Annotated in this window: 38 protein-coding genes, 1 pseudogene and 1 riboswitch (1 of these 40 only partly in view); of the genes and pseudogenes, 20 read left to right on the top strand and 19 right to left on the bottom strand. The window is 57.5% G+C overall.

The window, feature by feature from the left end; all coding sequences use genetic code 11:
* Positions 1 to 251: 251 nt before the first annotated feature.
* A pseudogene (locus AC2FJC_RS08465) lies at positions 252 to 431 on the bottom strand (transposase); the annotation flags it as partial.
* Positions 432 to 458: 27 nt separating this feature from the next.
* On the bottom strand, positions 459 to 1,088 hold the full coding sequence (locus AC2FJC_RS08460; RefSeq protein WP_496739152.1) for a response regulator transcription factor: 630 nt from the start codon (positions 1,086 to 1,088) through the stop codon (positions 459 to 461).
* Between the two features lie 220 nt (positions 1,089 to 1,308).
* On the opposite strand from AC2FJC_RS08460, the gene AC2FJC_RS08455 reads away from it, so the two are divergent.
* The 6 genes from AC2FJC_RS08455 (at position 1,309) to AC2FJC_RS08430 (ending at position 7,858) form a co-directional block, all read left to right on the top strand.
* Positions 1,309 to 2,550: a pyridoxal-phosphate-dependent aminotransferase family protein gene (locus tag AC2FJC_RS08455; protein WP_496739151.1), complete on the top strand. Its 1,242-nt coding sequence runs from the start codon at positions 1,309 to 1,311 to the stop codon at positions 2,548 to 2,550.
* A gap of 28 nt (positions 2,551 to 2,578) precedes the next feature.
* Positions 2,579 to 3,775 carry a malate--CoA ligase subunit beta gene (locus tag AC2FJC_RS08450; protein WP_170559666.1) on the top strand — a complete coding sequence of 399 codons (1,197 nt, stop codon included), beginning with the start codon at positions 2,579 to 2,581 and terminating at the stop codon, positions 3,773 to 3,775.
* Complete coding sequence (sucD, locus tag AC2FJC_RS08445) at positions 3,775 to 4,665, top strand: succinate--CoA ligase subunit alpha (protein WP_496739150.1); 891 nt, start codon at positions 3,775 to 3,777, stop codon at positions 4,663 to 4,665. The genes AC2FJC_RS08450 and sucD overlap by 1 nt, the downstream gene beginning before the upstream one ends.
* On the top strand, positions 4,665 to 5,636 hold the full coding sequence (locus AC2FJC_RS08440) for a 2-hydroxyacid dehydrogenase (protein WP_496739149.1): 972 nt from the start codon (positions 4,665 to 4,667) through the stop codon (positions 5,634 to 5,636). The genes sucD and AC2FJC_RS08440 overlap by 1 nt, the downstream gene beginning before the upstream one ends.
* A 45-nt stretch (positions 5,637 to 5,681) precedes the next feature.
* Positions 5,682 to 6,659 carry an HpcH/HpaI aldolase/citrate lyase family protein gene (locus AC2FJC_RS08435; protein ID WP_496724917.1) on the top strand — a complete coding sequence of 326 codons (978 nt, stop codon included), beginning with the start codon at positions 5,682 to 5,684 and terminating at the stop codon, positions 6,657 to 6,659.
* Between the two features lie 233 nt (positions 6,660 to 6,892).
* Positions 6,893 to 7,858, top strand: a complete 966-nt coding sequence (locus AC2FJC_RS08430) for a GlxA family transcriptional regulator (RefSeq protein WP_496739148.1) — start codon at positions 6,893 to 6,895, stop codon at positions 7,856 to 7,858.
* Between the two features lie 31 nt (positions 7,859 to 7,889).
* Here the strand turns inward: AC2FJC_RS08430 and AC2FJC_RS08425 are convergent, their stop codons facing one another.
* From AC2FJC_RS08425 to AC2FJC_RS08395, 7 genes are all read right to left on the bottom strand, one after another.
* On the bottom strand, positions 7,890 to 9,722 hold the full coding sequence (locus tag AC2FJC_RS08425; protein WP_496739147.1) for an adenylate/guanylate cyclase domain-containing protein: 1,833 nt from the start codon (positions 9,720 to 9,722) through the stop codon (positions 7,890 to 7,892).
* Positions 9,723 to 9,824: 102 nt separating this feature from the next.
* The gene (locus AC2FJC_RS08420) at positions 9,825 to 10,517 is read right to left on the bottom strand and encodes a thiamine ABC transporter ATP-binding protein (protein ID WP_496739146.1); all 693 of its coding nucleotides are present in this window, start codon (positions 10,515 to 10,517) and stop codon (positions 9,825 to 9,827) included.
* Positions 10,504 to 12,051, bottom strand: coding sequence for a thiamine/thiamine pyrophosphate ABC transporter permease ThiP (locus tag AC2FJC_RS08415; protein ID WP_496739145.1), 1,548 nt, complete (start codon positions 12,049 to 12,051; stop codon positions 10,504 to 10,506). The genes AC2FJC_RS08420 and AC2FJC_RS08415 overlap by 14 nt, the downstream gene beginning before the upstream one ends.
* Positions 12,027 to 13,007, bottom strand: coding sequence for a thiamine ABC transporter substrate binding subunit (thiB, locus tag AC2FJC_RS08410; RefSeq protein ID WP_496739144.1), 981 nt, complete (start codon positions 13,005 to 13,007; stop codon positions 12,027 to 12,029). The genes AC2FJC_RS08415 and thiB overlap by 25 nt, the downstream gene beginning before the upstream one ends.
* Positions 13,008 to 13,040: 33 nt before the next feature.
* Positions 13,041 to 13,146, bottom strand: a riboswitch (TPP riboswitch).
* A 137-nt stretch (positions 13,147 to 13,283) separates the two neighbouring features.
* A complete protein-coding gene (locus AC2FJC_RS08405; protein WP_496739143.1) occupies positions 13,284 to 14,648 on the bottom strand; it encodes an ArsB/NhaD family transporter in 1,365 nt (454 codons plus the stop codon).
* 24 nt (positions 14,649 to 14,672) lie between these two features.
* Positions 14,673 to 15,161: a CBS domain-containing protein gene (locus AC2FJC_RS08400; RefSeq protein ID WP_496739142.1), complete on the bottom strand. Its 489-nt coding sequence runs from the start codon at positions 15,159 to 15,161 to the stop codon at positions 14,673 to 14,675.
* Positions 15,162 to 15,478: 317 nt separating this feature from the next.
* Entirely contained in the window at positions 15,479 to 16,243 is a 765-nt protein-coding gene (locus tag AC2FJC_RS08395) for an enoyl-CoA hydratase-related protein (protein ID WP_496739141.1), read from the bottom strand.
* 475 nt (positions 16,244 to 16,718) lie between these two features.
* On the opposite strand from AC2FJC_RS08395, the gene AC2FJC_RS08390 reads away from it, so the two are divergent.
* Positions 16,719 to 17,504 (top strand): HalD/BesD family halogenase, encoded by a 786-nt coding sequence (locus AC2FJC_RS08390; RefSeq protein WP_496739140.1) that lies wholly within the window; start codon positions 16,719 to 16,721, stop codon positions 17,502 to 17,504.
* A gap of 238 nt (positions 17,505 to 17,742) precedes the next feature.
* Here the strand turns inward: AC2FJC_RS08390 and AC2FJC_RS08385 are convergent, their stop codons facing one another.
* Positions 17,743 to 18,795, bottom strand: a complete 1,053-nt coding sequence (locus AC2FJC_RS08385; RefSeq protein ID WP_496739139.1) for a zinc ABC transporter substrate-binding protein — start codon at positions 18,793 to 18,795, stop codon at positions 17,743 to 17,745.
* Positions 18,796 to 18,851: 56 nt separating this feature from the next.
* Between AC2FJC_RS08385 and AC2FJC_RS08380 the strand changes: the two genes are divergently transcribed.
* The 3 genes from AC2FJC_RS08380 to AC2FJC_RS08370 are packed head-to-tail and all read left to right on the top strand — an operon-like array spanning position 18,852 to position 20,916.
* Complete coding sequence (locus tag AC2FJC_RS08380) at positions 18,852 to 19,364, top strand: Fur family transcriptional regulator (RefSeq protein ID WP_496734856.1); 513 nt, start codon at positions 18,852 to 18,854, stop codon at positions 19,362 to 19,364.
* A gap of 2 nt (positions 19,365 to 19,366) precedes the next feature.
* The gene (locus AC2FJC_RS08375) at positions 19,367 to 20,119 is read left to right on the top strand and encodes a metal ABC transporter ATP-binding protein (RefSeq protein WP_496724895.1); all 753 of its coding nucleotides are present in this window, start codon (positions 19,367 to 19,369) and stop codon (positions 20,117 to 20,119) included.
* Positions 20,119 to 20,916, top strand: coding sequence for an iron chelate uptake ABC transporter family permease subunit (locus AC2FJC_RS08370; RefSeq protein WP_496739138.1), 798 nt, complete (start codon positions 20,119 to 20,121; stop codon positions 20,914 to 20,916). Before AC2FJC_RS08375 ends, AC2FJC_RS08370 begins: the two co-directional genes overlap by 1 nt.
* Before the next feature lie 66 nt (positions 20,917 to 20,982).
* Here AC2FJC_RS08370 and AC2FJC_RS08365 read toward each other — a convergent pair whose 3' ends face one another.
* The 5 genes from AC2FJC_RS08365 to AC2FJC_RS08345 form a co-directional block, all read right to left on the bottom strand.
* Positions 20,983 to 21,720, bottom strand: coding sequence for a maleate cis-trans isomerase family protein (locus tag AC2FJC_RS08365; RefSeq protein ID WP_496739137.1), 738 nt, complete (start codon positions 21,718 to 21,720; stop codon positions 20,983 to 20,985).
* Positions 21,717 to 22,784, bottom strand: coding sequence for a pyridoxal phosphate-dependent aminotransferase (locus tag AC2FJC_RS08360; RefSeq protein WP_496739136.1), 1,068 nt, complete (start codon positions 22,782 to 22,784; stop codon positions 21,717 to 21,719). The genes AC2FJC_RS08365 and AC2FJC_RS08360 overlap by 4 nt, the downstream gene beginning before the upstream one ends.
* Positions 22,784 to 24,433: a hydantoinase B/oxoprolinase family protein gene (locus AC2FJC_RS08355; protein WP_496739135.1), complete on the bottom strand. Its 1,650-nt coding sequence runs from the start codon at positions 24,431 to 24,433 to the stop codon at positions 22,784 to 22,786. The genes AC2FJC_RS08360 and AC2FJC_RS08355 overlap by 1 nt, the downstream gene beginning before the upstream one ends.
* Positions 24,433 to 26,529: a hydantoinase/oxoprolinase family protein gene (locus tag AC2FJC_RS08350; RefSeq protein WP_496739134.1), complete on the bottom strand. Its 2,097-nt coding sequence runs from the start codon at positions 26,527 to 26,529 to the stop codon at positions 24,433 to 24,435. Before AC2FJC_RS08350 ends, AC2FJC_RS08355 begins: the two co-directional genes overlap by 1 nt.
* A gap of 262 nt (positions 26,530 to 26,791) precedes the next feature.
* The gene (locus AC2FJC_RS08345) at positions 26,792 to 27,763 is read right to left on the bottom strand and encodes a TetR/AcrR family transcriptional regulator (RefSeq protein WP_496739133.1); all 972 of its coding nucleotides are present in this window, start codon (positions 27,761 to 27,763) and stop codon (positions 26,792 to 26,794) included.
* A gap of 179 nt (positions 27,764 to 27,942) precedes the next feature.
* Here AC2FJC_RS08345 and AC2FJC_RS08340 point away from each other — a divergent pair, with 179 nt between their 5' ends.
* The 10 genes from AC2FJC_RS08340 to AC2FJC_RS08295 all read left to right on the top strand — a co-directional run bounded on the left by AC2FJC_RS08340 (position 27,943) and on the right by AC2FJC_RS08295 (position 41,281).
* On the top strand, positions 27,943 to 29,076 hold the full coding sequence (locus AC2FJC_RS08340; RefSeq protein WP_496739132.1) for an LLM class flavin-dependent oxidoreductase: 1,134 nt from the start codon (positions 27,943 to 27,945) through the stop codon (positions 29,074 to 29,076).
* 10 nt (positions 29,077 to 29,086) lie between these two features.
* Positions 29,087 to 29,734 (top strand): 3,4-dihydroxy-2-butanone-4-phosphate synthase, encoded by a 648-nt coding sequence (gene ribB / locus AC2FJC_RS08335; RefSeq protein WP_496739131.1) that lies wholly within the window; start codon positions 29,087 to 29,089, stop codon positions 29,732 to 29,734.
* 48 nt (positions 29,735 to 29,782) lie between these two features.
* A complete protein-coding gene (locus tag AC2FJC_RS08330) occupies positions 29,783 to 30,160 on the top strand; it encodes a nuclear transport factor 2 family protein (protein WP_496739130.1) in 378 nt (125 codons plus the stop codon).
* A gap of 25 nt (positions 30,161 to 30,185) precedes the next feature.
* Complete coding sequence (locus AC2FJC_RS08325; RefSeq protein WP_496739129.1) at positions 30,186 to 31,574, top strand: amidase family protein; 1,389 nt, start codon at positions 30,186 to 30,188, stop codon at positions 31,572 to 31,574.
* A gap of 38 nt (positions 31,575 to 31,612) precedes the next feature.
* A complete protein-coding gene (locus AC2FJC_RS08320) occupies positions 31,613 to 33,262 on the top strand; it encodes a long-chain-fatty-acid--CoA ligase (RefSeq protein WP_496739128.1) in 1,650 nt (549 codons plus the stop codon).
* A gap of 23 nt (positions 33,263 to 33,285) precedes the next feature.
* Positions 33,286 to 34,467, top strand: coding sequence for an acetyl-CoA C-acyltransferase (locus AC2FJC_RS08315; protein WP_496739127.1), 1,182 nt, complete (start codon positions 33,286 to 33,288; stop codon positions 34,465 to 34,467).
* The gene (locus AC2FJC_RS08310; protein WP_496739126.1) at positions 34,468 to 36,765 is read left to right on the top strand and encodes a 3-hydroxyacyl-CoA dehydrogenase/enoyl-CoA hydratase family protein; all 2,298 of its coding nucleotides are present in this window, start codon (positions 34,468 to 34,470) and stop codon (positions 36,763 to 36,765) included. It abuts the gene before it with no gap.
* A gap of 12 nt (positions 36,766 to 36,777) precedes the next feature.
* Positions 36,778 to 38,547, top strand: a complete 1,770-nt coding sequence (locus tag AC2FJC_RS08305; RefSeq protein WP_496739125.1) for an acyl-CoA dehydrogenase family protein — start codon at positions 36,778 to 36,780, stop codon at positions 38,545 to 38,547.
* A gap of 254 nt (positions 38,548 to 38,801) precedes the next feature.
* Positions 38,802 to 39,824 (top strand): LLM class flavin-dependent oxidoreductase, encoded by a 1,023-nt coding sequence (locus AC2FJC_RS08300; RefSeq protein ID WP_496739124.1) that lies wholly within the window; start codon positions 38,802 to 38,804, stop codon positions 39,822 to 39,824.
* 287 nt (positions 39,825 to 40,111) lie between these two features.
* Positions 40,112 to 41,281, top strand: a complete 1,170-nt coding sequence (locus AC2FJC_RS08295) for an amidohydrolase family protein (protein WP_496739123.1) — start codon at positions 40,112 to 40,114, stop codon at positions 41,279 to 41,281.
* Positions 41,282 to 41,485: 204 nt separating this feature from the next.
* On the opposite strand, the gene AC2FJC_RS08290 is transcribed toward AC2FJC_RS08295, so the two are convergent.
* The 4 genes in view from AC2FJC_RS08290 to AC2FJC_RS08275 are tightly spaced (at most 16 nt apart) and all read right to left on the bottom strand, a layout consistent with a single transcriptional unit that may run on beyond the window.
* Entirely contained in the window at positions 41,486 to 42,634 is a 1,149-nt protein-coding gene (locus AC2FJC_RS08290) for an acetyl-CoA acetyltransferase (RefSeq protein WP_496739122.1), read from the bottom strand.
* A gap of 11 nt (positions 42,635 to 42,645) precedes the next feature.
* A complete protein-coding gene (locus AC2FJC_RS08285) occupies positions 42,646 to 43,059 on the bottom strand; it encodes a Zn-ribbon domain-containing OB-fold protein (protein WP_496739121.1) in 414 nt (137 codons plus the stop codon).
* 16 nt (positions 43,060 to 43,075) lie between these two features.
* Positions 43,076 to 44,704 (bottom strand): acyl-CoA dehydrogenase family protein, encoded by a 1,629-nt coding sequence (locus AC2FJC_RS08280; protein ID WP_496739120.1) that lies wholly within the window; start codon positions 44,702 to 44,704, stop codon positions 43,076 to 43,078.
* A protein-coding gene (locus tag AC2FJC_RS08275; protein ID WP_496739119.1) for a feruloyl-CoA synthase crosses the window boundary here: on the bottom strand, positions 44,701 to 45,426 show its final stretch. 1,119 nt of this gene lie beyond the right edge of the window; 726 of the gene's 1,845 nt are visible here — the last part of the coding sequence; its start codon lies off the right edge, out of view — the gene reads right to left on this strand; its stop codon occupies positions 44,701 to 44,703. The genes AC2FJC_RS08280 and AC2FJC_RS08275 overlap by 4 nt, the downstream gene beginning before the upstream one ends.

The following is a 45,426-nucleotide window of genomic DNA, read 5'->3' as shown; positions in this document are numbered from 1 at the left end:
TCCGTGTGGGCCAATTTCTGTTCTCCTTGCTTTTCAGCAAGATAGGGGAATTGTCGCAACCCAGTTTAGAATGTGCCTCTATTGGCGTTTCTCGCAAAGTGCCTCATGTACAGTGACAACCATTGAGGCTGTGTCTCAGTCCAGATTACCCGCGCACAGTTCGGTCGTGACAGAGCCGATTGGCTATTCTGGTGGAATTTGATCCAGAAACTTCGGCAACGTGCGAGCATCTTTGACGTTGCTGCAGCTCGATCGACCGCGGGTTTCAATGGACCTTTGGAACAATGACACAGTATTCTCACGTTCAGCGTCTTTAGACGTCGACACTGTGTGCTGAAATCCGGAATAGATCTTTTCAACCCGATCAGGTGCAAGAGACTGGCGACGAACCCGGTCGTTTGTCTCAGCGGTGATCTGAGCAGCACTTTCATGGGCGGCTAAGCCGGGAAACGCTTGGCTTACTCGCGCGACAACCGAGATGAATAGTAGTATGCAATCGCTTGGGTTCGGTTCTTTACGGCCAGTTTCTCATAAATGTTGGACAAGTGAAATTTGACCGTGTTGGTGGAAATCTGAAGCTCCTTCGATAAATCCCGGTTGGACATACCCTGTGCCAGAGCCTCGAGAATCGCGCGCTCTTTGCGGGACAGGCTTTGGATGGGGTCCTGCTGCATTTTGCGGACGTCAACGAAGGGAAACACCATCTTGCCATCGGCGACGTCTGCACAGGTTTTCAGCAAGCCTTCGACCTCGCCAGATCGCGCAGCAAACCCGGCGGCCCCCGCTTGCATTGCCAGTCTTGGAACGTCACCGGACGTATCGCCGTAAACGACAAACCGTGGTGCATTGGCCTGTTCGCGCAGCACCTCAATCAGTTTGGCTGCACCCAAAACGGGAAGATTCCAGTCGATAACCCCGACTTTCACCGGAACCCGCATCACCGTCCCCAAAAAGCCTTCGGCCGTCGCCGAGGTCGCAACAAGCGAGAATCGTGAGTCGCGTTCAAAGATCTCCGACATGGCCGACAGGACCAGAGGATTGCTGTCGGCCAGCATGACGTCAATCGGTGTCTGTACGGTTTCAACCATCTGATTTCTGTCCAATTTCCGCAAAAACTACCCGTATAGGTAGGTGGAACTTCAGTATACCTTTGTATTTTTACCTAAACGGGTGGGAAATTTCCCACCCAAATAGCCATCCTAAAGCAGTAGTAAGTTACGTTGTGTCACGAGGCAAGTCCGCGTTTCCTAATTGGCAATGCAACCCAATGGGCCCAGGTGCCCCTTCAAATGCCGAGGACGTCAACCGATGACATTTCAGATTTTCCCTCCGCTTGAGATCCCCGAGACCTTGGCCGCTGGTCCCGGGCCGGGCAATACGGATGCACGTGTTCTGCAAGCTTTCACCAACGCGGGCGTGGCCGATCACATGCAGGGCGATGTTCTCAGGGGCATGGTTGAATGCAAACACATGCTTCGCAAGGTCTGGGGCACCCAAAACGCATATACTTTCGCCGTCGCCGGGACAGGTTGGAGCGCGCTGGACACCATGTTCTCTGCCGTCATGCCCGGTGACAAGGTCGTGGCCTTTGCCAACGGAACCTTCTCCGGGATCGACGCGCTGACTTTGCGGATCAAGGCGGCCACACCAGAGGAACATGCCGCCAATCCGCTGGATCCTCAGGCAGCAAGTGTCACAGTGATTGATGTTCCGCATGGTCAGCCGGTGACTGGTGAAATGGCCGAGGACGCGTTGGCGGAACACAAGCCCAAATGGGCTTTCATGGCGCATTGGGAAACCGGGTCTGGCCGTGTTAACGACCTGCGCGGGTTTTCGGAGGCGTGTGAACGCCACGACGTCATGGGTTTGATCGATGCGGTTTCGTCGCTGGGCGTCGAGGACTTTTCGATTGATGACTATCCGGGGATCGCTGGTTGGGCCTCATGCCCACAAAAGGGTCTTTGTTGCCTGCCTCTGACATATGCGCCCGTCAGTTTTACGGACACCTATATCGAAGCCCTCAGGACCAATGGCGCTTACACTTACGTACACAATCCGATTTTCGAAGCCCGGCACTGGGGCATTGTAGACGGTCAGGATGTTGAAAAAGGGACCTATCACAGAACGCATTCCGGATACGCCGTCGCCGCGTTCCATGAGTCCCTGCGTCTGACATTGCAGGAAGGTCTGGCCAGACGGTCGGCATCCTACAAGACCCACGAGCGCGTGCTGCGCGACGCCGTAACAGCCATGGGGTGCGAGGTGACCTCGGATATGCCCAGCCTTGTTGTGCTCAACCTGCCGCCGGAACTGGCTGGTCGCGAAATGGAATTGGTGCAGAATTGCCGGGCACAGGGCTTTGGCATCTGGCCGACGCTGAGCGTGCCGGTTCAGGTTCGCATTGGCATTCTCAATCAGCTCAACCGACAGGCCGTCAGCCGCATCGTGCGTCTATTTGCCGAGGCCATCCGGGAACTGGGCGGTCAGATCGAATTCGAAGAGATCGAGGCGCTGCTCGAAAGCCGGTACGGCACGTCGATCGCGGCTTAATCACACTGCATGAACGGGAGGATTGCAGATGGATATTCATGAATATCAGGCGAAAGAGGTTCTTTCGAATTTCGGTGTTGCCGTGCCGTCGGGCGCTTTGGCTTACAGCCCTGAACAGGCGGCCTACCGCGCGCGTGAACTGGGCGGAGACAAGTGGATTGTCAAAGCGCAGGTTCATGCCGGCGGCCGCGGCAAGGCGGGTGGCGTCAAGCTGTGCAACACTGAAAATGAGATCTACCAGGCCTGTGACGACCTGTTTGGCCGCAAGCTTGTGACACATCAGACAGGACCCGAGGGCAAGGGTATCTACCGTGTTTATGTCGAATCTGCCGTGCCTATCGACCGCGAGATTTATCTGGGCTTCGTGCTGGATCGCTCCAGCCAGCGGGTGATGATCGTTGCCTCGTCAGAAGGTGGGATGGAGATCGAAGACATCTCGGCCGAGCGCCCCGACAGCATCGTGCGGTCTATTGTGGAACCCGCTGTGGGCCTGCAAGAGTTTCAGGCGCGCGAGATCGCGTTCAACCTTGGGCTGGAACCGCGTCTGGTTCAGCAAATGGTGCGGACATTGCAGGGCTGCTATGCCGCGTTCAGCGAACTGGACGCCACGATGGTTGAAATCAACCCGCTGGTCGTCACAGGTGACGACCGCGTGTTGGCATTGGATGCCAAGATGAGCTTTGATGACAACGCCCTGTTCCGGCATCCCCAGATTTCTGAACTGCGCGACAAAAGCCAGGAAGACCCGCGCGAAAGCCGCGCGGCGGATCGCGGTCTTTCCTATGTTGGGCTAGAGGGCAATATCGGTTGCATCGTGAACGGCGCCGGTTTGGCCATGGCCACGATGGATACGATCAAACTGGCCGGAGGAGAGCCCGCAAACTTCCTCGATATTGGCGGTGGCGCGTCTCCAGAACGAGTGGCCAAGGCGTTCAGGCTGGTTCTGTCGGACAACAATGTTCAGGCGGTTCTGGTCAACATCTTCGCCGGGATCAACCGTTGTGACTGGGTTGCCGAAGGCGTCGTACAGGCACTGCGCGAGATCGAGATCGACATTCCGGTCGTTGTGCGCCTTGCTGGAACGAATGTCGAAGAGGGCCAGAAAATTCTGGCCAAATCCGGTCTTCCGATCATCCGCGCCACTACTCTGATGGAGGCCGCAGAACGCGCTGTCGGCGCGTGGCGCAACGATCTGTCCCAAAACACCAAGATGAGGGCTGTGTAATGAGCATTCTCCTCGACCGCGACACACGGGTTATCGTTCAGGGCATCACCGGACGCATGGCGCGCTTTCATACGAAGGACATGCTGGCCTATGGCACAAACGTCGTTGGCGGTGTTGTCCCCGGCAAAGGCGGCGAAACCGTCGAGGGTGTGCCGGTTTTTGACACCGTCAAACAGGCCGTCGAAGCCACCGGAGCGGATGCCAGCCTTGTTTTCGTACCCCCACCGTTCGCCGCGGATTCCATCATGGAGGCCGCCGACGCAGGTATTCGCTATTGCGTGTGCATCACCGATGGCATCCCGGCGCAGGATATGATCCGGGTCAAGCGCTACATGTATCGCTATCCCAAAGACAAACGCATGGTGCTGACCGGACCAAACTGCGCGGGTACAATCAGCCCAGGTAAAGCGCTGTTGGGGATCATGCCCGGACACATCTATCTGCCGGGCAATGTCGGAATCATTGGCCGCTCGGGGACGCTTGGATACGAGGCTGCGGCCCAACTCAAGGAACGTGGTATTGGCGTTTCGACCAGCGTGGGTATCGGTGGTGATCCGATCAATGGATCTTCGTTCCGCGATATCCTTGAGCGGTTCGAACAGGACGAAAGTACCGAAGTCATCGCCATGATCGGCGAGATCGGTGGCCCGCAGGAGGCCGAAGCCGCGGAATACATCCGCGATCATGTGACCAAACCCGTCGTCGCCTATGTCGCAGGCTTGACCGCACCCAAAGGCCGGACGATGGGCCACGCGGGCGCGATCATCTCGGCCTTTGGCGAAAGCGCGTCCGAGAAAGTCGAAATCCTTTCGGCAGCCGGCGTCACGGTCGCTGAAAATCCCGCGGTCATCGGCGATACCATCGCCCGCGTCATGGGAAAGGCTGCGTAATGGTTAAACCTTCGGTTCTTGTTACCCGTCGCTGGCCTGCTGCCGTCGAGGCGCAGTTGGCCGAGAATTACAACGTCGTTCTGAATACCGGGGACAAGCCCATGTCCCCGGCTGAAATACGGGATTGCTTGAAACACTATGATGCGGTGTTGCCCACCGTCACAGATACGTTGAACGCCGAGGCACTGGACGTTTCAGCGGCGCAAACCAGGATCCTTGCCAATTACGGGGTCGGCTACAGCCACATCTGCGAACCCGCGGCCCGCGAATTGGGCATGACGGTTACAAACACGCCTGACGTTCTGTCCGAATGCACTGCTGATATTGCGATGACGTTGCTGCTGATGGTGGCGCGCCGTGCAGGTGAGGGAGAGCGTGAGTTGCGCTCGGGCAACTGGACCGGATGGCGGCCTACACATCTGGTGGGCACCAAGGTCAGTGGCAAAACTCTGGGCATCATCGGCTACGGCCGCATCGGACAAGAGATGGCCCGCCGGGCGCACCACGGGTTCGGGATGGATATCATTGTCTACAACCGCAGCAAGGTGGCGCCGGATGTACTGGCCCGATGCAACGCAACTCAGGTAGATACGATTGACGATCTGTTGCCACAGTGTGACTTCGTTTCGTTGCATTGCCCAGGTGGTGTTGCGAACCGGCACCTGATCAACTCGCGCCGGTTAAGCCTGATGAAACCCGACGCCTTTCTGATCAACACCGCGCGCGGTGAGGTGATCGACGAATGGGCACTGATCCAGGCGCTGATGTTTGACATGATCGGCGGAGCGGCGCTGGATGTTTTCGATGGCGAACCCCGCATCAGCCCGGACCTGTTGCAATGCGACAACCTCGTGATGCTGCCGCATCTGGGCAGCGCCACGCGCGAGGCGCGCGAAGCGATGGGGTTTCGCGTTCTGGATAACCTCAACGACTTTTTCGCCGGACGCGCGCCCCGAGATCGCGTGATCTGAGGCCAACCCCGATCACTCTGAACCAAAAGACGAAGGACCCAAACCATGAGCTTTCATTCCATCGACCAGGCACCCGCCCGCCTGAACCGCAGCGAACTTGCCGTTCCGGGCAGCCAGCCTGGTATGTTCGAAAAGGCCGCGAAATCAGATGTGGACGTCATTTTTCTTGACCTCGAAGACGCTGTTGCCCCGGACGAAAAGGAACAGGCGCGTAAGAATATCATCGAGGCACTGAATGATATCGATTGGGGTTCCAAAACCATGTCGGTTCGGATCAACGGGCTGGATACCCATTACATGTATCGCGACGTGGTCGATGTGGTCGAACAGGCTGGTGAGCGGCTGGACCTTATCATGGTCCCAAAGGTAGGCACCGCCGCAGACGTCTATGCTGTTGATATGCTTGTCACTCAGATCGAGGATGCCAAAGGATACAAGAAGCGGATCGGTTTTGAACACATTATCGAAACTGCATTGGGCATGCAGAACGTCAGCGAGATCGCGGCCGCCTCAAAACGCAATGAAAGCCTGCATTTTGGGGTTGCCGATTATGCCGCTTCTACCCGCGCGCGGACGACGATCATCGGTGGGGTGAACCCGGATTATTCGGTTCTGACAGACGCGGATGCTGATGGTGGCCGTCTGACTCATTGGGGCGACATGTGGCACTATGCACTAGCCCGCATGGTCGTTGCTGCCCGTGCTAACGGTCTGCGCCCAATCGACGGGCCTTTCGGAGACTTTCAGGATCCTGACGGCTACAAGGCTGCGGCAAAACGTGCGGCCGTTCTGGGCTGCGAAGGCAAATGGGCCATCCATCCCAGCCAGATTGCATTGGCGAATGAGGTCATGTCCCCATCTGACGCCGAGGTGAACAAAGCGCAGCGTATCCTTATCGCCATGTCCGAGGCCGAGGCATCCGGGAAAGGTGCCGTGTCGCTGGATGGACGATTGATCGACTATGCCTCGATCCGTCAGGCAGAAGTATTGGTCGAAAAGGCAGGCCAGATAGCAGCGGCATAAACCAAGGTAGACCAAGCATCACTTGGCGCGGGGTCGTTCAGACCCTGCGTTTCGATTTTACGACTACGATCGGAAACGCATGGCCGCGACAACCCCTGCGGACTTGTTCCTTGCTTTCAACCCCACGATCGGTTCAAACTAGGTCCTCGCCAATTGATGTTCGGCTGCCCTAAAGATTGATTGGATCTTGAAAGGGGATATTGCGCTGATAAAGAACAACAAGATCTCGTCGAATGTTAGCACCCACAGACAAATCGAAGACCGAACAGCAGATAACTTTCGAGATTTTTGTTCAGGCGGAATTTGCCTATCTGGAGCTGTCATCCATCATTGCCGTTTTGCAGACGGCAAACGATGTTCTCAACCGCGATCTTTTTCGGTGGCAGATTACGTCGGACACGCCCGGCTTGGTGTCCAGCAGTTCAGACCTGATTGTGCGGGCAACGCCTGCCATCTCTGACCAGTATCTGAGCGATTGCCTGTGTGTCGTGGGCGGTCAATTGGGAAATGTCAGTACATGGTTGCGACGCGTCCGGGCAATGCAAAAACACAAACGACCGGTTGCCTTGTTTTCGGACGCGGCACGCGAATACATCAAGGCGACAGTGCAACAATCCGGGCCGGTCACGGCACATTGGCGCGACATTGGGTTGCTGCGTGAGATAGGGGATTACCCCATGCTTTCTGAAAGTCTTGTTGCCCGAAATGGAACAGTGCTGACTTGCGCCGGGCACGGTCATACCGCCGAGGCGATCATCGGCGTTCTTGCCGAGGTTCTTGAGCCTCAAGACAGGGCTGAACTGGCCTGCCAATTGATGCTGAACGACGTTCGGGGCCACGCGCAAGAGCAACCCAAAGGTCTGAGCGCGAACCCGAATTTCCTGGAAAAGCGGCTGCAAAACGCGATCCGCATCATGGAAGAAAACACCGAACACCCGTTGCCAACGGCCAGCCTTGCCCGCCGCGTGGGCGTATCCACCCGGCAGCTAGAGCGTCAGTTCATGCTGCACCTGAGCACATCGCCCGGAAAATTTTATAGAAAGATCAGGTTGAAAAAAGCGTTTACCCTGGTCTCGAACTCGCAAATGCCGATTATTGACATCGCCATTGCTTGCGGTTTTGCGTCAACCTCTACGCTTGCCCAGACATTCAAGGCCGAATACGGCAAAACACCAAAACAACTGCGGCGCACGGAGTGACCATTATACAGCCTCTGGAATTCCTGGCAGGTTATGCTGAGGGGCCAAGGGTCTTATCTGCATCGCAAAGGCGGTAGACATTCACTTTCCTTGAACGTCCTTTGACAGTGAATTCGCCACAGTCGATCAGATGAAAAGCCGGGCTGATCAGTCGGGCTGTGGCATCGCTGATCAAAATCGTGGTTTGCTCGTCACTTGGCAGCTCGCCTACCAGGGTCTCGATCCGGGCACAGGTGTTCACTGTGTCGCCGATCACCGTGTAATTCATCCTGTCGACGGCCCCGATATTGCCGACAATCAGCGGCCCGGTGTGCACCGCGATTTTGACGCCGTACTCGACACCAGCCTCAGCCAGAGATCGCTTGATTGCCATTGCAGCCCGGCAGGCGCGTTCGGCATGGTCCGTCTGGTCCTGGGGCGCCCCCCAGAACGCCATCGCCGCGTCGCCGATGTATTTGTCGAGCGTTCCGCCCTCGGCTTCTATACAGCGGTTCAGGATCTCGAAATGCCGGTTCAGCATTGCTGCCGTGGCTTGTGGCGACATGGCCTCGGATGCGGGTGTGAACCCCACGATGTCGGCGAACATGACGGTCAATTCGACTTCGCGCGGCAACACAAGGTTAGGGTCTCCGGTCTTTAACATTTGCCGTACAAGGGTTCGGGGCAAATAAGTTTCAAACCAGCGCAGCCCGTCGAGCATCTTGTTGAAGGCCACAGCCTGAAGGTTCAGTTCTGAGACCCGAGAGGGGGGCAGGTGGTCGATCTGGTTCAGATTCAGCTCGCTGATTTTGATGGCTTCTTCGGTCGACCTGTGAATGGGTGCCGCCAATCGTCTGGCCAACACAAGCGCCGCAATGACCGAAGCGATCAGTAAACCAAGACTGACCAAGGCGGCATCACTTAGCCGGGACCATTGGTTGCTCCAATCGCTCAGTGGAGAATACTGCCCGATCACCCACGGCTCAGATCCGAAGCCGCTGACGATGCTTGTCAAAACCAGGTGTTCTCCGTCCAGCGCCTCGACCACATATCCGACAAATGTTCCATCGTTGCCCTGAAACTCGGGTGGCTGCATCAGCATTTGTGAGATGACCGCGTCATCAAGTGCTGCGACCGAATGCAAGGGGGCGTTTGAGCTTAACGTGTTTGCAGACAGGTTCAGCAATTTGGGATGGGCCAGAACGCGGTTGTCACCGTACAGAACAAAACCGGTTGCCCCGTATTTCCCGCTTAACTCGTCGACCAGGCTCGAGAAATGGTGAACGGTAGAAGAAACGAGCACGGCCCCGAGGAAAATACCGTCTTTATAGGCAGGTACAGTCGCTGAGATATGTGTCCGGCCCTGGTCAAAGAAGGGTTCGTTCCAGAACAAACCATCATAGCCTTTAACATCTTTAAGATACTGAAGCGTGCCTGCAGCCGGAGGCTCGTATGACGTTATTAACCGTGGCCCCTCAACATCGGTGACATGTGTTGAAATGAACAGACTGCCGTCAGGATACACGATGGCAAGATCTGTCAGATACGGGACCGAAGCCACCACGCCTTTGAAGTAGGCTTTCAGAAAATCGGTGTCGTGCAGATCGACTTCACCCGTGCTTGCGTCTTCTTGTAGGGATTGTGCCAGTTCCTCGATCGGTGTCGTCAGGCTAAAGATATCGTCTTCGATGGATTCGACGATCATCGCGGCAGACGTATTCAACAGTTCCGTCGTGTTCTGAAAATTGGCATAAGTCGAAACCAACAGAACCGCGCCGGCCGATATTGCCACCAGTCCGCCAATGGTCAGCGCCAGCAGAGTGGAAATTCGGATCTTTAACCTTGTCTGGCGGTTGCTTTGCGCCCGGGCGCTTTTGTCGATCACGCCAGTGTGCTGCGTATGCTTGTCTTCGTTGACCATCTTTGAACGATATTTAGCTTGGCGACCCGTTACAACGTCTCGTTGACGTCTCAGGCGGGATCGCCGCTAGCCAAGATAGGCACGCAGGCTTGGCGGCGGGTTGTCAAAGAGTTTCGCTGTCTGAACGGGGGCATGCACCGTTTCGTCTGCCACAAGTACGGTCTGGTCGGCAATACGGCGTGCATCCTGCGGATCGTGGCTGACCATCAATAGGGTCGTTTGGGTTTCGGCTACCAGATCGGACACCAAATCCAGCATTTCGACCTTTAGGGCTGGCCCAAGGGCGGCAAACGGTTCGTCCAAAAGCAACAGTTCGCGCCGCTGCACAAGTACGCGGGCCAGGGCAACCCGGCTTTGCTGTCCTCCGGACAGTTCCGAGGGTTTGCGCGCGCCCATACCATGCAAAGAAACCCGGCCCAGAGCGGACTGAACCTGTGCATCCTCGTCTGCGGACAACCGACCGTTTGGGCGCAGGCCCAGGGCGATGTTTTGTTCAGCCGTCAGATGCGGAAACAGGTTTCCGTCTTGAAACAGCATCGCCATAGGGCGCTTGCCGGGATGCAAGTTGGAAATCTGTTGCCCACCCCAAAAAATCTGGCCCTTTTTCAGGTCCCTAAATCCCGCGATGGTCTCCAGCAATGTGGACTTGCCCGCACCGGACGGGCCAATAATGGCAATGCTGTTGCCAACCTCGATCTGAATATCGGCGTTTAGGGTGAAATTCCCGTTTTCAATCACACAGTCGTCAAGCTTCAGCATGCCAGCGCCCTCCTCGGTCCAATAGCCAGAATGCGCCCATGGACAGCAGCAACAGCATTAATGCCCCGCCGGCAGCCGCCTGCATCTGATAGGCGCCCATCAGGCGGTAGATTTGCAAGGGCAGGGTCGCGATCTGCGGATCGGCGAACAGTGCGATCACGCCCAGATCACCCATTGACAGAGCCGCCCCAAGACCAGCGGCGAACCCGATCTGCGGACGCATGCGTGGTAGCAAGATGTGCGTGAAAAACGTCCATTTTGTCATATCCAATGAAAGCGCGAGACGTCCGTGCCTAGCGGTTATGTCGCGCGCCGCGGGGACCAGAATGCGTAAAGCAAAGGGCAGGGCCATCGCGGCATTCACCAAAGCAGTGACAGGCAGAGCCAATGTTGTCGGGTTTGCCAAAGGCCGGATCAGGATGAACAGGCCCGTACCGATGACCAGTGGCGATGCCGCCAAACCCAAAATGCCGCTGAGTTCCACAAGCCCGTAACGGCCACTCGCGACGGCGGTGGCCATGGGCAAAGCAAGCAAAAGCAGGACAGCGGTACTTGCAGCGGCAACAAGGACCGAGATCAACGCGGCTCGAAAAACGATTGCGGGCATGTCAAACAACCCGGCAACTCCCGAAATTACGACCGATGCCAAAGGCAGTAGCAAAAAGACGGCCGCTGCGACGATCCAGAATACATCTATCGTCGGCGCACCCCCATCCCAGCGGCGCAAAGCGCGATCAAGGCCTGTTCCAAAACCTTCCCCGCGCGAAAACTTCAGCGCCACTAAAGCGGTCGCAGCTGTCAGGGCAAGTTGCAGGGCGGATAACAGGGCGGCGCGGCCCAGGTCGAAATCGTAGGTGAAGGCCTGATAGATCGCCAGTTCGATCGTTGTAGCCCTTGGTCCTCCGCCCAAGGTGAGGGCGATGGCGAAACTGGTCAGGCAGATGGCGAAGATTACTGCAAGAACCCCGGGCAGGGTCCGTTTGAGCATTGGCATCTCGATCAGTCGAAACATGGCCATGCCATTGCAGCCCAGTTGTGCGGCCAGGCGAAACCGTTCGGCAGGAATTTCCTGCCAGGCTTGCAAAACAAGGCGAGTGGCCAAGGGCAGGTTGAAGAACACATGCGCCAGTACGACGCCATGCAAGCCGTAGATGCGTATGGGCGGCAGGCCGAAAATGCCAAGGATGTCCGAGATCCACCCCGACCGGCCAAAAACTTGCAGCAAACCCAGAATGGCAACGATGACCGGCAGGATGAAGGGGGCGCCCAAAAGCGCAATTAAAGCCCGTCGGCCGGGGAACCTCCGACGTGCCAAAGCCCGCGCAACCGGCACGGCCAACACCACGCTGAACAATGCGGACAGTGTGGCTTGGGTCAGCGTGAACCGCAGCGCAGCCCAGTCGGCGGGAGTGAACCCGCCGCTGGTTTCAGCACGCAGTGCAACCGCCGCAAGAGTGCCCAGGATCAGCGCGGCGACCAGGGCCGCCGCACCGATACCGGGCCATGGGCTTACTGGCTGAGCGCGTTCTGCCATTCTGCCAGGGCCTGATCCCGCACCGCGGCGGCTTCATCGGGAGAGAACAGAAGCGACTTTTCCGGCACTGTCAAAGTGTCGAACCCTTTCGGCAAACCTTCTGCCGGGGTTACGGCCGGATACATCCAATTGGTTGTTGGAATGATCTGCTGGAACGCGTCTGAGACCATGAACTGCAAAAACTGATCCGCCAGATCGGCCTGATCTGTTGCAGCCAGCTTTGCAGCGACTTCGACCTGCAAGTAATTGCCTTCGTCGAAAGCTGACGCGGCTTTGCTGCCGTCATCCTCGGCGATCAGGTGATAGGCCGGAGATGTTGTGTAGCTGAGAACCATGTCCGACTCGCCCTCAAGGAACAGGCCGTATGCCTCGGACCAACCCTTGGTAACGGTCACGATGTTGTCGGAAAGACCAGCCCAGATTTCGGGTGCTTCGTCACCATAAGCCGCTTTGACCCACATCAGCAGGCCCAGACCGGGCGTGGACGAGCGAGGGTCCTGGATGATGATCTTGGTGTTGCTGTCCGCCAGTTCCCGGAAGTTTGCAGGCGCTGTCGCATCCGCTTTGTGAACGAAGGCGAAGTAGCCCCAGTCATACGGTGTGAACGTGTCATCGGTCCATTCGATCGGCAGCGCGAAGTCGGCAGAGACGGAATTGGGCGCAAACAGGCCGGTTTCCCGGGCCGCCGCAATCAGGTTGGTATCCAGCCCAAGCACGACGTCGGCGTCAGAGTTTTCACCCTCAAGCCGGACACGCGACAACAGCGCGGCACCATCTTCGACACCAACAAGGTTCAACTCGCAGTCGCAGACCGCTTCAAAAGCTTCTTTGACCTGCGGGCCGGGGCCCCAGTCGGATACAAAGCTGTCATAGGTGTAAACGGTAAGCTGAGGCTTGTCGGCGGCAATAGCCGTAGTTGCACTCAGAAGTCCCGCAGCAATTAGCAGATGTTTCATGTCATCCTCCATTGCGGCGAGAGGGCAAGGATGGATGAAACCGAAACCCTTCCCTCCGCCGGTTCTAGCCGGTTCAGGTTCTACGGGTTCGCTTGATAAGCATCTCAGCGCGGCAGGCCGTGCTCCCCGAGGTGAGGCCGTCACTAGGGGGGATTGGCTAGAAAGACAACCAAATTCGGTGCCTCAGCGCGGTGCGTGTCGCATGCGGGCAAGTAAACCTGTCCGGAGTCGGACGCCCTTTGAACCTGTAATACGTTTGGTTCAAAGGGCCATAGGTCAGAAGTAACACAGCCAAATATAGACGTTCGCGATCATCAGGGTGAGGATCATGATCGGGAATGCAATTTTGGCGAAGGCGATGAAGCCGATGGGCTGCTTGGCCTTTTCCGCAAAAGCAGCCACCGTAAGGTTGGCGCTTGCCCCCAACAGAGTACCGTTGCCGCCCAGACAGGCGCCAAGCGCCAGCGACCACCACAAGGGTTCAATCGCGTCTTCGCCGCCAAATGTATCCGCGGTGGATTCGATCAGAGGGATCATCGTTGCCACAAACGGGATGTTGTCCAGAATGGCCGACAGGATGCCAGAGGCCCAGAAGATGAAGAACGCGGTCCACATCATGTCGCCTTGGGTCAGCTCCAACACTTTTTCACCGAAGAACGCCAAGAGGCCAACATGTTCAACACCGGCGACAATGACGAACAGCCCGCCGAAGAAAAAGATCGTGACCCATTCAACTTCACCAAAGATGTGGTGAACCGACTCTGACTGTTCTTCACCGCTTTGATGGCCATAAGCCAGCAGCATCAACAGGCCTGCACCGGCCAACGCTGACGTACCGGGCTGAATGCCGTAGCTGTGCCCCAGCGTGAACCCCAGCAAAACCAGAGCCAATACGGCCAGAGACTTGATCATCAAGACAACATCAGTAACCGCTTCGGATTCGTTGAACCCCATAATCCGATCGCTGGCCGATTTCGGAATGCGGGCCAGCTCCTTGCGGTTCATAAGGTAAATAATGCCGGTCAGGACAACCAGACATATGGCCGAGATAGGCGCCAGGTTCACCACGAAATCGTTGAAGCTAAGTCCTGCGGCCGAGCCAATGATGATGTTGGGCGGGTCACCGATCAGCGTCGCTGTTCCGCCCACGTTCGAGGCCAGGATCTCGGCGACAAAGAACGGGAACACACGCGTTTCCAGGGCTTCAGTGATCAGCAGTGTAATCGGGGCGATCAGCAAAACGGTCGTCACGTTGTCCAGCAGGGCCGAGAACACCGCCGTAATCAGCGTCAGCATGATCAGGATGCCGGTTGGGTTGGCTTTCACCGCTTTTGCAGCCTTGATCGCCACGTATTGGAACAATCCGCATTTGCTGGTGATCCCCACAATGACCATCATGCCGATAAGCAGTGCCAGCGTGTTGGCGTCCACACCCGCCACGGCCTGTTCCTGATTGATGATGCCAAACAGGACCATTAGGGACGCGCCCAGCATCGTCAGAATGGCGCGGTTAACCTTTTCGGTGATCAGGACCGCATACACCAAAATCAGAATTCCGGTCGCGATCCAAAGCGGATCAATGCCCAATAGTTGTGGAACAGAGAGAGCGGCCTCTCCGTGTGACGTCGAATGCGTAGCCAAGGTTTTAGTCCGGTTTGTATAGGGTTAGCTGAGTGCGCGATCCAAAAGCGAGTTGGCGCTTACGGTGCCAACGAAACGGTTGGTTTCGGGCTCAACAAGGATCACGTGCCGTTTGAATTTGTAGATCAGGAAGATACCTTCCATCACCGGCGTATCAGGTGCAGCAACGGGGATGTTCGAGGGCCTCGACATGTTGTCGCGAACCTTTTCGGTCTTCAGCCGCTCCATCTGTTGTTCGAAATCTTCCCGCGTCAGGTTCATGAAGCTGAGCGAGTCGATCGCGACGCGCGACGCATCGTCATTCAGACCGATTGTCGCCGCTTTCGGCAGGATCAGTTTCAGCAGCGTTGGGGCAGTAAAGATGCCAACATAAGTTCCGTCTTCGGCCACGACAGGTAGAAACCGTGCCCGGCTGCCCCTGATGATGTTGAAGGCCGTGGCGATGCTTTCATCCGGCAGAATGGTCTTTTGTACCTCAGACGGTACCATCACGTCATAGCAGGTTAGGCCCATGCTTTTCCTCTGACTTCACGCGGCTTTCGGGTGAAACGGAATCCAAAAGCCACAGGGCACGCCCTTTTCGGCTTGTGAAAGCGCGTCAGGACGAATCAAAATTTGTTGATGCGCACTGATTCCATTGCCGGGCGGAATTGACCAGCCCGGTAATGAAATTAAGTTGATAACCTTCCGTCATTGGCGACGTTGGCCAATGACTGAAGGTTGGTTTCAGCTTGGGTTTGCGTCAGCGGCGTTTTGTGCCTCAGTTGCCGTTACATCTAGTCCGGGTTGCCGTCGGGGCGTGGAAAGCCGTAATCGCTCAAAGGCGCCGGTCAGCTGTAATTCGGTGCGCGTTTTTGCAGTTTGGCCGCAATACTCTCGGCAAAATCGGGGGACTGTAGTTGCGCAGCAAAGATCTTGATTTCTGCGGCCATGTGTCCGGCCACTTCGTCACGCTGATTGCGGATCAGGGCTTTGGACTGTTTGAGCGCTACCGGGGATGAGGCCGCAATGGCTTGTGCGATATCCTGGACTTTGCTCATCAACTGATTGTCGGCAAATACGCGCGCGACCAACCCATGGTTCAGGGCCTCGGACGCCGTCAAAACCCGCCCGGCCAGCAAGACGTCATTGGCGACAGCCATGCCGAGGGACGCAGGCAGAAGCATTGACGAACCGGCCTCGGGCACCAGGCCCAGTTGGACAAATGGCGCGCTGAATGTAGCGCTGTCCGCGGAATAGACCAGATCGCAGTGCAGCAGCATGGTTAGACCAACGCCAATTGCAGAACCGTTTACTGCGGCGATCAGGGGTTTCGGACAATCCCGGATCGCATTCAGGAACCGAACAATCGGGTTTTCGGCGTCACCCGCCGGAAGCCCCCCTGTCATAAAGTCCTGCAGGTCATTTCCGGCTGTGAACATATCGCCTTGACCAGTGATGATCAGCGCCCGGGCTTGATCGGTTTGACCGTATTCTTCGATGGCTTCAGCTATCGCAGTATACATGGCAAAAGTGATCGCGTTTTTCTTGTCTGCGCGAGAAATCGTGACTGTGGTGACGCGACCCTGAGTGCTGATGATAATATGTTCGCTCATGGCGTTATTCCTTGGATGCCCGGCGGAATTTGTGCCGCGTCGGCTGTGGGTTTCCTGCTTGTGGGCAAGTTCGTATGCGGGGAAATAGCCTGCGTCAACAAATCAGGGCAGTTACCTCACGTCGCTGGGCGAGTGTGCCAGATTGATCCCCACTGTTGAATTCAGTGGTGCCTTAACTATGCAGCGCAGCTACGACTATTTTTACATCTGGAGGAGATCTACGTCTTTTTGCGTAAGCTATCCGGTAATCCTGCCGCAAAGGGATCGGCGACATGCTCATCCTGATGAGGGTCTCCGACTTTAAATCCATCGCCGCCATTTCTACTAAACAAGCGCCCTCAAGAACAGGCGCTTTCCGCGGGGCAATCCGTTTCCGGTCAGAGCTTTTGAAATTCTTATGCTCCCAAAGAAGGCTATCTATTGATAAAACCCTATTTCAAGTCCTACTCAGGATAAAAGGCAGGGAGGGTCGAAGATGCGTGATGTCATAAACTTAGATTTGTATCCGCTGGACCAGCCGGGCAGCATGGCCTGGCACAGCCTGATCGAACGCTGCAAAGCCGATCTTTCTGAGAATGGACTTTTCAACCTGCCTGGCTTTGTTCGCGACAGTGCGCTGGAATCGGCGGTGTCTGAGCTGCAACCGGTTCTTGCCGAAGAGGCTTTTGTCCATGCACGACGGCACAACATCTATTTCAGGACGTCTATCGAGGGCCTCGGCCGCGGCCATCCGGCCCTGACGCAATTTGAGACGTCTAACAGGACGGTTTGTGCCGATCAGTTGGGGCAAGCCTTTGTGATCCGTCTGTATGAATGGCCGCCATTTGCGCAGTTTCTGGCTGCGGTCATGGAAAAGCCAAAGCTTTTTGTGATGGATGATCCGCTGGCCCGCGTGAACGTCATGGCTTACTCAGCCGGGCAGGCCCTGAACTGGCATTTCGACAGGTCCGAATTCACCACAACGCTGCTGTTGCAAGCGCCGTTAGCGGGCGGTGAATTCGAGTACGAAAAGGACCTACGTAGTGATGACAACCCAAATTATGACGGGGTGGCTGAATTGCTGGAAGGTCGGCGCGAGCCCACGCTCATGAATCTGCAACCGGGGACTTTGAACATCTTCAAAGGCAAAAACACGGCGCACCGCGTTTCGCCTGTTCAAGGCGACCGCGACCGCATGATCGCCGTGTTTTCCTTTTATGATCGGCCAAATGTTCAGTTCACAGACGAAGAACGCATCGGGTTTTACGGGCGCGCGTCGTGATCTGAGATGGCACATGCCTGACCCTAGCCAGTGTCAGAATCGTTAATCCGGACACCGCTAAAGCCTCTGACTGCGTCGTTCTGTTGGGAACTCAATAAGACATCTGGGTGCGTTCCCAAACGGGCGAATACCCCGAGCACTGAAACGCAAAAAAAGCAAGTGTCCGAGATGCTTTGGTGTCCCCGGCTATGTTCAGCCCGTTCTGGGTTTTCATGCCAAAACGGGCTGCCCGGTCAGGTCATAGACATTCCGCCAAAGTTTTTGCGATGTTCCGGATCATTTGCGGGTACAGTTCGGCCCCAGGTTCAAGATCAGAACCTAGCGGATCTATCACACCTGTATTTGCTTCGGTTCCGTCCAAAACAGTGGCGACGATGCCGGGGTTGAATTGCGGCTCTGACAGAACACAATTGATCCCTTCTTCGCGAATGCGCACCTGAATTTCTGAAATCCGCGCCGGGCTTGGAACCGACGCATCGCTGAGCGAAATCGCACCCGACGCGGGGATGTCGAAGGCGTTCTCGAAGTACTGATAGGCATCGTGGAACACGATGAAGTTGCTTCCGCGTACAGGTTTCAGAGTTGCACTTACTTCAGCAGAGAGGGCTGCCATCTCTTCGCGCGCAGCCGCCGCGTTTGCGAAATATGCACCCGCATTGTCCGGGTCCGCTGCGGAAAGCTGCGCGGCAATCACGTTCAGCCAGGTGTCGGCGTTTTTGGGCGAAAGCCAGGCATGCGGATCATGATCGCCATGCGCGTGGTCATGGTGGTCGTCGTGTTCTGCATGAGCCTCGTGATCGTGGTCTTCACCCTCGGCATGCTCTTCGTGGTCATGATCGTCATGGTCTTTGTCGTCGGCATGATCCTCGTGACCATGATCGTCATGTTCCTCCTCTTCGGCGTGATCTTCATCGTCATGATCGTGCGCCTCGAACAGCGCATCCTCGCGGAAATCCAGTAGGACGGTGCCATCCACTTCCAACAGGGGGGTGACTGTCGCGCCGTTGGCCAGGGTCTCTACCGCGCCTTCCATCCATGGGGTCAGGTCCTCGCCCATCCAGAATACCAGATCCGCATTTTGCAGGGCAGCCGCCTCAGAAGGGCGCAGGTTGTATTCATGCGGGGACGCGCCGGTTTGTACGATCAGGTTAGGTGTGCCAACACCTTCCATCACGCGCGCCACCAACGAGTGCACCGGTGCAATATCAACTGCAACATTTGGGACATCGGCCATTGCTGTGCCCCCCATAAACGCAGCCGTGATCGAAACAGGAAGAAGCTTTCTGGACATCAAACCCTCTATGTGATTTTATAACGTTGCGAGTGGCATATATGATATGGAATAACATGACAAGTGAGACGAGACCTGCACCTGCCGAAGACTCCGCCCTTGTCGGATTCCAAAAGCACGACCACGCGCACTGCGTCGAAAGCAGCCTGACCGTTGCCGAGACCCGGTGCAAAGAAGAAGGTTTGCGGCTGACTCCCGTGCGGCGCAAGGTTTTGGAAATGCTGCTGCAGGAACATCGGGCCTTGGGTGCCTATACAATCCTTGATCGATTGCGCGACGAAGGCTTCGGATCGCAGCCGCCGGTGGCTTATCGCGCCCTCGATTTTCTTGTTGAGAACGGGTTTGTCCACAAAATCGAACGGTTGAACGCATTTGTCGCCTGCGCGCATCCCGGGGCAACGCATTCCCCGGCCTTCATGATTTGTAGGAAATGTGATGCCGTGGCCGAAGCACATTCAACACCCGCGAAAGGAGAGCTGGGCGCAGCCGCGCGGGCGGTGGGTTTCGAGATTGAGCGGACCGTTGTAGAAGCCGAAGGCGTTTGCCCCGACTGCACCGAAAAGGCGTAGAAATGAACCTGATTACCGTAGAAGACCTCAGCGTTAGCTATGGGGCCAATACCGTGTTACGGCACATTAACATGGGGGTCGAACCTGGTGAAATCGTGACCATCGTCGGCCCTAACGGTTCGGGTAAGACAAGCCTGCTGCGCGCCATAATCGGTGCAATCAAACCGTCTGCCGGGCGGGTAAAGCGAAAGCTGGGGCTGAGAATTGGTTACGTCCCGCAAAAGCTGCATATCGACCCGACCTTGCCGATCACCGTCGAACGGTTCATGCGGCTGACCCATCGCGCCTCAAAGAAGGATTGCGCGACTGCGTTGGAAACAGCCGGAGTGCCCGATCTGCTCAAGCGCCAGATGTCACAGCTTTCGGGCGGACAATTCCAGCGCGTGCTGCTGGCGCGAGCCTTGATCAACCGGCCCGAAATCCTGTTGCTGGATGAAGCCACGCAAGGGTTGGACCAGCCCGGTTCGGCTGCGTTTTATCGCCAGATCGAAGACGTGCGCCAGGAAACAGGGTGCGCGATCATCATGATAAGCCACGAACTCCACGTGGTGATGAGCGCCTCGGACCGGGTGATCTGCCTGAACGGCCATGTCTGCTGCGAGGGCTCACCTGCGGTCGTGGCCTCGGCCCCCGAATACCGCGCCCTGTTCGGAACCGGAACAGGCGGTGCCCTTGCCCTTTACCGCCATGATCATGATCACAACCACGATCATCATCATGACCATGGAACAGATTCTCAGGAAGCCGCAGAATAATGCTTGATGATTTCATGACCCGGGCCACACTGGCCGGAGTTGGCGTGGCCTTTGCTGCAGCGCCGTTGGGGTGTTTTGTGGTGTGGCGCCGTATGGCCTATTTCGGCGATGCCACAGCGCACGCCGCCATTCTTGGCGTCGCCCTGTCGCTAACGTTTCAGATGTCGATTTTTACAGGCGCGCTGGCCGTCGCCTTGTTGATGGCGCTGACCGTGACACTGTTGGTAGGTCGTGGTTACGCTATGGATACGTTGCTGGGCGTCATGGCGCATTCCGCCTTGGCATTCGGTCTTGTGGCAGTCTCATTCCTCTCCGGTGTCCGGATTGATTTGATGGCCTATCTGTTTGGCGACATTCTGGCCGTTTCCCGTTCGGATCTGGCCGTCATCTGGGGTGGCGCTGCACTGGTCGTAGTTTTGATTGCGTGGCGTTGGTCCCAGTTGTTGACGGCGACGTTGAACGAGGAACTGGCGTATGCCAGCGGGTTCGACCCCAAGCGAGAACAACTGATTTTGACGCTTGCACTGGCCATCACGGTGGCAGTCGCCATCAAGGTCGTGGGCGTTTTGTTGATCGCGGCAATGCTGATAATACCGGCCGCAGCGGCGCGGAGTCTGGCACGGTCACCGGAAACGATGGCTCTGATCGCTGCAGCGATTGGGGCGACATCTGCTGTGGCCGGGTTGCGAGCGGCTTATGTCTTCGACACGCCCGCAGGTCCTTCCATCGTCTGCGTCGCCGCCATTCTGTTTGCCTGTTTTAGCCTGCTTGGATGGCAACGCCATACCAAGCCCTGAAAACCGCCTGGAAACTGCAACCGATGTTAGGCGGGTCGTAAAAATCTCATTTGCCCTGACCGCGCGTCACAAGCTATCGAACAGACGCCCAGGTAACGTTTCGTGACGCGGTAGATTCAGCTCTTTCAGCAATCCATAGACCATCGCTTGATTGGAGGTAATGACGGGTTTGTTCAGCGCAGCCTCAATCCGTTCAATCGCCTCGACCGAGCGCATGTCTGTGCAGCTTAGGACGATTGCCTGCGCGTCCGGGTGATCAGCTCTGCACGCCAGGTCGAACACTTCGCCCGGGGTCAGTTCACCTTGCCCATAGTTGCCAAGTTCGCGGCCGACATCGACACATTTGACAGTCTTAATGCCATTGCGGAGCATGAAGTCCATCGCCTGTTCATTGATCTCGCCCAAATAGGGCGATGAAAAACCGACCTTTGTTGCGCCGACTGATTTGATCCCAGCGATCAACGCCCCTGCAGCGGTCAGCGAAACTGCACCCGAGCCCGCCTTGATCTGCTGGGCCAGCTCTGCATCAAAGGACGGTCCGTGGGTCAGCGTCGCCGAGGTGCAGCCATACAACACCACATCGGGGCGTATGCCCGAGATCATCTGCAGGTCGTGAGTGATATCCGATGCGCCCAACCCCGCCATCTGATCCGAGCCGGGGATTTCATCCACGTCATATCCGCCCATGCGTTGAAAATGGACTGTGGTGTTGGGCGGTCTCAACAACTCCATATCCGGTTCGAGGTTGGTGTTGGTGAAGGGTACCAGAACACCGATTTTGGCTGCGGTTCGTGTTTCGGTCACTTCAGTGCTCCCTTCAAGGCGGTCAGGCACCGATCCATGACCGGTGTTTCGCAGATTGTGGCGCGCAAGCAGTTGGTTAAGCCGTATCCTCCCATGCCGCGCATTAGTAGGTCGTCCGCCCGCAGCGCCGCGTCTGCCCGTTGCGCATCCTGCGTTGAGGCAAAGCGCAATAGCACAAAGTTTGTGTGGCTTTGAGGAACGATTAGGCCCAACGCACGACATTCCACGGCAAATCGTTCACGGAATTCAGTCGTGCGGGCAACCACATTTTGCATATGCGCCTGATCGCGGATTGCTGCAACTGCCGCCGCCTGTGAAGCGATGGAAATATTGTTTGGATTAAGCAATTTGCGTAGTTCAGCCGCAATCTCGGGCGGGAAGTACCCCCATCCTGCACGCGCTCCCGCCAGGCCATAGGCCTTGGAAAAGGTGCGCATGATCACGGTGTCCCCTCGATCGGTCAGCGCGAAGATGTCGGTCGGATCATGTATGTGATCGGAAAACTCAGCATAAGCTTGATCGACGACCAGCAGAACATCGGTGGGCAGCTCATCGCGCAGACGAAGGATCTCGGAATTGGGGATCAGGGTGCCGGTCGGATTGCCGGGGTTGCAGACAAAGACGATCCGCGTTTCAGGTGTCACCGCGGCGATGATATCGTCGACGGATACGGTCAGATCCACTTCACGCGCCTTGACGTAATCGGCCTGAACCTGGGCTGCTGCTGAGGCGGCAAACGCATATCCATAATCCGTGCCAAGGACCCGATCACCGCGCCCGGCATAGGCGCGGATCAAACAGCCGATCAGCTCCATCGAGCCCGCTCCGCACAGCACCCGTGCCGGATCGAGTCCATGCACATCGGCAATTGCTGTGCGCAGTTCCGACCATTCCGGATCAGGATACAATTGCAGATCGGCCAGTGCGTCACGACCCGCCTTGATGGCAGCGGGGCTTGCGGGAAAGGCGCTTTCGTTCTGGGCCAACGAGATAGTGTTTTCGCCGCCAAGGTCGGCCAGCGCATAGGCCGCCATTGCACTTATGTGGGGAACCGGGCGGATCATTATGCGCCCCCGTAGGATTTTGCGCCTTCTGCGCTGATCAGACCGCGCTTGAGGTCTAGGGAGATTGCCTGTGGGTCTCGCTCGGCTGGGTCACCAAAACCACCGCCCCCAGGAGTTTCAAAGATCAGGTAGTCGTCAGCTTTAACGCGCAGTTCTCCTTTGCCCGGGATATCATTTTCGCTATCGCGGAAACGAATACGACCGGGTGCGCCGGGTTTTCCACCCATGCGTCCGAGGGCGGGGAATTTGAGGCGCTCAACCGACAGGAAAACGAGGAAGGGTGCGCCATTGGCCGAGGTCATCTCGATCCGTTGGCCGAGACCGCCGCGATACTTGCCTGCACCTCCTGAATCCTGGCGTAGTTCGCGTTTCCAGATTGTGACCGGGGCCACGCTTTCCGTGATTTCGACCTGTGATCCGAACACACCCGAAGGGTAGGCTGTGGCAGACAAGCCATCCGCGTGTGGCCGGGCACCGGTGCCGCCATTATGTACAGGTTCAACCGCGAATTCCCGACCTCCATCTCGCGCCACTTCGGGTGCGTGCCGCATCGGCAGATCGAACATGCAGGACGCGCCCTCGGCGGGGACCTGATCTGGCAGGGCCTGATGCAGGCATCCAAGCACCAGATCCGGTGTTACCTGTCCTAGCGTGTGCCGCATTGCTACCGGGGCGGGGCGTTGTGCATTGAGGATGCAACCTTTTGGCCCGTCCACTGTGAACGGCTCCAGCGATCCGGCGTTGTTGGGGATGTCAGACCCGACGATGCAGCGCAGGGCGAAGACGGTATAGGCGGTCGCATAGTTCAGCGGCACATTGATACCCTTGCCCGAACAGCCCGAAGTTCCGGTGAAGTCCACATGGATGCCCGCTTTGCTGACCGTCAAGGTCGCGTGCAGTTCCAGTTCTTTTTCATAACCGTCCATCCTCAGAACGTTTCTATAGGTGCCTGCGGGCACTTCGGCCATGGCTTCAAGCGTGCCGCGGCGCGAGGTGTCGATGATGTAGCTGCCCAGTTGATCCAGATCGTCGATCCCGAACTCATCCATCATATCCACCAGGCGGTTCACGCCCGCTTCGCTGCAAGCGATCAGTGCATATATGTCGCCCTCATTAGCAATAGGCTCGCGACTGTTGGCGCGGACAATGTCCAAAAGCAAGGCGTTCGGGACGCCTTGTTCGACCAGCTTGCAGGGTGGGATCAGCAGACCCTCATCATAGATATCCGACCCTTCCGGGCCCATGCCAAGGCCGCCCAGATCCACAAGATGGGATGTGCATGAAGTAAAGCCGACGACTTTGCCGTTTTTGAAGGCAGGCATCATCAGCAGAAAGTCGTTGAGGTGTCCCGAAGCGAGCCAAGGATCATTGGTCATGTAGATATCGCCGGGCTTCATGTGCTGAACCGGGAAATGGCCCCGCAGGTGCATCACGGCTTCGGCCATCGTGTTGATGTGGCCCGGCGTTCCGGTAACCGCCTGTGCCAGCATCCGACCCTCGGCGTCAAAGATCCCGGCAGAGATGTCGCCGCATTCGCGCACAATGGGTGAGAATGCGGCGCGGATCAGGGTTTGGCCTTGTTCTTCGACCACCGCAAGCAGGCGGTTCCACATGACTTGCATGCGGGCGGGGGAATGATCGGCAGTCATCATACACCTCCTTTCTGATCTTGGATAAGGATGAGGTTTCCAATGGCATCCACATGCGCCGAGAAGTCTGATGAGACCAAAGTCGTCGTCTGCGGTTCCGTGATCAGCGCCGGGCCGCAAACCCGGTCGCCGGGGTTCAGACTGTCGCGTGGCACAAAACCAGCCTGCTTTATCTGACCATCTACATCGCAGGTGATGGGGCGGGTTTGGGCTGGTGTGATAGTTGTCAGAACTGGCGTTTCCGGCAAATCTGGAACATCCGCATCTGGGGTTGCGACGCGGACACCCCAGTTCAGGATCTCGATTTGCATCCCGGGCACGGGACGCGAGAATTGTTTACGGTATTCCGCCTCGAACGCATCAGTCAGCGGCTCTATGTCTTCGAAAGTTAAATCGCGATCAGGCAGGGCAATCTCGATCTCGTGGCCCTGACCGTTGTAGCGCATGAAGGCCGTACGGTGCGTTTCGGTGGGTGCATCACCCGCGCCTTGGGCAACCACCCGGCTTGCCTCGTCGATCATGTCGGAAAACAGGGCATTGACCCGCTCCAGATCCAGGGATTCAAGTAGAGAATAACTTGATCTGACGATCTCAAAACTGACCGGAGCAAACAGGAACCCGACCGCGGACCCGACGCCTGGATTGGGCGGGATCACGATGCGACTGACCCCTGCGGATCGGGCCACCCGGCTTGCATGCAGGGGGCCGTTGCCGCCGAAAGCAATCATTGTGCGCGAACCGAGGTCCTTGCCCGACTCCACCGCATGCATTCGGCCCGCACTGGCCATGCCTTCATCGACGATGCGACTGACGCCGTCCGCCGCCCCTGTGGCGTTCGTGTCCAAACGCGTGCCTATGACCCGGCTCAGTGCGGCTTTGGAAGCCTCGGGTTCGATCTTGATAAACCCTTCGGCAAATGTGTCCGGCACGATATAGCCCAGGGTGATGTCGCTGTCGGTCACGGTTGGCTCGGTGCCACCCCGTCCAAAGGCTGCCGGACCGGGTTCTGATCCGGCCGATTTTGGACCCACAGTCAACCGTCCCAGCCGGTCAACCCCGGCGATTGAGCCGCCGCCTGCGCCGATCTCGATCATTTCGACCACAGGGATACGTACAGGCATGCCCGATCCCTTGATGAACCGCGCGGCCCGCGCGATTTCGAATTGGCGCGAGGTTTGAGGCTGTGCATTGTCAATCAGGCAGAGCTTCGCAGTCGTCCCGCCCATGTCGAAAGATAAAACCTCGTCAATCCCAGCCCGCGCTGCGATCCGTGCGGCCAAAATTGCTCCGCCCGCCGGGCCGCTTTCGACCAGCCGGATCGGAAAGCGTGAGGCCGTCTGAACGGTGCACATTCCGCCACTGGCCGTCATCATCAGGATCGGACAGGTCACGCCTTCTGTCTGGAACCGTGAGGCAAAGCGCGCCAGATAGCTTTCCATTAGTGGCTGGATGTAGGCATTGGCGACCGTGGTACAAAGCCGGTCGAACTCGCGCGCCTCGGGGCTGACATCAGAGGAAATTGAAACTGTCAGGCTGGGGCGTTTTTCCGCCAGAATGTCGCGCAACCTGCGTTCGTGTGACGGGTTGGCATAGGCATGCATCAAACAGATTGCGACAGCATCCACCTCGCTGGCATCCAATTCAATCAGCAGCGCGTCAATTGCGCTGGTGTCCAATGGGATCAGCACATCCCCTCCGGCATCCATCCGTTCGCGAATAGTGAATGCCCGTTCGCGTGGTACCAGCAGGTCCGGCTTTTCCAGGTTGATGTCATATTGCGCATATCGCCGCTCATACGCGATTTCCAGAATGTCGCGAAACCCTTCGGTCGTAACAGTTGCCACAACAGCGCCTTGCCGTTCGATTAATGCATTGGTCGCCAGCGTCGTTCCGTGGATGAAACTTGTCACCTCATTCAACGACCGGCTGGATTCCGCTATGACACGTTTTGCGCCCTCCATCGCGCCCTCTGCAGGATTTTGGTGCGTTGTGAGCGTCTTGGTCGAAGCCAATATGGTCTCATCGTCCGAGACGAGCACCGTATCGGTAAAGGTGCCGCCGATATCAATGGCCAGGCGTAAGGTTTGAGATGTCATGAGGGTGTCCGAATTGTCCGTTGTCTGGGCGGAGGGCAAAAGGCGCAGAGCGCCTGCTATCATCCACAGACGACGAGGTCACAACCGGTTGCGCGGCGATCCAGAGGGTTTGGACTAGAGAGCGGTGTCATGTACGCAGTTTGACACGCCCAAGACGTGTCGCAAGTTAATTTGCGACCAAATCGCTTGGAAGCGACAGAGATTTGCATCTTGATTGCCTAAGCGTTTGTGCATCAACCAACCAGATCGGTCGATGGTTCGCTCAGGATTTCTTGGAGGGAGCAGCTTTGACTAAAACACCATCCATGATGAGCGCCTTCAGGCTGGTTCGGATTTCGCTTTCCGGGAATTTTCCGATGCTCCAATGCCGAAGTGACCAGACGTTGCACAGGAAATACAGATAGTTGGCCATCAACTCTGTGTTCATGGGGCGGAACACTTTCTGCTCGACCCCTTTGTCCAGAATGCCTTTCCAGCGGCCCATGAATTCACGCTCCATATCAAATACACGCGCGCGGTTCTCGGCAGACATAGACCGTGTCTCCGAATAGACCAGATTGATATAGCGGCGATTTTCACCAATGTAATCGATGTACCGGTCAACCGCTTTTTCAAGGTTCTGATCGGCGGGGCCGGTGAACAGTTCTCCGGTATCAAAAAAGTCGATGATGTCCTGCATGCACATCGTAGTGATCAAGTGCAGTATGTCATCTTTGTCCTTGATGTACTTGTACATCAGCGGAACCGACAGCCCGGATGTTTTGGCAATCTCGCGCATCGATGCATTGCCGAACCCATGCTTGGCGATCACCTTGCACGCGCCCTCAAAGATCTGTCGTCGACGTTCCTCGGCGGTGTCGGACAGGGCGCGGGGCGGTTTTTCGGCTTGTGTGGATTTCGGCGTTTGCGCCAGTTGCGCATCGACTGAGAACGTGCAGGTCACTTCCATCAGCGTGGCGGCTTCACCGGGATTGTGTCCGGCCTGAACGATCGAGACACGGTATGTGGTCAGCAGCGAATCTTCTGGCGACATGCGGATGGCCTGAGCCTCGATTTGCCCCTGTCCCGCAGTTGCCAGATTCGTGGCCGAGGTGTTGACCAGTGTTGGATGCAAAGTGTCTCCGAGGCGTTTGAGTTCCTCGCGCGCAGCATCAATCGCCAACGCAACGCACACGCCATCTAGCTGCGATTTATTAATAAATTCATCAACTTGCGCAGCGGAATACAAAAACACGTGGCTTGCCTCCATAGGACCCTACCTGAGGGCAACATGTTGAAATCCCTATCTCTTGTCCAGTTGGAAATCGTCGCAGTGTCATTGCGACGTAGGGAAAGTCAATTCGGGGCTTGACGAAATTGCCGGCTGTATGGGAATGTTAGTGAACGTTCAATCACACGCCAGGGGACGCCTGTATGAAGTTCAAGATTCTCGCCATTCCATTCGCACGCCAGCATGGCGAGGATACTCAGCTTGCCGGACGTGACCCTGCTCGGTTCAACAAGATGATGCACACGATGCGTGATCAGATGGTCCTTGCCGAAGAGCTGGGCTATGACGGCTTCTGCCTGACTGAGCACCACATGCAGGTCGAAGGCGTTGAATGCACCACGAACCCGCTGTTCTGGAACATGTACATTGCCCAGCACACCAAGAACTTCAAAGTTGGTCAGTTGGGGATGAACCTGACCGCGATGAACCCGATCAAGACTGCCGAAGACATCGCCATGCTGGACCACATGACCGGCGGCCGCGTCTTCGCAGGGTTCTCACGCGGGAACACGCCGCGCTGGACGGCGACCATGGGGCAGCACCTGGACATCACCTCGGCTGAATCCGACAAGTCCGAGGCCGACCAGCGCAACCGTCGCGCGCTGTACGAAAACTGGCGTCTGATCAAATCGCTGTGGACTGACGACCTGACCGAACATCAGGGCGAATTCTGGAATTTCCCGTCGAATGTCGAGTGGGAGTTCAATCCGACTAAACTCTGGGGTGGTGACAGCCCGGTTGATAGCAACAAGATCCTGCGCAAATCGGGCATCGTTCCCCGGCCGCTGCAAAAGCCGCACCCAAAAGTATATGCGCCGTTCTCGTATTCGATGGAAACTGCCAAGTTCTGGGCTTCGGAAGGGGCCAAGATGGTATCCTTCGTGACCGCCGACAAAGAAGAATTCATGCCGGTGATCCTTGAGAACTGTCTGAAGGCCGCGCATGAAAACGGGCTGCCTCAAACCACCAACAACGACGTTCTGGCTCTGGGTGCGCATCTGATGATGGGCAAGACTCCCGCCAAGACCAAACAGTACCGCGAAATGTTCGACAACCTGTGGTTCTCGGCCTACGACGCGTCGCCCTATCACGTCCCACTAGGCCGCGTCTGGGACGGCTCGCGTCAACAGGTTCTGGACCAGGTCGGTGAACTGGCCGAGCGCTATCAGATCGACGAATTCTTTGTCTGGCACCACGTGAACTACTTTGGCGACGAGATCGAGCAGGAAGCTCTGATCGAATTCGCCGAAGGCGTCATCAAACCTCTGAACGGATAAGGGGAAGACCGTGTTCGATCTGCATGAAGTTTATCAGCTGTCGCCCATCGAAGAGATCATTACGGATTGCGAACAAGGCCGTATGGTAATTCTTGTCGACGATGAAAACCGCGAGAACGAGGGCGATCTGGTGATTCCAGCCGCCTGCGCGGATGCGACCGCCGTAAATTTCATGGCGCGCTTTGGTCGGGGTTTGATCTGCATGGCCATTCCGCCCGAACGGGCCGAGCAGTTCAGTCTTGGACCGATGACAGCGTTGAACACGGATCCACATCATACGGCGTTCACCATTTCGGTGGATGCGAAAGAAGGCACGACCACCGGCATTTCCGCCAGCGACCGGGCGCGAACCATTGCACTTTTGGCATCTGACAGCGGCTCTTCGGTCGATCTGGTTTCGCCCGGGCATCTGTTTCCATTGGTGGCGAGACCGCACGGTGTGCTGGAACGCGAAGGCCACACCGAAGCCGCAGTTGATCTGGCCCGCCTGTCCGGGCAGGGGGACGCCGGCGTGATCTGCGAAATCATAAATGATGACGGTGAAATGGCGCGCCTGCCGGATCTGCTGGAATTTGGGGCCCGGCACGGCCTCAAGGTCGGCACGATCGAAGACCTCAAACGGTTTCGCCAGGACCTGCTTTCCAACAAGGCCGCCTGACAGCCAAAACCACCTGCGTTTCAAGACACTCATGACCGAGGATATCCTATGACCGCATTCGCCGAGATCGAAACCCTGATGCAGGCGTATATCGAAAACCTGCATGACGGAGACATCAGCAAAACCGATCAGATGTTTCTGCCTGAATGTGATCTTTGCTGCGCCAACGAGGATGGCAGTTATATTCACATGACGTTGGAGAAATACAAAGAGGTCATCGGCGGTCGCGAAAGCCCGAAATCCAAGGGCTATCCTGCCTACGGGCACACAATCTCGATCGATCAATCTGGGCCGAATACAGCCTTTGTCAAGATCGACTGCGCCGTGCAGCCGCGATACTTCATCGACTACCTGTCGCTGGTCCGCACCGGCGAAGGCTGGAAGATTGCGGCCAAGGTCTATTACGTCCAGCGCACCGAAGACTGATCCCCTTTATCTGATCGAGCCCCGAATGACCGCCCCATATTCCCAACTTTCGGCGCGTGCCATGGTGCAGGCCTTTGCCCGGCTAGAGCTGTCTCCGGTCGAGGTCACGCAGGCAGCGCTGGCCCGTATTGAGTCGGTAAATCCAAGGATCAACGCGATTTACCACGTGGATGCCGAGGGCGCGCTTGAAGCGGCCCGGGCGTCCGAGAAACGCTGGCACGACAACATACCAATGGGGCCGCTGGATGGCGTGCCGACAACAGTCAAAGACGCAATGGATTGCATCGGTATGCCCGCCTATCGCGGCTCGGCGGCGGGTGAGGCATCGGTCAGCACAACCGATCATCCCACCGTAGCACGCATGCGTGAGGCCGGTTCCGTGATCCTGGGCAAAAATACCATGTGCGATTATGGCATTCTTGCAGGCGGAGTGAGCTCAAAGCATGGGGTTACCCGCAATCCATGGGATGTATCGCGCACGACAGGCGCATCATCTTCGGGCGCGTCGGCCAGTGTTGCCGCTGGGATCGAGCCGGTTTCGATTGGGACCGACATCGTGGGATCCATCCGTCTGCCGGCCTCGTATTGCGGCCTGGCCGGGCTGAAGCCCAGCCAGGGGCGAGTGCCCTATTACGTCTGCAACAGCCCGGCGATCACGGCGGGGCCGTTGGCCCGCAATTTTGGCGACGTCGCGCTGCATATGAATGTTCTGACCGGAGAGGATACACGCGATTTCGCGGCATTGGCACGGGACGGCGCGAACTATGTTTCGCGCCTGACGCGCGGCGATCGCAAAGGCATGTCGGTTCTGGTCATCCCCGAGCTGGGCTTGGGCGAACCGGTGGCGGAAGATGTTCAGGCAGCGCTGGAACGGACGGCACAGGTTTTGCGGGATATGGGCGTTCAGGTCACCTATCTTGAAACCGCGCCGTTCAGCCGAACGGACTGGGAACCCGCCGAGGCATTCTACAAAATACGTACCCTGTCCGAACTGATGCGCCAACCCGAGGCCGAACAGGCGAAAACGCCCTATATCCGCGACTGGACCAACGATGCACGCGCATTGCCCGCTGTTGAGCATCAGCGGAATTTCGATCACACGCAGGCGTTGCGCGAACGTGCGTTGGCGCTGATTGACGGCCATCATTTTGTCCTGTTGCCATCGGCACCTGACACCGCCTTTGCTGCCGACCTGCCGGGGTCTGACCCCGATAAGCCGTTCGAAAGCTGGGCTAATACCTTCCTGTTCAACCTCACTGAGCAACCGGCATCCAGTATTCCGGTCCGGCTAGACCGAAACGGGCTGCCGATCGGTATGCAACTGGTCGGACGCCGCTTTGACGATCTGGGCGTTTTGCAAATGTCGTGGCGGATCGAACGGGACATCGGAGAAATGCCGCCTGCGCCTCTGTGACGGACGCAGATGCAGAAAAACACATTGAGAGGCAAAAAATGAGCGCAGAAAAAACGACGATTCCCGGGCAGATCATGACGATGCCACTGACGGTGACCAGCATTTTCCGTCATGGCATGCGTGCGCATCCCGAGGCGGAGATTGTCTGGCGCAACTCGGACATGACGATTGATCGCTACAGCTTTGCGGATATGGGGCGACGGACCCAACAACTGGCGCACGCTTTGACCGAACTGGGTGTGGGGCCGGGTGACCGCGTCGCGACGTTGGCCTGGAACAACAATCGGCACCTGGAACTCTATTATGCATTGGCTTGCATCGGTGCGATTTGCCACACGATCAATCCGCGCCTGCATCCGGATCAGATCGCGTTTATTATCAACGACGCCGAAGACACGCACATGTTCTTCGACACGACTTTTGCGCCGCTGATCGATGCTGTCTCGGCCCGCTGCCCCAGCGTTCAGGCCTGGTTCAGCCTGACTGGCCCGGACCAGGTGCCGCAGATGAAGACTCTGGTCAGAGACTACGAATCCCTGATCGCGGGCAAGCCCGAGGTTTATGACTGGCCCGAACTGGATGAGAACGCGGCCATGGCGCTGTGCTACACATCTGGCACAACAGGCAATCCAAAAGGCGTTTTATATTCCCATCGTGGGACCGTGTTGCACGCCATGGGAGTGTCCGGCGGCGACTGGCTGGCGCTCAGCTCGCGTGATGCCACTTTGCCCGTGGTGCCGATGTTCCACGCCTGTGCCTGGGGTATTCCCTATGCGGCCCTGATGAACGGCACCAAACTGGTCATGCCCGGACCAGGCATGGATCCGGCCCCGCTGCGCGAACTTATGGACGATGAAGAGGTCACGATGATCTCGGGTGTGCCGACTGTCTGGCTGGGCTTGTTCGAATATCTGGATCAGCAGGGCGCCACGCTAAAAACAGTCAAACGCGCGATGATGGGAGGTTCAGCCGCACCTCTGTCACTGATCGAGCAGATCGAAAAAGGCCACGGTATCGACGTGGTGCATGGCTGGGGCATGACCGAGCTGAGCCCGGTCGGCACGCTTTCGGTGCCCAAATGGGGCGAGGATAAACTGCCAATCGACGACCGCCTTGCGCTGAAAACCAAACAGGGTCGCGCGCTTTATGGGGTCGAGATGCGCATCGTTAATGATGAAGGCGAGTTGCTGCCACATGACGGCGTTGCCTCGGGTATGTTGCAGGTGCGCGGCCACTGGGTTGCCGAAAGCTATTGGGGCGGGGCCGGTGCTGATGCCTTTACCGACGACGGCTGGTTCATCACCGGTGATGTCGCGGCGATCGACCCGAAAGGCTATCTGCGCCTGACCGACCGAACCAAGGATGTCGTCAAATCGGGCGGCGAGTGGATTTCCTCGATCGATCTGGAAAACATCGCCATGAGCCACCCGGACATTCTGGAGGCCGCCTGTATCGCCGCCAAACACCGTAAATGGGATGAGCGCCCGCTGATCGTTGCTGTCAGGCGTGAGGGCTCGGATGTCAGCCGCGTGGATGTCCTGACGCTCTACGAGGGTCAGATCGCCAAGTGGTGGACGCCCGACGACGTGGTGTTCCAGGCCGAGCTTCCGCACACCGCCACCGGCAAAGTTTCAAAGCTGCATCTGCGTGAGCAATACGCCGACTACAAGCTGCCCACTGACATCTAACACTTCCTTCGAGGATCAATCTAATGCGTTCTGCTGTAATCGTCTCGACCGCCCGTACTGCAATTGGCAAAGCCTTTCGTGGTGCTTTCAACGACACTCACCCCGCCGTTTATGGTGGCCATGCTGTCGCCGAGGCGGTCAAACGCGCCGGTGTTGACCCGTCTGAAATCGAGGACGTGATCATCGGCAATGCCGTCCCCGAAGGTGCAAACGGCGGCAATCTTGGCCGTCAGGTCGCCATGCGCGCCGGTCTGCCCGTGACCGCATCGGGCCAAACCATCAACCGGTTCTGCTCCTCAGGTCTTGAGGCGCTGACACGCGCCTGTTCGCGGGTCATGGTCGATGGCTGCGATGTGGTTGTCGGTGGCGGTGCCGAAAGCATCTCGCTGGTGATGGGTAGCGATAACACCTATCGCCTGAAAGAGGACTGGATCGCGCAAAACATTCGTGGGTTCTACGATCCGATGATCGCGACCGCCGATACTGTAGCCGAACGCTATGGCATCACCCGCGAGGCGCAGGATGCGTTTGCCCTGCAATCTCAGCAGCGCACCGCCGCGGCGCAGGCAGCGGGCAAATTTAACGATGAAATCGTGCCAATCACGGTCACCAAGGCGAACAAGAATAAGGAAACCGGCGAGATCACCTATGAAGAGGTCACGCTGTCGCAGGACGAGTGCAACCGTCCTTCGACCACGCTGGAAAGCCTGCAGGGTCTCACTCCAGTGATGGGCGAGGACAAGTGGATCACGGCTGGTAACGCCTCGCAATTGTCCGACGGTGGCTCGGCGCAGGTCGTGATGGAAGAGAAGCTGGCTGAAAAGCGCGGGCTGGATCCTCTGGGGCGCTACATGGGCTATGTGGTTGCGGGTTGCGAACCGGATGAGATGGGCATCGGCCCGGTCTTTGCCGTACCGAAATTGCTGGAACGCAATGGCCTCAAGATGGACGATATCGGCCTGTGGGAACTGAACGAGGCCTTTGCATCGCAAGCCCTGTATTGCCGCGACACGCTGGGCATCCCGAAGGAGATCCTGAACGTCGATGGCGGCGCGATTTCCGTGGGCCACCCCTATGGTATGTCGGGCACGCGTATGGTCGGTCACGCGCTGATCGAGGGCAAGAAACGCGGCGCGAAGTACATCGTTGCCACTATGTGCATCGGCGGCGGCATGGGTGCTGCTGGTCTGTTCGAGGTTCTGTAAATGACTGCGATCAAAAAAGTTGCTGTCATCGGCTCGGGCGTGATGGGGGCAGGCATTGCCGCGCATTTCGCCAATGCCGGTGCTCAGGTCGTTTTGCTGGACATCGTCCCAAAGGATGCCGAAGACCGCTCGATGTTGGCCAAAGGTGCCATTGCACGCATGACCAAGGGCCGCGCGCCGCAACTGGCCGACCCGGCCTATGCGGCCCGGCTGACAGCGGGCAATCTGGATGATGATCTGGATCAGCTTTCGACCTGTGATTGGGTGGTTGAGGTTGTTCTGGAAAACCTCGCCATCAAACACGCGCTCTATGCGAAAATTGCGCCTTACCTGCGCGACGATGCACTGCTGAGCTCGAACACCTCGACCATTCCGCTGGCCGATTTGGTCAACCAAATGGATGACAGCCTGCGCAAGCGGTTCATCATCGTGCATTTCTTCAACCCGCCGCGCTATATGCGCCTGATTGAGCTTGTGACCGGACCGGACACAGATCCGGCTGCTGCGGAACGTGCGTGTGCGTTCAGCGATGAACGCCTCGGCAAAACCGTCGTGCCCTGCAACGACCGCCCCGGTTTCATCGCCAACCGTCTGGGCGGGCTGTGGATGAACGCCGCTGCCCGCGAGGCCGTGGCGCGTGGCATCACAGTTGAAGAGGCTGATACAGTGCTGGCCCGTCCCTTCGGCGTGCCCGGAACGGGTGTATTCGCGTTGATGGACCTGATCGGTATCGACCTGATGGGCAAATCGCGCCTGTCTATGCGCAATCTGCTTGAGGCTGATGATCCGCAGCAATTCCATACCGACGGTCTGGAGCTGTTCGATCAGATGGCCGCCAAGGGTTTGGCCGGTCGCAAGGTCGGTGCGGGTTTCTATCGCAGATCCAAGGACGAAAATGGCAAACCAGTCGCCGAAGCCGTTGATCTGGCAACGCTAGAGTATCGTGCGCAGGCCAAGGGTCCGGAGTTGGCCAAGAGCTTTGGTGTCGACTTTATTGATCAGGCCGGTGATCGGTTGGCTGATTTTGCCTGGGCCGTAATGGGGCCGACTTTGTCTTACGCAGCATACTGCGTGCCCGAGATTACCGCCAACCCGGCGGATATCGATGCAGCGATGGAGCTGGGATACAATTGGCGTATGGGCCCATTCAAGCTGATCGACAAGATTGGTGCGGACAAGATTGTGGCTCGCTTGAAGGCCGAGGGTCAGGACGTGCCGCCATTGCTGGCGTTGGCCGCTGAACGCGGCGGGATTTATTCAGGTCATGGCCGTAACCGTAAGGTGCTGTTGCCTTCGGGCGAACAAGCGGACGTGCCGCGTGGCCCCGGGGTGATCTTTGCATCTGACCTGACGGATGCTCCGGTGTTCCAGACCGAGGCTGTTGTGCTGCGCGATATAGGTGATGGTGTCGCTCTGCTGACGATCACGGCACCTAATGCGGCTTTGGATGATCAGGTGATGACAGGTGTGAGCAAAGCACTGGGCGTTGTGGGCCGAGACTTCAAAGCGATGGTCATCGGGTCGGACGGCAACCACTTTTCTGTGGGCGCGAACCTAAAAAAAGCGCTGGATCGTGCTGATGCGGGGGAATTGGATCTGGTCGAAGGGCAACTGGCCATCGGTCAGGCCACGATGCGCAAGATCAAGTACGCGCCGTTCCCGGTTGTCTCGGCTGCCTGTGGTCTGGCCCTTGGTGGCGGCTGCGAAATCCTAATGCACTCGGATCGGGTCATGGCCGCGTTGGAAAGCAATATCGGGTTGGTCGAGGCCAATGTTGGCCTGCTGCCTGCGTGGGGCGGAACCACAGCCCTGTTGCTGCTCAAGGCGGCGGAGTTGGGTGATCCGGTCAAAGGGGCCGAGGCTGCGTTCGATGTGATTTCTGTGGCGCTGATGACCGGCTCTGCCCCGATGGCGCAACACGCGGGCTATCTGCGCGCGACGGACGGCGTTGTCATGAACCGCGACCGCCTTCTGGCCGAGGCCAAGGCGGCGGCTCTGGCGCTGGCTGACGGGTACAAACCCGCGCCCAAGGCCGAGATCACACTGGATGCCGCCGCTATCAATGCCGCGCTGGAGCCCAAACTGGCCGCACTGGCCGAGGCTATGCCAGACGCGCCCTACACGGTCGAGATTGCGCGTGAAACGGCGCACGTACTGGCCGGAGGTGAGGGCGGCGTTCTGGATGAAGAAGCGCTGCACAGGCTGGAAGCCGAAGGCATGATGCGCCTGATCCGACAGGATAAGACAATCGAACGGATGCGCCACACCATGACGACCGGCAAGCCGCTCAAAAACTGAGGGATCATAGGTATGGACTATCAACTCCCGCAGCGGGACATTACTTTTCTGTTGGACGAGGTTCTTGACCTCGACAAGACGTTGGCACTGCCTGGGTATGAGCATTGCGACAAAGATACGTTCTTTGCGGTCGTTGACGCGATCAACGGGTTTGTGCGCGACAATCTGGCAACCTGCAATGAGGCGGGCGATAGCCCGGGTGCGCGGTTGGAAGACGGTCAGGTCCATGCCGCCCCCGGGTTTAGTGATGCCTATAAGGTATTCTGCGAAGACGGCTGGAACGCGCTGGCACTGGAAGAAGAATATGGTGGCCAACAACTGCCCTTCGTCCTGCATGCCGCCCTGCGTGAAGGGATGGCCGGAACCAATCTGGCTTTTGCCCTGATCCACGAACTGAACTTCGGCGTTGCCGAAGCGCTGATGGCCTATGGATCGGACGAACAAAAGGCGGTCTATTGCCCTCAGCTGACGTCCGGCAACTGGGCCGGAACCATGAACCTGACCGAGCCGCATTGCGGCACCGATCTGGGCCTGATCCGCACCAAGGCCGTGCGAAATGATGACGGATCTTATGCCATCACCGGTAACAAGATCTTCATCACCTGGGGCGACCACGACATGTCGGAAAATGTCGCCCATCTGATCCTGGCGCGGGTCGAGGGCGCCCAGCCCGGACCGCGTGGACTGTCACTGTTTTTGGCACCAAAATACATGCTGGATGCGGACAACAACACGACGGACCAGCAAAACACGATCACCATTGCCGGGATCGAGAACAAGATGGGTATCCACGGATCACCCACTTGCGCCATTTCTTTCGAGGACACCAAAGCCTGGATTGTCGGCGAAGAAGGCAAGGGCCTGGCCGCGATGTTCGTGATGATGAACGCCGCGCGCCTTTCGGTGGGCCTGCAAGGGTTAGGCGTGGCCGAAGCCGCAGTTCAGACCGCGACATCATATGCCCACGAACGACTACAGGGTCGCGCGGACGGGGAACCTATGAACCCGACGGGCCCAGCTGATCCGCTGATCGCTCATGCGGATGTGCGCCGACGGTTGTTGACCGCGCAGGGCGAAATGGATGCCGCCCGTGCGATGGCCTATTTCGGCGCTGGTCTGTTAGACGCGGCGCATCGCGCCGATACGCCTGAACAGCGTAAAGAGGCGGATGCGCATCTGTCGCTGCTGACTCCGGTGATTAAATCCTATTTGTCTGACATGGGATCGCGAATGGCGAATGAGGCTGTGCAGATGCATGGCGGGCATGGCTTCATCAAAGATTATGGTGTCGAACAGCTGGTGCGTGATGTGCGGATCACTGAAATCTACGAAGGCACCAATGCCGTTCAAGCCCGCGATCTGGTTATGCGTAAGGTGCGCGGCGACAATGGTGCCGTCATCAAGGGCCTGGTGGCCGACATGCTGGACGAGGCGGGCAAACTGGGCGGCGACCTCTCTGACTTAGAGAATAACTTGCGCGATGCGGCATCCCGGCTTGGGCGTTCGACCGATTGGGTGCTAGGCACGGCGCAAGGTGACGTGCTGTCTGGCGCGTGCGACTATCTGGAAATTGTGGCGTTGAGCGTGTCGGCCTGGATGTCCGCCCGGATTGCACGGGTGGCTAAGGCTGCAGCAGGTTCTCAATCGCCAGAATACTATGCGGATCGGGTGAATGCAGCGCGCGCCTTTATGGCGCGGGCATTGCCCCGTGCTGTCAGCCACGAATTAATCATGCAGGCCGGTGAACCCGGCGTTGTATGTCGGGCTGATCGCTGTTTGTAACTCCTCCTTCTTCACAGACAGCGGTGCTAAAGGGCGTTCTGGAAACAGGGCGCCCTTTTTGCGTTTCTTGAACCAAATCAAGTTCCGTTGAGCGGTCAGCAGTAGAATTTCGTGAACTGGCACTAAAGGCAGGTATAGTCTTGAAAACGCACAACCTTGTGCAACTTTTTATGCATTCAAAGGGCGAAGATGTCGTTCTGTCCGGCTCGGACCCGGATCGGTATGAAACGCTGTTAGAACGGACAACCGAGTAGATGAGATTTGCCGACGAAAACGGGTATGCAGGGTTTTGCATGACCGAGCATCATTTTCAGATGGAAGGGATCGAAACCACGACCAATCCGCCTTTGTGGAATATGCACATCGCTGCAAACACCAAAAACCCGATGGTGGGGCAGGTGGGTATGGCGCTGACGGCGCATCACCCTATGCGTCTGGCCGAGGATCTGGCAATGATTGATCACATGTCCGGTGGCCGATTGTTCTGTGGGTTTGTTCGAGGCAACACGCCGCGCTGGCTGAATACACTGGCGCAGCATCTTGATATCACAACAACTCAATCTGACCGATCCAAGGAAGATGCCCGGAACCGTCGATTGATGGAGGAAAGTTGGGCCGTGGTCAAAAAGGCCTGGACCAACGAAACCTTCAGTCATCATGGTGAGTTTTGGAACATCCCTGCCGACAACATCACATGGCCCTTCCCCCCGACCGCAAAGTATGGCGGCGAAGGCGCGGTGGACGATAATGGCACGTTGCGCAAAATGGGTATTGTTCCGCGCCCGCGTAAGCGAACCGACGGGCGGGATTTTCCACCGCTTTACGTGCCGTTTTCGTGGTCGATGGAGACGGCGAAGTTCTGGGCCAAGGAAGGCGCCAAGCTGGTGTCTTTTGTGTCCAAGGATGAGTTCATGGATATGACGATGCCGATCTATCTGGAAGAAGCGCACCACCATGGCCATACCGATCTGACGGTTGGAAACACTCTGGTTTTGGGCGGGCATTTGACCATCGGATCGACCGACGCGCAGGCCGAACGGCACTCTCGCGATTTTGAGGAACTGTTCAATTTCGCTTATAATGCCCCGCCATATCATGTGCCGATGGGACGCGTCTGGAAAGGCACCGTGAACCAGGTGATTGATCAGGTTGGTACATTGAAAGAGAAATACGGGACCGAAGAATTCGTCGTCTGGCATCACGTCGGATACTTCACGCAGGATGAAGAGCTTGAGATGTTGGATAACTACGCCAAAGTCATCAAGGCGTTTTCCTGAACCGGGGCAATAGGGGCCAACAGCCCCCAAGCCGCGGTACTAATCTGCGGCTTGGGGAATGCAGGTTTCTATCTGACAGGCGAGGATCGGTTGGCTCTGGTCAATCAGACGCTCAAGAGTAGCCATTCCCGGCGTAGCGCCAACTAGAAGGCCTTGACACAAGTCTTTAAATATCGCTTGTATACTAATGAAAATGTCTGAAGGAGGCACGACGGCCGAACGGTTACTTGGCGTGCTTTTTTTGATCCAAATATGAACCAGAAATCACATGCCAAATGGGGGATCAGATGGCTGACGCACCAAAAGACACGCCGGAACAGGGTCGCACACTAATCCGCAACATCGGTTTGCTTCTGACCGGTGATCTGGACTCGCCTATTGCGGACAGTGATTGCCTTCTCATTGAAGACGGAGTGATTGTGGGCTTTGAGGCCGGCGATGCGGATCGCATCATCGATGCCTCGGGCTGTGCGGTTGCGCCGGGCCTGATTGACGGGCATTGCCACCCGGTTTTCGGCGATTGGACCCCACGCCAAAGCCAGATCGGCTGGATCGAAATGAATGTTAACGGCGGCGTCACAAGCTTCATATCCGCGGGCGAAGTCCATCTGCCCGGTCGCCCCAAGGATGCCGAAGGCGTCAAGGCATTGGCGATGGTGGCACAACGTTGCTATTCAAATTTCCGCCCGTCCGGTGCCAAGGTTTTGGCAGGAGCGCCAGTGCCCGAACTTGATTTTGATCGCGATTTCTATGCGGCAATAAAGGCGGCTGGTATCCGGCATATTGGTGAGATCGGCCTTGGGACAGTAGCCAAAGGCCCGGACGCGGCACGGGTCACCGGCTGGTGTCGGGAATTGGGAATTGAAACCATTATGCATACTGGCGGCCCTTCGATTGCGGGCTCTCACGATGTTCGAGCTGCAGATGTGCTAGAAGCGCAACCGGACGTAGTCAGTCATATCAATGGCGGACCAACCTCAATTTCGCAGGATGAACTCCGAGAGCTTTGCCGTCACGCGAAAGGGGCGCTTGAAGCGGTACACAATGGTAACGAGAAATCGGTACTCGTGACACTGGAAGGCGCTCTGGCCGAAGGACGCCTTGCCGATTTCCTGATTGGAACAGATGCTCCAGCAGGGTCCGGCGTACAGCCGAACGGAATGCTGCGGATGGCAACTCTGCTGGCCAGTATTGGCGGATTGCCTGCCGAACAGGCGTGGTGCTGTGGCACCGGAAACGTGGCCAAGAGACGGGGTCTTGCACAAGGGATCGTGGCACCTGGCCGTCCAGCCGATCTGGTGTTCATGGACCGCCCAGAAGGATCGGACGGTAAGAACGTTTTGGAAGGCATGGCCGTCGGTAACATCCCCGGAGTTGGGGCTGTTATGATTGATGGTAAGATGCGTACCGGACGGTCGCGCTCGACCCCTCCTGCAGCGCGCGTACCTGTACTTTAAAGACACGAGAAACGTAGGTTTGTAACCTAGGCCCGGTCGCCAGATTGGCGGTCGGGCTTAGGGCTTTACCAACAATACGAACTTGGATTGTCTGCTTCAGACGCTAAGTGACTCTTGCCGAGGGTATGTCTTTGGCAGGTTGCGTTTATCGTATTGGCAAAATCTCAAGATTTGGGGCGCGTATTTGCGCCCCATTTTGATCGCTCAAAGCGCAGCTTCGCTGCCCAGAACGGTCGTGAACTCGTTCGAGAACGTGCCGCCGTTGCCATGGGCAATCGCGATATTTACATCGTCGATCTGACGATCGCCACCGTCGCCCCGGATTTGGGTCGCAGCCTCGATCAGACAGAACAGGCCGTACATGCCGGGGTGTACGCAACTTAACCCGCCGCCATTGGTGTTTACCGGCAGCGAGCCGCCCGGTGCGATGTTGCCATCGGCGACAAAGGCCCCCGCCTCACCTTTCTTTACAAAGCCCATGTCCTCGAGGAACAGCAGCGTGTTGATGGTGAAGGCATCATAAAGTTCGACCACATCCACGTCTTTGGTGGTGACGCCGGCCATCTCGAACGCGCGTTTCGAACTTTCCGCGGCACAGGTTGTGGTCAGCGTGGCAGCCTGGCTGATCTCGCGGTGGGAAATGGCATTGCCGCCCCCAAGGAAATAGGCGGGCTTTTCCTGAAAATCCTTTGCGCGGTCGGCCGAGGTCACGATGATCGCGGCACCGCCATCCGACATCAGGCAGCAATCCAGAACCGCCAGTGGATCGGCAACCATGGGCGCGGACAGATACTCCTCCATCGTCAGGTCATCCTGCATTGTCGCATCGGGGTTCAGCTGAGCCCATTTCCGGGCCGAGATGGCGACATGTCCGAAATGCTCTTTGGGTACGTTGAACTCGTGCATATAGCGTTGCGCGGTGAAGGCATATCCCGGCACCGGCACCATTGGTTCATAGGCGCGTTCCCATTGAGGTGTTTCGATCAACCCATTGAGATCGCGCGCGGATTTCGCGTTCGAGCCGTAGCAGATCAGCACGTTCTTACACAAGCCCGCCTGAATCGCCATGGTCGCTTCGACCAGATAGGACATGAAGGACGATCCGCCCACCATGTCCGAGTTCGCCCAGGTTGGCTTGATGCCCAGATACTCGGCGATCGAGAGGGTGGGGAAGAAGTGGTAGAAGGTGCCGCCACAGACGCCGTCGATCTCGGACAGGTCCATGCCTGCATCGGTCAGCGCGTTCTGTGTGGCCCTGGCGATCAGTTCCATTGGTGAGGTGTTGGGCGTTTTGCCCAAACCCCAATAGCCTTTGCCAACGATAGCGGATTTGCCGCGAAGTGCGTGTGCCATGATTGAATTCCTTATTCCGCGGGCTTGAAGAACACGGCGGCTTCGCCGGATTTTGCGTTGGGTCCGAAGTCGGGGGTCATGACAACGGCCCGCACTTTCATACCGATGGTGATCGCTTCGTTGTCCACGTCCACAATGCGGCTGAACATGCGAGGACCTTCGTCCAGATCAATTAGTACGTTGTTGATGTCACCGCCGTATTTCGCCGGACGCCGGATGATGGTCGAGGCAAAGACGGTGCCGCGGCCCGAGGCTTCGACCCATTCCAGATCGTCTGCTCCGGTGGTGGGGGACAGGGCGCGTGGGTAGAAGTTGTATTCACCGGTGGTTTTTGAGCGCTGGATCAGAAATTTTCCAGCGGCCAGACCGGAACGGAATGCCGCGTCGGCCTGAGGGCTGGCTTCGGGAAGAGTAAAGTCAGTCATGTGTCGTCCTTGATGTTCACGCGGCAAAGATCGCCGCAGAATGCGTAGGTTCTGGATTAAGGATGCGGTGCCGCAGCAAACCGGCTTCCGGCAGGATGCGCGCCCGGACATGGGCCGCAGTGGCGCGCAACAATTCGGGTTCCGGGGCGTTGTCCGCGGCGGCCTCGAGATCCGCCCAGACGCGACCAAAATATACCAGCCCGGTCAGCCGCAAATAGTCCGAGACCGACGGTCCGATATCTGTACAGTTTTGCATGGCTTGGGTTGCCGTTTCCCAGGCGTCGATCGCATCGGCCAGCTCGACCGAGCTGGGGCCCGTTGAGGCCAAATCGCTAAAAGCCTGCGCCGCCGCACCGCCATTTGCGCGGATCGCGCGGCGGGCCACTCCGGTCGCCAGAACGCCGTTGGTGCCTTCGTAAATCGCCATGATGCGGCTGTCGCGCATGATCTGTTCAACGCGGTATTCCTTGCAGAATCCATAGCCGCCGTGGATTTGCACCGCTTGGCTTGAGGCCGCGTTGACTGCGTCGGTCGCGAAGGCCTTGCAGGTCGGAGTAAGGATATCCAGCAACCCCTGATCGGCGCCCAAATCCATATCCACAAAGGTGCGATAGGCCATCGCCCGGCATCCCAACGTATAGGCGTAGATATCCAGCAACATCCGCTGAACGTCACCGTGTTCTGTGATCAGCGCCGTGCCTTCTGATGTCGTGCCCTGGCGCCGACCTGCGGCATGCAAACGCGAACGCTGAAAGGCCACGTCCATTTGGCCCACGGCCTGCAGGGCCACATCCAGACGCTCGGCATTCATCATAGTGAACATGGCAGCCAGCCCCTGGCCTTCCTGGCCCAACAATTCGGCTTTTGCGCCGTCGAACGCCATCTGACAGGTGGGTGATGCATGCATCCCCATCTTTTCTTCGATTCGCACAGTCTGAACCCGGTTACGTGTCCCATCGGGTAACACGGCAGGGCAGGCGAACAGGCTGAGGCCCCTGACCCCCGGTGCCGCATTCGGGGTGCGCGCGAGCACCAGATGCAAGACGTTGTCGGTATAGTCGTGGTCACCGCCCGAAATGAAGATTTTTGTTCCGCTGAGCACGTAGTCATCACCATCGGGCGTAGCGGTTGTTTTGATCCGACCTAGATCTGACCCCGCATCCGGTTCGGTCAGGCACATCGATGCCATCCATTCACCGGACACCAGCTGCGGCAACAGCCGCGCCTTTTGATCGTCATTGCCCGAGGCATTCAGAGTTCGAATGCAGCCCTGCGCCAGGCTCAGCACCATCTCATAGGAAATACACGCGCCAGCCAGCATGTCCGCCAGAACCGCACCCAGAATGTGTGGCAGTTCTTGCCCGCCATATTCTTCAGGCGCACAAAGGCCCGGCCAACCGGCATCGGCATAGCGTTTATAGGCGGCAACCATGCCCGGTGGCATCCGTACACGGCCATTTTCCAGACGCGCGCCGTGTTCCTCGCCGATCATGTCCAAAGGGGCAATCTCGGTATTGATGAAGCGGCCTAAGGCTGGGATTACGGCTTCGGCTAGATCGTCGCTCCAATCTGGCAGCCGCTCGGGTCGGCCGATATGCTTGAGGACGAATGCAATCTCGGCTTCAGAGGCGGTGTAGTCGATCATGTGGCGGCCTTTCCTGATACGATCACATCCGCGGCTCCATCATACAAGCCAGTGACCGCGTCAGCCCGAAGCTCTAGCGCAAGGCGTTGATTGATATAGCCTTTTTCCGTGACTTCATTCTTTTCAACCGACGGGGCGTCGTGTTCGATGCGAACGCGCTTCACGCGTGTGGCGCTGCCGGTTTGGCCGGCATTGTATGCAGCCAAACGTTCGGTAATGAAGGCGCGCACAGTCGGATCATCGGCGTAACCCGCCAATGTGTCGCCCCGTCCGGTCAGGGCTTTGCATTCATCCGCATTCAGGAACAGCAAGGCTCCTATTTCGCTCCGGTCATGGCCGGTAATGACGGCATCTGAGGCAATCGGGCTGAGGGCGTGCAACAACGCAACGCGTAAGTTGCCCACTGCGACCCAAGTGCCGGTCATCAGTTTGAAGTTCTCAGAGATGCGGCCATCGAATACGATGCCCTTTGATGGGTCATCTGGATCTTGCAAACGTCCCGCGTCGCCAGTCAGGAAGTACCCTTCGTCATCAAACGCCTCGGCGGTTTTTTCGGCGTTGTTCAGATAACCTGTTGTCACATGCGGTCCGCGGACCCGCATTTCCAGCTTGCCACCATTGGGCAGGAATTTCAGCTCGGATCCCGGACCCGGCACACCGATGACGCCTGCCTTGTCGATGGGGAAGTGCACACAAGTGGCCATCATCGCCTCAGTCAGGCC

This window comes from Ruegeria sp. CDSB117 (assembly GCF_059611005.1).
Note: the sequence above shows the minus strand (reverse complement) of the source record. Positions and strands in the feature narration are given on the sequence as shown.

Excerpts from the sequence above, each read along its gene's own strand:
- AC2FJC_RS08460 (WP_496739152.1), bottom strand. The coding sequence starts at position 1,088 with ATGGTTGAAACCGTACAGACACCGATTGACGTCATGCTGGCCGACAGC.
- AC2FJC_RS08455 (WP_496739151.1), top strand. The coding sequence starts at position 1,309 with ATGACATTTCAGATTTTCCCTCCGCTTGAGATCCCCGAGACCTTGGCC.
- AC2FJC_RS08450 (WP_170559666.1), top strand. The coding sequence starts at position 2,579 with ATGGATATTCATGAATATCAGGCGAAAGAGGTTCTTTCGAATTTCGGT.
- sucD (WP_496739150.1), top strand. The coding sequence starts at position 3,775 with ATGAGCATTCTCCTCGACCGCGACACACGGGTTATCGTTCAGGGCATC.
- AC2FJC_RS08440 (WP_496739149.1), top strand. The coding sequence starts at position 4,665 with ATGGTTAAACCTTCGGTTCTTGTTACCCGTCGCTGGCCTGCTGCCGTC.
- AC2FJC_RS08435 (WP_496724917.1), top strand. The coding sequence starts at position 5,682 with ATGAGCTTTCATTCCATCGACCAGGCACCCGCCCGCCTGAACCGCAGC.
- AC2FJC_RS08430 (WP_496739148.1), top strand. The coding sequence starts at position 6,893 with ATGTTAGCACCCACAGACAAATCGAAGACCGAACAGCAGATAACTTTC.
- AC2FJC_RS08420 (WP_496739146.1), bottom strand. The coding sequence starts at position 10,517 with ATGCTGAAGCTTGACGACTGTGTGATTGAAAACGGGAATTTCACCCTA.
- AC2FJC_RS08415 (WP_496739145.1), bottom strand. The coding sequence starts at position 12,051 with ATGGCAGAACGCGCTCAGCCAGTAAGCCCATGGCCCGGTATCGGTGCG.
- thiB (WP_496739144.1), bottom strand. The coding sequence starts at position 13,007 with ATGAAACATCTGCTAATTGCTGCGGGACTTCTGAGTGCAACTACGGCT.
- AC2FJC_RS08400 (WP_496739142.1), bottom strand. The coding sequence starts at position 15,161 with ATGGGCCTAACCTGCTATGACGTGATGGTACCGTCTGAGGTACAAAAG.
- AC2FJC_RS08395 (WP_496739141.1), bottom strand. The coding sequence starts at position 16,243 with ATGAGCGAACATATTATCATCAGCACTCAGGGTCGCGTCACCACAGTC.
- AC2FJC_RS08390 (WP_496739140.1), top strand. The coding sequence starts at position 16,719 with ATGCGTGATGTCATAAACTTAGATTTGTATCCGCTGGACCAGCCGGGC.
- AC2FJC_RS08385 (WP_496739139.1), bottom strand. The coding sequence starts at position 18,795 with ATGTCCAGAAAGCTTCTTCCTGTTTCGATCACGGCTGCGTTTATGGGG.
- AC2FJC_RS08380 (WP_496734856.1), top strand. The coding sequence starts at position 18,852 with ATGACAAGTGAGACGAGACCTGCACCTGCCGAAGACTCCGCCCTTGTC.
- AC2FJC_RS08375 (WP_496724895.1), top strand. The coding sequence starts at position 19,367 with ATGAACCTGATTACCGTAGAAGACCTCAGCGTTAGCTATGGGGCCAAT.
- AC2FJC_RS08370 (WP_496739138.1), top strand. The coding sequence starts at position 20,119 with ATGCTTGATGATTTCATGACCCGGGCCACACTGGCCGGAGTTGGCGTG.
- AC2FJC_RS08360 (WP_496739136.1), bottom strand. The coding sequence starts at position 22,784 with ATGATCCGCCCGGTTCCCCACATAAGTGCAATGGCGGCCTATGCGCTG.
- AC2FJC_RS08355 (WP_496739135.1), bottom strand. The coding sequence starts at position 24,433 with ATGACTGCCGATCATTCCCCCGCCCGCATGCAAGTCATGTGGAACCGC.
- AC2FJC_RS08350 (WP_496739134.1), bottom strand. The coding sequence starts at position 26,529 with ATGACATCTCAAACCTTACGCCTGGCCATTGATATCGGCGGCACCTTT.
- AC2FJC_RS08340 (WP_496739132.1), top strand. The coding sequence starts at position 27,943 with ATGAAGTTCAAGATTCTCGCCATTCCATTCGCACGCCAGCATGGCGAG.
- AC2FJC_RS08330 (WP_496739130.1), top strand. The coding sequence starts at position 29,783 with ATGACCGCATTCGCCGAGATCGAAACCCTGATGCAGGCGTATATCGAA.
- AC2FJC_RS08325 (WP_496739129.1), top strand. The coding sequence starts at position 30,186 with ATGACCGCCCCATATTCCCAACTTTCGGCGCGTGCCATGGTGCAGGCC.
- AC2FJC_RS08320 (WP_496739128.1), top strand. The coding sequence starts at position 31,613 with ATGAGCGCAGAAAAAACGACGATTCCCGGGCAGATCATGACGATGCCA.
- AC2FJC_RS08315 (WP_496739127.1), top strand. The coding sequence starts at position 33,286 with ATGCGTTCTGCTGTAATCGTCTCGACCGCCCGTACTGCAATTGGCAAA.
- AC2FJC_RS08310 (WP_496739126.1), top strand. The coding sequence starts at position 34,468 with ATGACTGCGATCAAAAAAGTTGCTGTCATCGGCTCGGGCGTGATGGGG.
- AC2FJC_RS08305 (WP_496739125.1), top strand. The coding sequence starts at position 36,778 with ATGGACTATCAACTCCCGCAGCGGGACATTACTTTTCTGTTGGACGAG.
- AC2FJC_RS08300 (WP_496739124.1), top strand. The coding sequence starts at position 38,802 with ATGAGATTTGCCGACGAAAACGGGTATGCAGGGTTTTGCATGACCGAG.
- AC2FJC_RS08295 (WP_496739123.1), top strand. The coding sequence starts at position 40,112 with ATGGCTGACGCACCAAAAGACACGCCGGAACAGGGTCGCACACTAATC.
- AC2FJC_RS08290 (WP_496739122.1), bottom strand. The coding sequence starts at position 42,634 with ATGGCACACGCACTTCGCGGCAAATCCGCTATCGTTGGCAAAGGCTAT.
- AC2FJC_RS08285 (WP_496739121.1), bottom strand. The coding sequence starts at position 43,059 with ATGACTGACTTTACTCTTCCCGAAGCCAGCCCTCAGGCCGACGCGGCA.
- AC2FJC_RS08280 (WP_496739120.1), bottom strand. The coding sequence starts at position 44,704 with ATGATCGACTACACCGCCTCTGAAGCCGAGATTGCATTCGTCCTCAAG.